The organism is Marinomonas shanghaiensis, assembly GCF_003259175.1.
In the GTDB taxonomy this organism is placed as follows: Bacteria; Pseudomonadota; Gammaproteobacteria; order Pseudomonadales; family Marinomonadaceae; genus Marinomonas; species Marinomonas shanghaiensis.
The window spans coordinates 1-57306 of the sequence record NZ_QGOK01000005.1; the positions used below are offsets into that span (position 1 = coordinate 1).

56 protein-coding genes and 1 pseudogene (1 of these 57 only partly in view) are annotated in these 57306 nt (G+C 44.9%); 30 read left to right on the forward strand and 27 right to left on the reverse strand.

What is annotated here, in order from left to right; genetic code table 11:
- A pseudogene (locus DKT73_RS03700) lies at positions 1-380 on the forward strand (transposase); the annotation flags it as partial.
- Positions 381-1155: 775 nt separating this feature from the next.
- Here DKT73_RS03700 and DKT73_RS03705 read toward each other — a convergent pair.
- From DKT73_RS03705 to DKT73_RS03725, 5 genes are all read right to left on the reverse strand, one after another.
- Positions 1156-2166 (reverse strand): type II toxin-antitoxin system PemK/MazF family toxin, encoded by a 1011-nt coding sequence (locus DKT73_RS03705; RefSeq protein ID WP_111637246.1) that lies wholly within the window; start codon positions 2164-2166, stop codon positions 1156-1158.
- Between the two features lie 43 nt (positions 2167-2209).
- A complete protein-coding gene (locus tag DKT73_RS20385) occupies positions 2210-2335 on the reverse strand; it encodes a hypothetical protein (RefSeq protein WP_269814498.1) in 126 nt (41 codons plus the stop codon).
- Between the two features lie 80 nt (positions 2336-2415).
- Entirely contained in the window at positions 2416-3066 is a 651-nt protein-coding gene (locus DKT73_RS03715) for an Abi family protein (protein WP_111637248.1), read from the reverse strand.
- Between the two features lie 157 nt (positions 3067-3223).
- On the reverse strand, positions 3224-5977 hold the full coding sequence (gene polA, locus DKT73_RS03720) for a DNA polymerase I (RefSeq protein WP_111637615.1): 2754 nt from the start codon (positions 5975-5977) through the stop codon (positions 3224-3226).
- Positions 5978-6087: 110 nt separating this feature from the next.
- Positions 6088-7182, reverse strand: coding sequence for a GGDEF domain-containing protein (locus DKT73_RS03725; RefSeq protein WP_111637249.1), 1095 nt, complete (start codon positions 7180-7182; stop codon positions 6088-6090).
- A gap of 237 nt (positions 7183-7419) precedes the next feature.
- Here DKT73_RS03725 and DKT73_RS03730 point away from each other — a divergent pair, with 237 nt between their 5' ends.
- Genes DKT73_RS03730 through DKT73_RS03740 form a run of 3 tightly spaced genes read left to right on the forward strand, consistent with a single transcriptional unit; the run spans position 7420 to position 9667 of the window.
- The gene (locus DKT73_RS03730) at positions 7420-8385 is read left to right on the forward strand and encodes a homoserine kinase (protein ID WP_111637250.1); all 966 of its coding nucleotides are present in this window, start codon (positions 7420-7422) and stop codon (positions 8383-8385) included.
- A 41-nt stretch (positions 8386-8426) separates the two neighbouring features.
- Positions 8427-8993 (forward strand): DUF1007 family protein, encoded by a 567-nt coding sequence (locus DKT73_RS03735; protein ID WP_111637251.1) that lies wholly within the window; start codon positions 8427-8429, stop codon positions 8991-8993.
- Positions 8994-9031: 38 nt separating this feature from the next.
- Positions 9032-9667, forward strand: a complete 636-nt coding sequence (locus DKT73_RS03740) for a LysE family translocator (RefSeq protein WP_111637252.1) — start codon at positions 9032-9034, stop codon at positions 9665-9667.
- A gap of 23 nt (positions 9668-9690) precedes the next feature.
- On the opposite strand, the gene DKT73_RS03745 is transcribed toward DKT73_RS03740, so the two are convergent.
- Positions 9691-10248 (reverse strand): TetR/AcrR family transcriptional regulator, encoded by a 558-nt coding sequence (locus DKT73_RS03745; RefSeq protein ID WP_111637253.1) that lies wholly within the window; start codon positions 10246-10248, stop codon positions 9691-9693.
- A 235-nt stretch (positions 10249-10483) separates the two neighbouring features.
- On the opposite strand from DKT73_RS03745, the gene DKT73_RS03750 reads away from it, so the two are divergent.
- The 7 genes from DKT73_RS03750 to znuB all read left to right on the forward strand — a co-directional run bounded on the left by DKT73_RS03750 (position 10484) and on the right by znuB (position 18897).
- Complete coding sequence (locus DKT73_RS03750; RefSeq protein ID WP_111637254.1) at positions 10484-11626, forward strand: efflux RND transporter periplasmic adaptor subunit; 1143 nt, start codon at positions 10484-10486, stop codon at positions 11624-11626.
- 51 nt (positions 11627-11677) lie between these two features.
- Positions 11678-14782: a multidrug efflux RND transporter permease subunit gene (locus DKT73_RS03755; RefSeq protein ID WP_111637255.1), complete on the forward strand. Its 3105-nt coding sequence runs from the start codon at positions 11678-11680 to the stop codon at positions 14780-14782.
- Between the two features lie 278 nt (positions 14783-15060).
- Positions 15061-15672 carry a MarC family protein gene (locus DKT73_RS03760; protein ID WP_111637256.1) on the forward strand — a complete coding sequence of 204 codons (612 nt, stop codon included), beginning with the start codon at positions 15061-15063 and terminating at the stop codon, positions 15670-15672.
- Between the two features lie 95 nt (positions 15673-15767).
- The gene (locus DKT73_RS03765; RefSeq protein ID WP_111637257.1) at positions 15768-16760 is read left to right on the forward strand and encodes a nickel/cobalt transporter; all 993 of its coding nucleotides are present in this window, start codon (positions 15768-15770) and stop codon (positions 16758-16760) included.
- Positions 16760-17296, forward strand: coding sequence for a Fur family transcriptional regulator (locus tag DKT73_RS03770; RefSeq protein WP_111637258.1), 537 nt, complete (start codon positions 16760-16762; stop codon positions 17294-17296). Before DKT73_RS03765 ends, DKT73_RS03770 begins: the two co-directional genes overlap by 1 nt.
- Positions 17293-18069 (forward strand): zinc ABC transporter ATP-binding protein ZnuC, encoded by a 777-nt coding sequence (znuC, locus tag DKT73_RS03775; RefSeq protein ID WP_111637259.1) that lies wholly within the window; start codon positions 17293-17295, stop codon positions 18067-18069. The genes DKT73_RS03770 and znuC overlap by 4 nt, the downstream gene beginning before the upstream one ends.
- Before the next feature lie 36 nt (positions 18070-18105).
- Entirely contained in the window at positions 18106-18897 is a 792-nt protein-coding gene (znuB, locus tag DKT73_RS03780; RefSeq protein ID WP_111637260.1) for a zinc ABC transporter permease subunit ZnuB, read from the forward strand.
- A 55-nt stretch (positions 18898-18952) separates the two neighbouring features.
- Here znuB and DKT73_RS03785 read toward each other — a convergent pair whose 3' ends face one another.
- Both DKT73_RS03785 and DKT73_RS03790 read right to left on the reverse strand, forming a co-directional pair.
- On the reverse strand, positions 18953-20323 hold the full coding sequence (locus tag DKT73_RS03785; protein ID WP_232827773.1) for a sensor histidine kinase: 1371 nt from the start codon (positions 20321-20323) through the stop codon (positions 18953-18955).
- Positions 20324-20333: 10 nt separating this feature from the next.
- Complete coding sequence (locus tag DKT73_RS03790) at positions 20334-20999, reverse strand: response regulator transcription factor (RefSeq protein ID WP_111637262.1); 666 nt, start codon at positions 20997-20999, stop codon at positions 20334-20336.
- Between the two features lie 298 nt (positions 21000-21297).
- Here DKT73_RS03790 and DKT73_RS03795 point away from each other — a divergent pair, with 298 nt between their 5' ends.
- The 5 genes from DKT73_RS03795 to DKT73_RS03815 all read left to right on the forward strand — a co-directional run bounded on the left by DKT73_RS03795 (position 21298) and on the right by DKT73_RS03815 (position 25353).
- Positions 21298-21864 (forward strand): A24 family peptidase, encoded by a 567-nt coding sequence (locus DKT73_RS03795; protein WP_111637263.1) that lies wholly within the window; start codon positions 21298-21300, stop codon positions 21862-21864.
- Complete coding sequence (locus tag DKT73_RS03800; protein ID WP_232827774.1) at positions 21854-22363, forward strand: TadE/TadG family type IV pilus assembly protein; 510 nt, start codon at positions 21854-21856, stop codon at positions 22361-22363. Before DKT73_RS03795 ends, DKT73_RS03800 begins: the two co-directional genes overlap by 11 nt.
- 70 nt (positions 22364-22433) lie before the next feature.
- A complete protein-coding gene (locus DKT73_RS03805) occupies positions 22434-22850 on the forward strand; it encodes a YbaN family protein (RefSeq protein WP_269814499.1) in 417 nt (138 codons plus the stop codon).
- Positions 22851-22932: 82 nt separating this feature from the next.
- Positions 22933-23520 carry a biliverdin-producing heme oxygenase gene (locus DKT73_RS03810; RefSeq protein ID WP_111637618.1) on the forward strand — a complete coding sequence of 196 codons (588 nt, stop codon included), beginning with the start codon at positions 22933-22935 and terminating at the stop codon, positions 23518-23520.
- Between the two features lie 204 nt (positions 23521-23724).
- The gene (locus DKT73_RS03815) at positions 23725-25353 is read left to right on the forward strand and encodes a methyl-accepting chemotaxis protein (RefSeq protein WP_111637264.1); all 1629 of its coding nucleotides are present in this window, start codon (positions 23725-23727) and stop codon (positions 25351-25353) included.
- On the opposite strand, the gene DKT73_RS03820 is transcribed toward DKT73_RS03815, so the two are convergent.
- The 7 genes from DKT73_RS03820 to DKT73_RS03850 all read right to left on the reverse strand — a co-directional run bounded on the left by DKT73_RS03820 (position 25346) and on the right by DKT73_RS03850 (position 29324).
- On the reverse strand, positions 25346-25807 hold the full coding sequence (locus DKT73_RS03820) for a DoxX family protein (protein WP_232827775.1): 462 nt from the start codon (positions 25805-25807) through the stop codon (positions 25346-25348). The genes DKT73_RS03815 and DKT73_RS03820 overlap by 8 nt on opposite strands.
- A gap of 38 nt (positions 25808-25845) precedes the next feature.
- Entirely contained in the window at positions 25846-26601 is a 756-nt protein-coding gene (locus tag DKT73_RS03825; RefSeq protein ID WP_111637266.1) for an HvfC/BufC family peptide modification chaperone, read from the reverse strand.
- Positions 26594-27481, reverse strand: coding sequence for an MNIO family bufferin maturase (gene bufB / locus DKT73_RS03830; protein WP_111637267.1), 888 nt, complete (start codon positions 27479-27481; stop codon positions 26594-26596). Before bufB ends, DKT73_RS03825 begins: the two co-directional genes overlap by 8 nt.
- A 15-nt stretch (positions 27482-27496) precedes the next feature.
- Positions 27497-27778, reverse strand: a complete 282-nt coding sequence (locus tag DKT73_RS03835; protein WP_111637268.1) for a BufA1 family periplasmic bufferin-type metallophore — start codon at positions 27776-27778, stop codon at positions 27497-27499.
- Positions 27779-27878: 100 nt separating this feature from the next.
- A complete protein-coding gene (locus DKT73_RS03840) occupies positions 27879-28070 on the reverse strand; it encodes a zf-HC2 domain-containing protein (RefSeq protein ID WP_111637269.1) in 192 nt (63 codons plus the stop codon).
- Positions 28071-28700 (reverse strand): RNA polymerase factor sigma-70, encoded by a 630-nt coding sequence (locus tag DKT73_RS03845; protein ID WP_111637270.1) that lies wholly within the window; start codon positions 28698-28700, stop codon positions 28071-28073. It abuts the gene before it with no gap.
- 75 nt (positions 28701-28775) lie between these two features.
- A complete protein-coding gene (locus DKT73_RS03850; protein WP_111637271.1) occupies positions 28776-29324 on the reverse strand; it encodes a gamma carbonic anhydrase family protein in 549 nt (182 codons plus the stop codon).
- 171 nt (positions 29325-29495) lie between these two features.
- Here DKT73_RS03850 and prlC point away from each other — a divergent pair, with 171 nt between their 5' ends.
- Genes prlC through DKT73_RS03870 form a run of 4 tightly spaced genes read left to right on the forward strand, consistent with a single transcriptional unit; the run spans position 29496 to position 33514 of the window.
- Positions 29496-31526 carry an oligopeptidase A gene (gene prlC, locus DKT73_RS03855; RefSeq protein WP_111637272.1) on the forward strand — a complete coding sequence of 677 codons (2031 nt, stop codon included), beginning with the start codon at positions 29496-29498 and terminating at the stop codon, positions 31524-31526.
- Between the two features lie 33 nt (positions 31527-31559).
- The gene (locus DKT73_RS20255; RefSeq protein WP_111637273.1) at positions 31560-32507 is read left to right on the forward strand and encodes a HipA domain-containing protein; all 948 of its coding nucleotides are present in this window, start codon (positions 31560-31562) and stop codon (positions 32505-32507) included.
- Positions 32500-33249, forward strand: a complete 750-nt coding sequence (locus tag DKT73_RS03865) for an HIRAN domain-containing protein (protein ID WP_111637274.1) — start codon at positions 32500-32502, stop codon at positions 33247-33249. The genes DKT73_RS20255 and DKT73_RS03865 overlap by 8 nt, the downstream gene beginning before the upstream one ends.
- 4 nt (positions 33250-33253) lie before the next feature.
- Positions 33254-33514 (forward strand): YheV family putative zinc ribbon protein, encoded by a 261-nt coding sequence (locus tag DKT73_RS03870; RefSeq protein WP_111637275.1) that lies wholly within the window; start codon positions 33254-33256, stop codon positions 33512-33514.
- A gap of 98 nt (positions 33515-33612) precedes the next feature.
- On the opposite strand, the gene DKT73_RS03875 is transcribed toward DKT73_RS03870, so the two are convergent.
- The 3 genes from DKT73_RS03875 to DKT73_RS03885 form a co-directional block, all read right to left on the reverse strand.
- A complete protein-coding gene (locus tag DKT73_RS03875; RefSeq protein ID WP_232827776.1) occupies positions 33613-35532 on the reverse strand; it encodes an alpha-amylase family protein in 1920 nt (639 codons plus the stop codon).
- A gap of 198 nt (positions 35533-35730) precedes the next feature.
- Positions 35731-36270 (reverse strand): DUF3750 domain-containing protein, encoded by a 540-nt coding sequence (locus tag DKT73_RS03880; RefSeq protein WP_111637277.1) that lies wholly within the window; start codon positions 36268-36270, stop codon positions 35731-35733.
- A gap of 192 nt (positions 36271-36462) precedes the next feature.
- Positions 36463-37101 (reverse strand): NAD(P)H-dependent oxidoreductase, encoded by a 639-nt coding sequence (locus DKT73_RS03885; RefSeq protein ID WP_111637278.1) that lies wholly within the window; start codon positions 37099-37101, stop codon positions 36463-36465.
- Positions 37102-37322: 221 nt separating this feature from the next.
- Between DKT73_RS03885 and sstT the strand changes: the two genes are divergently transcribed.
- Positions 37323-38555: a serine/threonine transporter SstT gene (gene sstT, locus DKT73_RS03890; protein ID WP_111637279.1), complete on the forward strand. Its 1233-nt coding sequence runs from the start codon at positions 37323-37325 to the stop codon at positions 38553-38555.
- Between the two features lie 72 nt (positions 38556-38627).
- Here sstT and DKT73_RS03895 read toward each other — a convergent pair whose 3' ends face one another.
- Positions 38628-40277: a methyl-accepting chemotaxis protein gene (locus DKT73_RS03895; protein ID WP_198666533.1), complete on the reverse strand. Its 1650-nt coding sequence runs from the start codon at positions 40275-40277 to the stop codon at positions 38628-38630.
- A 192-nt stretch (positions 40278-40469) separates the two neighbouring features.
- Here DKT73_RS03895 and DKT73_RS03900 point away from each other — a divergent pair, with 192 nt between their 5' ends.
- Together DKT73_RS03900 and DKT73_RS03905 are read left to right on the forward strand one after the other, a co-directional pair.
- Positions 40470-41708 carry an MFS transporter gene (locus DKT73_RS03900; RefSeq protein ID WP_111637280.1) on the forward strand — a complete coding sequence of 413 codons (1239 nt, stop codon included), beginning with the start codon at positions 40470-40472 and terminating at the stop codon, positions 41706-41708.
- Between the two features lie 125 nt (positions 41709-41833).
- Positions 41834-42352, forward strand: coding sequence for a glycine cleavage system transcriptional repressor (locus DKT73_RS03905; RefSeq protein ID WP_111637281.1), 519 nt, complete (start codon positions 41834-41836; stop codon positions 42350-42352).
- 26 nt (positions 42353-42378) lie between these two features.
- Here DKT73_RS03905 and DKT73_RS03910 read toward each other — a convergent pair whose 3' ends face one another.
- Entirely contained in the window at positions 42379-43284 is a 906-nt protein-coding gene (locus tag DKT73_RS03910) for a LysR family transcriptional regulator (RefSeq protein ID WP_111637282.1), read from the reverse strand.
- Between the two features lie 98 nt (positions 43285-43382).
- On the opposite strand from DKT73_RS03910, the gene DKT73_RS03915 reads away from it, so the two are divergent.
- A complete protein-coding gene (locus tag DKT73_RS03915) occupies positions 43383-44327 on the forward strand; it encodes a DMT family transporter (RefSeq protein WP_111637283.1) in 945 nt (314 codons plus the stop codon).
- 15 nt (positions 44328-44342) lie between these two features.
- Here DKT73_RS03915 and DKT73_RS03920 read toward each other — a convergent pair whose 3' ends face one another.
- Genes DKT73_RS03920 through DKT73_RS03930 form a run of 3 tightly spaced genes read right to left on the reverse strand, consistent with a single transcriptional unit; the run spans position 44343 to position 48702 of the window.
- Positions 44343-45896: a cryptochrome/photolyase family protein gene (locus DKT73_RS03920; RefSeq protein WP_111637284.1), complete on the reverse strand. Its 1554-nt coding sequence runs from the start codon at positions 45894-45896 to the stop codon at positions 44343-44345.
- Positions 45893-47383: an FAD-binding domain-containing protein gene (locus DKT73_RS03925; protein WP_111637285.1), complete on the reverse strand. Its 1491-nt coding sequence runs from the start codon at positions 47381-47383 to the stop codon at positions 45893-45895. Before DKT73_RS03925 ends, DKT73_RS03920 begins: the two co-directional genes overlap by 4 nt.
- Complete coding sequence (locus DKT73_RS03930) at positions 47383-48702, reverse strand: DASH family cryptochrome (RefSeq protein ID WP_111637286.1); 1320 nt, start codon at positions 48700-48702, stop codon at positions 47383-47385. Before DKT73_RS03930 ends, DKT73_RS03925 begins: the two co-directional genes overlap by 1 nt.
- A gap of 204 nt (positions 48703-48906) precedes the next feature.
- Between DKT73_RS03930 and DKT73_RS03935 the strand changes: the two genes are divergently transcribed.
- A complete protein-coding gene (locus tag DKT73_RS03935) occupies positions 48907-49248 on the forward strand; it encodes a zinc ribbon domain-containing protein YjdM (RefSeq protein WP_111637287.1) in 342 nt (113 codons plus the stop codon).
- Positions 49249-49461: 213 nt separating this feature from the next.
- Positions 49462-51096: a methyl-accepting chemotaxis protein gene (locus DKT73_RS03940; protein ID WP_111637288.1), complete on the forward strand. Its 1635-nt coding sequence runs from the start codon at positions 49462-49464 to the stop codon at positions 51094-51096.
- A gap of 110 nt (positions 51097-51206) precedes the next feature.
- Here the strand turns inward: DKT73_RS03940 and DKT73_RS03945 are convergent, their stop codons facing one another.
- Positions 51207-51485, reverse strand: coding sequence for a DUF3817 domain-containing protein (locus tag DKT73_RS03945; RefSeq protein WP_111637289.1), 279 nt, complete (start codon positions 51483-51485; stop codon positions 51207-51209).
- A 152-nt stretch (positions 51486-51637) separates the two neighbouring features.
- Positions 51638-51961: a winged helix-turn-helix transcriptional regulator gene (locus DKT73_RS03950; protein ID WP_111637290.1), complete on the reverse strand. Its 324-nt coding sequence runs from the start codon at positions 51959-51961 to the stop codon at positions 51638-51640.
- A 156-nt stretch (positions 51962-52117) separates the two neighbouring features.
- Between DKT73_RS03950 and DKT73_RS03955 the strand changes: the two genes are divergently transcribed.
- The 3 genes from DKT73_RS03955 to DKT73_RS03965 all read left to right on the forward strand — a co-directional run bounded on the left by DKT73_RS03955 (position 52118) and on the right by DKT73_RS03965 (position 54290).
- Entirely contained in the window at positions 52118-52447 is a 330-nt protein-coding gene (locus tag DKT73_RS03955; protein ID WP_111637291.1) for a nuclear transport factor 2 family protein, read from the forward strand.
- Positions 52444-53226: an SDR family oxidoreductase gene (locus DKT73_RS03960; protein ID WP_111637292.1), complete on the forward strand. Its 783-nt coding sequence runs from the start codon at positions 52444-52446 to the stop codon at positions 53224-53226. Before DKT73_RS03955 ends, DKT73_RS03960 begins: the two co-directional genes overlap by 4 nt.
- A 311-nt stretch (positions 53227-53537) precedes the next feature.
- A complete protein-coding gene (locus DKT73_RS03965; RefSeq protein WP_111637293.1) occupies positions 53538-54290 on the forward strand; it encodes a 5'-nucleotidase, lipoprotein e(P4) family in 753 nt (250 codons plus the stop codon).
- 51 nt (positions 54291-54341) lie between these two features.
- Here the strand turns inward: DKT73_RS03965 and DKT73_RS03970 are convergent, their stop codons facing one another.
- The gene (locus DKT73_RS03970) at positions 54342-54623 is read right to left on the reverse strand and encodes an XRE family transcriptional regulator (RefSeq protein WP_111637294.1); all 282 of its coding nucleotides are present in this window, start codon (positions 54621-54623) and stop codon (positions 54342-54344) included.
- The gene (locus tag DKT73_RS03975) at positions 54616-54891 is read right to left on the reverse strand and encodes a type II toxin-antitoxin system RelE/ParE family toxin (protein ID WP_232827777.1); all 276 of its coding nucleotides are present in this window, start codon (positions 54889-54891) and stop codon (positions 54616-54618) included. The genes DKT73_RS03970 and DKT73_RS03975 overlap by 8 nt, the downstream gene beginning before the upstream one ends.
- A 249-nt stretch (positions 54892-55140) precedes the next feature.
- Here DKT73_RS03975 and DKT73_RS03980 point away from each other — a divergent pair, with 249 nt between their 5' ends.
- Positions 55141-57306, forward strand: the 5' portion of a protein-coding gene (locus DKT73_RS03980) for an NACHT domain-containing antiphage protein HyoA (RefSeq protein ID WP_111637296.1). Its footprint extends 2151 nt past the window's final position; only the first 2166 of its 4317 coding nucleotides appear in the window; it begins with the start codon at positions 55141-55143; its stop codon lies beyond the right edge, outside the window.

Here is a 57306-nt window from a genome sequence, read left to right on the forward strand (position 1 = left end):
TCAGTGCTGAGGAATACTTTTTTATCTGCCAGCGATATATTGAGTTAAATCCCGTTAGAGCTAATATGGTCGCTCATCCAGCTGACTACCAATGGTCGAGCTATCGCTTTCACGCTCAGGAGTCACTGGATCTACAAAGTGAGCTCTGGCAACCACATGAACTTTATCTCAAGCTGAGCCGTCAGCAGGAAACGCGAGCGAAGCGTTACCAAGACTTATTCAAATACCACATCCCAGAAGAAGAACTCGGACGAATTCGATCTGCTACGCATTCAGATATGGCACTGGGAAACGAACGTTTTAAAGAGGAGATCGAGAAGCTAACGGGTAGGCGAGTGACGCCAAGAAAGCGCGGTAGGAAACCGAGTCAGATGGACTAAATTTTCATCTGACCCCAATTGTTCTAGATATGGCATTGGGAAACGAACGTTTCAAAGAGGAGATCGAGAAGCTAACGGGTAGGCGATTGACGCCAAAAAAGCGCGGTAGAAAATCGAGTCAGATGGATTGATTTTTCATCTGACCCCAATTGTTCCTAATTTTCATCTGTTCCTAATTTTCATCTGACCCCAATTGTTACAATTGTTCTACCAATGATTCGCCAGTGACATCATTGTTGATGGTTAGACTAAACATTGTTTAGTCACCCTGACCCCAAAGAGCTAAAGGGCTGCCACGAACTATCATTTTTCATTTTTAAAAGAGCATTATGCTCTTTTTTTACACCTGATTTATATCACTGCGCTGAAGTCGTAATCTAGCTTAATTTTCATTTAACCCCTAGATCGATGCATTTGCCCACCTAGGTCGATGGGGCGACGAGAGGCTTTTAGTAAGCGGAAAGGGAAAGCGAGTCAGATCTGTTTGTGTGAGTGAATGTTAGGTGAGTTTTAAATAAAAGCATTTAAAATCAATTGTTTAATGCTCTTTATTGGCGATTTTGTGCAGAGTGCGGCTTTTAAAATGCAATTAACTCAAATTTTTTGAAAGCATAAAAAAGCCCATTAGTATAAGCTAACAGGCTTTTTTAAGATTTACATAGGCGGCTAGGTCGTTTATAGACGTCGGTAAGCTGGGAGCCGTTCCAGTTATTACCCTATGAAATAAGCATAACAAACGAAGCCTAGAAGTCAAATAGATTTACCATTCAAGCGCCTAAGTATCATGTAGAATTGCACTGTACTCATCTATCTCTTTTAAGATCATTTCTCTGATTTCACTCGTGTTTCTGCCGGGGTTGAACTGCAAAAACAGGTCTTCGGTAATGTGCCAGAGAGCGTCAAGTTGACCGGCTTTCTGCTCTAATTCTTTCATCTTTGCTTCAGTAGTCTGAAGTGTCATGCTTAAGGCCTCTCCTTGCTTCTCTAATCTATTTTTTTCTAGGTATAGTTCAGAGTTTTGTTGCTTTAAATTGAGGTAGTCACTTATTCCAATAACAGAGCTTAGTGATTGATCTAAAGCTTTTAAGTCTACTTTACAGAGTTTATGGGGGTAACCGTCAGAGCGTTGTGGTTCCTGTCTGCCGTTAGTCTTTATTGGTTTGGCTAAAGGCGGAAGTACTCTATTCAGTGACACTGTTTCAATCATGCTGCAAATAGCAAAGGACTGGGTATTCCGGTTATTGTAATTGATCAGTTTTTTTGTCGAGTCTTGATCTACTTCAAAGCATGTCTTATCTCCAGTAGGAGGCACTTTTGAAGATATAGGGACAACTTGGATTCTATTGCCTGTGGCTTTAACAACTATTGCTAGCCTGCGTTTATGCATTTCTCCCAACTGTCTTGAATCAGGGTAGCGCTTATTAGATTTAGTGACACCAGAATTTTTTTTTACTGAAGGGATATAACCATAGTCTACTTCAACCAGTGTACCTTTACGGAGTTGACTAATGACACTGCCTTTTACCTTGTATGTTTTTGAAAGGTATATTTCTTCTTTGTCATTATTTCTTGGCTCTAGTCTTATCACTACATCATCATTATTGGTATGGGCAACTGACTTAACTATCCAGCGGTGTTGTGAGTAACCATCAAACATTCGTGTAATCGTTATGGTATGGGGATTTTTCGGATAATTAATGTCTGGAAAAAGAATCTCAGTGATATTGTTGTATTGTTCATCACCTAATTTAGTTGAGGAGCCATCCAGTATGTATGTAACGCGCATAGAATATCCATTTCAGCTTATCTAAATCAATTAAACGAGGCACTTAATGCGCCTCGTCCCAATTATCCCCAACCCCCGCTTCTACAAGCAAAGGCACGTCAATCTGACTACTGTTCTGCATGATGTCGACGATTTTTTCTTTGGCAGCGTCGATGTCTTTTTCGGCCACTTCGAAGATGGGTTCATCTGTAATTACATGATCATTATCACGTCTAGGTCGGTGCCGGCGAGTCAGTCGAGCATACCGCTTTATATCACAGGCTTACACAATAGTTCACTAACGGACTGTTTGCTATTCATCCATTGGCTCGTTGTTGCGCATCGCCAGTTCAATGACTCACGAATATGTGGATAGACATCATATAAACTCGCACTGTTAAATATCGGCTCATGATGACCGCATCGGTTTCTGAATTTTCGTATGATATAGCATGCGTCTTTTAACGCTTTTCTGATCTCTTGTGGTGTCATGGATGTCGGCGCATTTGGAAAGGTTTTGGTGATGTATGGCTTCCATATGCGGCCATCGTGTCGGCTTGTGAGCATATTCTCAAACCATACGAATTTGATTTCAGGGAGTAGCTTGCTGACGCCGTGGTAACCGTTACTTAGCGCAGATTGAAGCGTTTGCTTGTCTAAATGATTGAGAGAGTTTTGAAAGACGGCGTTGGTTGGCCAGTCGCTGCCATAACGAATGCTAATGGCATCAGAGATAGCATTGCGTATGGCGACTTCGTAAATATGTATTGGAAAGAAAAAGCGGCTGGAAAGCTCGGCATTCCATTCATAAAGTTTCAGCGTTGTCGTATCGCAGCTTTTCCCTATTGAACGAATAACCGCTTGTCGATACGTTGAGAATCGATTAATTGAAAGGGCGTGTTCTATTGCAGTGTAAGGCATCCTTGCCTCCTAACCTGTCTTGACTGATTAACGCTTTTTAACTAGCATAGTTATCGAGAGCTTCGGATATCCCTGCTTAGGCAGCCCACCGAAGACAGACGAAATAGAAAGCCATGCCTAGCATGGCTTTTTTCGTTTTAGAGCTATGGTACGAGGCCTAATGCGCCTCGTCCCAGTTATTCCCAACACCCGCCTCAACCAACAACGGCACGTCTATCTGACTACTGTTCTGCATGATGTCGACGATTTTTTCTTTGGCGGCGTCTAGGTCTTTTTCAGCGACTTCGAAGATGAGTTCATCGTGTACTTGCATGATCATTTTCACGTCTAGGTCGGTGCTTTGTAGCCAGTCGTGCATTTTGATCATGGCGCGTTTGATGATGTCGGCGGCGGAGCCTTGCATGGGGGCGTTGATCGCGGTGCGTTCGGCGGCTTGTCGCATCATGGCGTTTTTCGCTTTGATGTCTGGCAGGTACAAACGACGACCGTAGATGGTTTCTACATAGCCTTTTTCTTTCGCGCCTTCGCGGGTGTTTTCCATGTATTGCTGTACGCCTGGGTAACGTTCGAAGTAGCGTTTGATGTATTTGCCGGCTTCTGGGCGGCCAATGCCAAGCTGTTTCGCGAGACCAAAGGCAGACATGCCGTAGATCAAGCCGAAGTTGATGGCTTTGGCGCGGCGGCGTTGTTCGCTGGTGACGTCGTCTAAGCTGACTTCGAAGACTTCCGCGGCGGTGGCTTTGTGCACGTCGGCGTCTTTTGTGAAAGCGTCTAATAAGCCCGGATCTTGCGACAGGTGCGCCATGATGCGTAATTCGACTTGCGAGTAGTCGGCCGCGACCAGTTTGTAGCCAGCAGGTGCGATAAAAGCTTGGCGAATACGACGACCTTCGGCAGAACGAATCGGGATGTTCTGCAAGTTCGGATCAGTCGATGACAAACGCCCCGTCGCGGTAATGGCTTGGTGGTACGAGGTATGAATGCGGCCGGTTTTCTGGATCATCTCTGGCAGTTTGTCTGTGTAAGTGGATTTCAATTTAGACAGCGTGCGGTGTTCCATGATCAAGCGTGGTAGTTCGTGCTCCAGCGCCAGCTCTTGCAAGATAGGTTCGGCGGTAGATGGCTGGCCTTTGGGCGTTTTTTTGATAACGGGCAAGCCTTGTTTTTCAAACAGGATGACTTGTAGCTGTTTTGGTGAGCTTAGGTTGAAGCTTTCGCCCGCTTCTTCGTGGGCTTTGATTTCCAGTTCTTGCAGTTTGCCAGCGATTTCGCTGCTTTGAATATGCAGAAGTTCTGGATCGATCAAGGCGCCAGTTTGTTCCATTTTCGCCAAGACCGGAATCAGTGGGCATTCGATGTCTTTAAAGATGCTGACCAATTCTGGTGTGGTTTCGATTTTTGGCCAAATTGCTTGGTGCAAACGCAAGGTGATGTCGGCGTCTTCGGCGGCGTAAAAGGCGGCCACTTCTAAGTCGATTTGGTTAAAGGTTTTTTGCTTGGCACCTTTGCCGGCGATGTCTTCAAAGCTCACATTGGTGTGGCCGAGGAATTTACTGGCAAGGGTGTCCATGTCGTGGCGGGAGCTTACGGAGTTGTACACGTAAGATTCCAACATGGTGTCGTAGGCGATGCCGCGCAAGGTAATGCCGTAGTTGTTTAGTACGTTGGCATCGTATTTTAGGTGTTGGCCGACTTTCGCTTGCTTATCGTCTTCGAGCCAAGGTTTAAGCTGTTCTAGCACCCAGTCGCGGTCTAGTTGTTCTGGCGCGCCGTCGTAGTCGTGGGCCACCGGAACGTAGGCGGCTTCGCCTGCTTGCACGGAAAAAGACACGCCAACCAGCTCTGCTGCCATGTAGTTCAGCGAGGTAGTTTCCGTATCGAAGGCGACAAGGTCGGCGGCGCGGATTTTTTCTAGCCAAACGGCAAACGTCTCTTTATCTAATACCGTGGTGTAGTTGGCTTCAAGATCCGATGCGATTGGCGTATCGACTTGGCCGTCTTTTTGTTCAGCGGCGATGTTGCCGACTGTGTCGCTGGCGCTTTCGACGCTTGGCGCGTTGTCTAGATCGGAGAGCCAGGTTTTGAATTCTAGCTTGGTGTACCACTCACGTAGGGTGTCTTTGTCGGCTTCGCCGTTTTTCAGATCTTGTGGATCGAAGGGCAGTTCCACGTCGCATTTGATGGTCGCTAAGGTGTAAGACAGCTCGGCCATCTCTTTGTTGTCGGCCATTTTTTGTTTCATGGTCTTAGAACCACGGAAGCCCAAATCGGCGATCTCGTCTAAGCGATTGTAAATGTCTTTGATGCTGCCAAGACCTTGCAGTAGGGCTAGGGCGGTTTTCTCACCCACGCCCGGTACGCCGGGGATGTTGTCGACTTTATCGCCCATGAGTGCAAGGTAATCGATGATGAGTTCGGGTGGGATGCCGAATTTGTCCTTCACGCCTTGGATGTCCATGACGGTGTTGTTCATGGTGTTCACAAGGGTGACGTTCTCTGTGACCAGTTGCGCCATGTCTTTATCGCCAGTGGAGACAATGACCTCGCGGCCTTGCTCGCCCACTTGTTTGGCGATGGTGCCGATCACGTCGTCGGCTTCTACGCCATCGATGATGACCAGCGGCAAGCCCATGGCTTCCACCATGCGGTGAATCGGTTCGATTTGTGGGCGAAGATCGTCAGGCATGGGCGGACGGTGGGCTTTGTATTCGCTGTAAATGGCGTCGCGGAAGGTTTTGCCTTTGGCATCGAAGATGATGACCATGGGTGAATTTGGGTAGGTTTTGATGAGGCTGCGGATCATGCTGATCACACCGCGCGTGGCGTTGGTTGGGTGGCCGTCGCTGGTGTGCATCGGTGGAATCGCGTGGAATGCTCGGTAAAGGTAAGACGAGCCGTCTACCAGAACCATAGGTGGAGTATGTGTTTTAGAATCCGTAGCCAAAATAGAACCTCTTTTTAATCGGCGGTTATAGGCTCTATTCTATGTGTTTGAGTGTGTTTTTACAGTTAAAAAAGGAATTAATCTGGCGTTTTTGTTTCTATTAGGGCGCTAGAGTAAATAACGACTTGGTTGCGACCGTTGCTTTTTGCGTAATAAACCGCTTTGTCAGCTTCCTCTACTAGGTCGAGAAAATGTGCTTTGGGTTGTATGGTCGATATGCCGATACTGGCCGTGACTTTGTCAACTTGTCGGTAAGGCAATTGATTGAGTGTGTGTTTGAAAATGGGACCAATGGTAGTGAGTAAATCGTGGCTTGGGTTAACGATCACCATGATAAATTCCTCGCCACCCCAGCGGGCCAAGCCATGGTCGTTGAAGTAAATAGTGCGCAGGCGTGACGCAAATTCGACCAAGACATGGTCGCCTATGGTATGACCAAACTTGTCGTTGATATTTTTGAAGTGATCAATGTCGATCAATAACACACAAATTTTGCTGCCAGAATCCAGTTTGTTGAGCCAGTTTTCAAGCCCTCGACGATTCAATACGTCGGTTAAAAAATCCCGATCAGCCAGTTGTTGAGAATATTGTAAATCAAAACTAATACTGTTCATATGGTGATTGATGCTGCGTTGATAAGGAATAATCAGCAGTATTAATAAACTGGCAGGGCCAAATAGAAACAGTAAGTCATAGCCTCTTGGGGTTTGTAATTCGTCCGGATGAGTCAACAAAAAAAGCAGCACGGGAAGCGAGTTGAGTGACCAAGTGATGACCACTAATCTGTTGAGCTTTTCCGGTAGCATGAGCATGATTAAGGTAGTACTCAAAATAATCATGCCGGAAATAGGCGGAAATATTTCCACGAATTGCCATTTATTTTGCCAAGCACCGATGGTGAAGTACAAGGTGTTTGGTACGGACGTCAATAAGATGATTGCGCCATAGGTATTGATGACCCGATGGATTCTTTTTTGAGGGTTCCTGTAAAGATAAATAAACAGCATCAAATGCAAAAGTGTGAAAAAAGCGGGTTGGAAGGCATGAATGATAAAAGGCGTTGAATAAACGTTGAATAAAACCGCGTAAATGGCGCTGCTCAAAATTGTGACGACCAGTAGTCGATATGTGGCTGGAATTAAAATACGGGTGTGGTCGTTTAAATTGGGCATGGTTATGTCTTGTTAGTTGCTTGTTCAAAGTATACATACTTTATCGCCGAATTCTGTTGTCTCTTGGTGAAAAAATGTTCCTGTTCTAGCAAATGCTTGAAAGACTAGGGGCGTGCAATAACGCATCTATTTACTGTACTTAGAATTGACCTTTTGGTACTTATTGTGGAGCATAGGCGCTTCAGTGCTTTGTTTCCTTTTTGAGCAAATATTTTCTAATAAATTAGGTAGTACCACTTGGCTGTTTACACATCCCTCTCTGACTCTGACATGCGGGCCTTAGTGGCCGATTATTATTTGGGCGAACTGGTTGCCTTTCAAGGTATTTCTGGTGGTGTCGAAAACACCAATTACTTTTTAAACACAACAACCGGTAAGTATGTGGTGACCTTGTTTGAAGAGTTTCAACCAGAGGAAGTGCCGTACTTTTTAGACGTGGTCGCCCATTTAAAACACAAAGGATTTAATGTGCCAGCGGCCTTGATCGATATTCATGGCGAGCGTTTGCGCATAGTGAAAGACCGTCCAACCATTATTGTGGATTGCTTTCCTGGGAGCGGATTAGACAGTACGAATGTAGAAACCTGCCGTCAAATGGGCGGTGTTTTGGCAAAGCTGCATACGGCTGGTGAAGATTTTGCCACCCATCGGGAAAGCCATCGAGGCATGGCGTGGTGGCACAAAACGAGTGACGCGATTGCATCACAACTGGAACCTGAACAAGCGCAGCTGTTGTTGTCACAAATCGCGGAATTTGATGCGTTTATTGCGGAACAACCCGATTTGCCAAAAACCACGATTCATGGGGATTTGTTCTACAACAATACTCTGTTTGAAGGCAATCAGCTCTCGGCGATCATTGATTTTTACAACGCCTGCCATTCTTGGGTGATGTACGATTTGGCCATCGTGGTCAACGATTGGTGTTCAGATATCACCACAGGCGAGTTGGATAAAGCCAAATATAAAGCGTTGATCAAGGCGTATTTGCACGAGCGTGAGGTCAGCCCAGAGGAAGTCCTCGCTTGGCCTTATATGTTGAAAATTGCGGCCTTGCGTTTTTGGTTGTCTCGTTTAGAAGCATGGCATGGTGCAAAACACGATCCGGAGCGTTTGGCGCAGCAGCATGACCCTTTGGAGTTTCAGCGTATTTTAGAGGCGAGAGTGCGTTATACCCCGAGTTTAATGGAATCATCACTGTAAGCGCGTTGTTTTGTAAAAATCAGTCTACTAAAGGTCATTGTATGAAGCGTTTTTGGTTGTGTTTGTGTGTTACCGCCTTGTTCGCTGGCTCGGCCATGGCACATCCGCATGTTTGGGTGGACTCTGAGTATCGCGTCAAGGTGGATCAAACCAACCTCGAAACGTTGGAAGCAACATGGAGTTTGGATCTTTTCACTTCAACGAGCTTAATTGCCGAATACGATGTAGATGGCGATGGGGATTTAACGGGGCAAGAAAAGCTCGACATGATCGAGGTTTTAAAAAGCTTTCAGCAATACGGCTTTTTTATCAAGATGAAGCAAGATGGCGCTGACATTGTGCCCAGTGATGTGCAAGTGTTGGACGTGCGTGTTCGCGACCAGATGTTGTGGATCCGTCTTGGCATCGCACTGCCAGCCCCGGTCAATCTTGCCACCTCTACCTTGAGCCTCGCATTTGGCGACGATGAACTGTATTTTGCCATGGAACCGTTGGAGGAAGGCTTGGTGCGTTTGTCCGGTGCGTTATCCGAAACCTGTACACCGGTTGAGCGAGAGGCCAAAGAAACCTCGGTCGCGGTATGGGTGGATTTGACTTGTCAGCCCTAGTTCTGTTTTTTAATTTGAGCGTTTTAAGGTAGAAGCACATGTTAGAGCATTTTCAATGGTTGCCTTTTTTAGCCGCTATCACGGTTCTCACCATGAGCCCCGGCGTGGACACAATTTTGGTGATGCGTAATGCGGCGTCTGGCGGCTGGCGTTTAGGCTTTTTGACCAGTTTGGGGATTTGCATGGGCTTGTTTGCTCATGCCACGGTGTCGGCCTTGGGTTTGTCAGTGATTTTGCTCGGCTCTGCTGGGTTATTTACCGCATTCAAGTTGGTGGGGGCGGCGTATCTTGTCTACCTTGGGGTGCAGGCGATTCGCAGTGCAATGAAGCCCGTGGGCATGACGTTTAAAGACGCCAAAAATCCAAAAGCATTAACGGCATGGGGCAGCTTTCGCCAAGGCATTTTGTCTAACGTATTGAATCCTAAGCCGATTATTTTTTACATGGCGTTTTTGCCGCAGTTTATTGATCCGAGTCATTCGGCGTTGGCGCAATCACTTTTTATGGCTTCTTTGCATTTTATTATTGCCATGGTGTGGCAAACCTTTCTGGCGCTTATGGTACACAAAGCGCGAGTCTGGTTGGCACGACCCAAAGTGGCGTTAGTGTTAGACGGCTTGACGGGTGTGCTGCTATTGGGCTTTGGTATCAAACTGGCCTTGAGTCAGCGTTAACACTTCGCCGACGAGGCGGTTTTTTAGGAAGGCGAGTTTGACGTGGTGCAGACGCCTTCCATGAGCACCAACTCTATTATGGTTAATACTCTTGCTCTGGGCACTCGTCCTAGACGTTCTGCTTCTATCATGGTGAAGAACAAGCCATGGAAGCATTCGGTAATCGCGGCCGCGCTGATGTCGACTCGGAACTGACCACTTTGTTGGCCTCTCAAGAAAAAGGCATCCAGCTTCTCTTGTGCTTTTGTGCACTCACTGTTTTCTAATAACTCTGGTTGCCAATGCTGAATGGTAAACAGGGTCAATTCTTTGTTTTTGTAGCAGTTTTCTAGTAGTTTTCGAACCCCTTCTCTTGGTTCGACTGTGTCGAGCTGAGCGTTTTCTATGGCTCGTTTATAGGCATTGATGCTGCTGTTTTGCAGCCTTTCTAGCAGGCTTTCTCTTGTAGGGCAGAAGCGATATAAGGTGGCTTTGCTCACCCCGACAGCACAGGCGAGTTCTTGTAGTGACGCACGTGGATGCTCCACTAATGCAAGCGCCAATGCGTTCTGTAATGCCTCGTTTGTTTCCTGTTCTGCCATATCAATACCCAATTTACGTTTGATTAACCATGTTTCATGGTTGTCTATGTTACTCGTTTTTTGTGCCTTAGTGATTTTACGCAGAATATCTTTTATATGAAATCTTATATGCGAGTGAAAAGCAGAAACAAAAAGAATTATACATGAATCAAATGAATCACTATAGATTCATTTGAGTTGTTTTAATACTATTAGAATCTATTTTATCTCTGGCAGAAATGTAAGGTATTTACCAATGATACGAATTCTAAAGAATGGGCGAACGTGGCTACCAGTTGTGGCGGTGTTATTTGTTGTGTCTGGCTGTACCCCAAGTGAGCCAGAGGCTCAGGCCAGTCCTCCAGCCAGCGTTAGAGCGGCGACTGTGATGGCTGTGGAACCTGTTGAATACGAAGAAAATGCCATTTTACCTGGTCGAGTGGAGCCGATTCGTGAGGCGGAAGTACGTGCTCGTGTTCCTGGTATTGTGTTGCACAGAAAATTTGTAGAAGGCTCTGATGTGAAAGCGGGCGATGTGTTGTTTGAAATCGATCCGGCGTCATTGAAAATTGCTCTTGCCCGTGCGAAAGGTGAGCTGGCTCGAGCCGAAGCGACCTTGTTTGATGCCAAGGTCTTGGTGGATCGTTACGCTCCTTTGTTGAAGTCCCAAGCGGTCAGTAAACAAACCTTTGATGCGGCGCAAGCGGCCTATTTGAGCGCCAGTGCTTCGGTTATATCTGCTAAAGCGGATGTAGACAGTGCGGAGTTGAATCTTGATTACGCGACGGTTCGTGCGCCTATTTCTGGTCGCATTGGACGAGCCAATGTCAGCGAAGGCATGTTGGTAGGCCAGAGCGATACCACTTTGCTCGCGACCATTCAGCAGCTTGATCATGTTTACGTTGATTTCACGCAGTCCGTGACAGATACCTTGAAATACCGACAGTCTGTAGCAGAAAACACCTCTGCTAATAGTACTCAATTGATGGCTAAGCTAGACGGTTACGATAAAGGCTTTGAAGGAAAACTGCTGTTTTCTGACAGTCAGGTCGATGAAAAAACCGGCAATGTTGTATTACGTGGCCTGTTCCCAAATGCCAATAAAGTGTTATTGCCAGGCATGTATGTGCGTGTTGAAGCAGTTCAATCCCATTCAGCTCAAGCCATCTTGATTCCTCAGCGTGCGGTGATGCGCAGTAACAATGGGGCATTTGTGTATGTCGTTAATGATCAAGATAAGGTGGAAGTTCGTTCTATTGTTACAGGATCCATGTCGGAAAACTTGTGGCGTATTACGCAAGGGCTAAACGCGGGCGATAAGGTGATTATTGATAATGCCGCTATGTATCAAGCGGGAGAAAAGGTCATGGCCTCCGCAAAAGTCGCCTCTAATTCTTAGGTTATGACTTACTTCATCTTCATTGTTAAGACGTTTTTAGAGGCTTAATGCATGTCTAATTTCTTTATTGCACGACCCAATTTTGCTTGGGTAATGGCAATCTTTATTTTGCTGGCAGGGTTATTGGCGTTGCCAACCTTGCCTGTATCGCAATTTCCGGTGGTTGCCCCTCCGCAGATTGAAATCACCGCGACCTACCCCGGTGCGTCTGCTCAGGTATTAGTGGATTCGGTAACCAGTGTTATCGAGGAAGAATTAAATGGCGCGAAAGGATTGCTCTATTTTGATTCCTCCAGTAACGCCAATGGTATCGCGCAGATTACCGCGTCTTTTGAACCGGGAACGGATCCCGATTTGGCTCAGGTCGACATCCAGAACCGCCTTAAAAAAGCCGAGGCGCGTTTACCAAGCAGTGTGATTGCCCAAGGTGTACAAGTTGACCAAGCCAGTTCGGGGTTTTTGATGATCTATGCGCTGACGTTTAAAGGCGATGATTCTTCTAAAAGCATTGTGACCTTGGCCGATTACGCCGCACGCAATATTAACAATAATATTCGTCGTGTTGAGGGGGTTGGTAAGCTGCAATATTTTGGTACCGAAGCGGCGATGCGCGTTTGGGTATCCCCCGAAAAACTGTTGAGCTATGGCTTATCAATTGGTGACATTAATACCGCAATTAGCAACCAAAACGTGCAAGTCCCTGCGGGAAGTTTTGGTGCCCGACCTGCCGATAACACACAGGAGCTGACGGCCAGTTTGGTGGTTAAAGGCTTTTTGGAAGACCCAGAAGAGTTTGGCAATATTGTATTGCGCAGCAACACAGACGGTTCAGCCGTGTATCTTAAAGATGTGGCCCGTGTTGAGTTGGGTCAGCAGGACTATAACTTTGAAACGCGCTTAAATGGTCGCAAAGCCATCATGGGTGCGGTGCAGTTATCGCCAGGTGCCAATGCTATTGAAACGGTGAAAGCGGTAAAAGCACGTGCTGCAGAGCTGGAAGCAAATTTTCCAGACGATATTCAAATCAGTTTTCCTTATGACACGTCTAAGTTCGTCAGCGCCGCAATTGAAAAGGTGATTTACACCCTAGTAGAAGCCATTGTGTTGGTCTTTTTGGTGATGTTGCTGTTCTTACAGAATTTACGTTACACCTTGATTCCGACGATTGTGGTGCCTGTCTGTATCTTGGGCACCTTTGCGGTGATGTCTTTGATGGGCTTCTCGGTGAACATGATGACCATGTTCGGTATGGTGCTTGCCATTGGTATTTTGGTGGATGACGCCATTGTGGTGGTCGAGAACGTCGAGCGCATCATGGTGGAAGAAGGACTTTCTCCGAAAGAGGCAACGATTAAAGCCATGGGGCAAGTGTCTGGGGCGATTGTTGGTATTACCTTGGTGTTGTCTGCCGTATTTGTGCCGCTGGCGTTTATGAGCGGATCGGTGGGTATTATTTATCAGCAGTTCTCTATGTCTCTGGCCGTGTCTATTATGCTGTCTGGTATTTTGGCACTGACGTTTACGCCAGCCTTGTGTGCGACTTTGCTAAAACCTATCAACACAGAAGCGCATCATGAAAAAGGCGGTTTTTTTGGTTGGTTTAACCGTCAGTTTACGGGGTTAACGAATCGTTATTCCAGCTTAAATGGCAAGTTGGTGAATCGTTCTGGTCGTTTCATGGTGGTGTATCTTGTGCTGATTGTTGGCCTTGGTTATGCCTATGTGCGTTTACCAGAATCGTTCGTGCCAACGGAAGATCAGGGTTACATGATTGTCGATGTTCAGCTGCCTGCGGGTGCGACGTTCTCTCGAACCAACGAAACCATGAAAGACGTCGAACAATTCTTAGGGCAACGTGATGCCGTGGAGAATGTGGTAACGGTAATGGGCTTCAGTTTCTCTGGTATGGGGGCGAATGCCGGTTTGCTGTTCCCGACTTTCACTGATTGGTCTGAACGTGAACAGTCATTGTTTGATGAAACCATGGCTTATAACCAATTCGCTGGCAGTATCACAGATGGCCGTTCTATGGCCGTGCCACCGCCGCCGATTGAAGGCATGGGGAATTCGGGCGGCTTTTCGTTACGCTTGCAGGACCGCAGTAATCTCGGTCGAGAGGCGCTAACCAATGCGCGTAATGTGGTGTTAGGTCAAGCGAATGCCTCGCCTATCATTGCTTATGCCATGATGGAAGGTTTAGAGGATGCTCCGCAGCTGAGAATTGATATAGACCGTAAAAAAGCTACGGCACTGGGGGTGGGTTTTGAATCCATCAATAACGCGGTTTCTACGGCCTATGGTTCTGCCACGGTAAATGACTTTACCAATGCGGGTCGTTTGCAGCGTGTTGTGGTGCAAGCCGATGTAGCAGACCGTATGACGCCGGAGCGAGTACTTGAGCTGCAAGTGTTGAACGACGAGGGCAATCTTGTGCCGATGCGTTCTTTTGCGAGCAGCTCATGGGAAATCGGACCCGTTCAGGTATCTCGTTACAATGGTTATCCAGCGTATAAAATTTCAGGCAGCCCGATGCCAGGACACAGTTCTGGTGAGGCGATGGCGGAAATTGAGCGAATTATTAGCACTTTGCCAAAAGGCATAGGCTATGAATGGACTGGTCTGTCTTACCAAGAGAAAGCAGCGGGTTCTCAGGCGCCTATGCTGCTGACCATTTCTATTTTGGTGGTTTTCTTGTTGCTGGTGGCCTTGTACGAAAGCTGGTCGATTCCGTTGTCGGTTATTTTAATCATTCCGATTGGCGCGTTGGGTGCGGTGTTGGCTGTTTTCCTGACAGGCATGTCGAATGATGTGTATTTCAAAGTAGGTCTGATTACGATTATTGGTCTGTCGGCGAAGAACGCGATCTTGATTGTGGAATTTGCCAAAGATCTTTATCAACAAGGACATTCGCTCAAAGAGTCGGCGATTCAAGCGGCCAAATTGCGCTTTAGACCGATCATTATGACGTCGATGGCCTTTATTTTGGGGGTTGTACCCTTGACGATCGCCACGGGTGCCGGCGCCGCCAGTCAGCATTCTTTGGGGGTGAGTGTTATCGGTGGCATGATCTCGGCGACACTGTTGGGTGTGTTGTTTGTTCCCGTGTTCTTTACCTGGGTGCTTGGGCTTTTTAAAACCACGAATAAAACCTATTAAGCATTAAACGATGTAACATAAAAAACCGATATAAAGTCACACTTTGTATCGGTTTTTCTGCTTAATGGCGTGCTATTTCCCCCTCATTTTCTCTGATTCTTTGCTAGAATTCCCTCATCTGTGTTCTCTTCGAGATTGTCTTTCAATAGGGACGGTTTTCAGATGGCTATTTGTTGTGCCACAAGCACGGCAAATTGGGTAGGTCCTTATCCTATAAGATAGGGCTTTAGATAATAAGCATTCGGCTTTGCTGCCTGCTTTTTGGGTGATTCTTTTAAATGAGTTTATTGATTTCAACGTGGATTAAGTTCTTCTTTCTGTTCGCGCCGTTTTTTGTGTTGTCTATGTTTCTCGCGTTAACCCGTGGTGAATCGTCGGCTTCCCGTCGCCATGTGGCAAATAAAGCGATCATCGCCTCTGTGGCGATTTCGATTGTGTTGCTGTTTTTTGGCGGTGGTTTGTTTGCGGTGTTAGGCATCACTCTGGATTCTTTCCGGATTGGCTCTGGTATTTTGTTGTTTATGTCGGCGTTGAGTTTGGTGCGTGATGGCACCCGAAACCATGCCGTCGGCATGCCAAGCGAAGAGCGTGATGATGTGTCTGTTGTGCCGCTTGCGGTGCCAACCATTATTGGGCCGGCGACCATTGGTACGATTCTGGTTTATGGTGCTGAACTACAAGGCTGGGATTTGTTCATCGGTTTATGTGGTTTATTGTTGGCGCTGGGGACCTTGACTATTATTTTGTACTCTGGCTCTTTGATCGAGAAGATGCTGGGTCGTACTGGGCTAAATGTTTTGTCAAAAATCACGGGGTTGATTTTGGCTGCCATGGCCGCGCAAATCTTTATGAGTGGTGTCATGGGGTTTTTACAGCCCGCTGTCGGATAATGAATAAATGCGACGTTTCTAGGCTTTGGCTTCTCCTTAGGTTTGAGTTGTTATACCATAACAAAATTATATCCAACCTTGAGTGAGAGCCAATTATGGCGAAGAACGTCGCTTTTGTATTGCTATCTTTTTTATGCTTCAACTCGCCGCTTTATGCCGCGGTAGAGCTTTCCCTGTATCAGGATTTTATTCAGTGGATTCTGTCTCAGCAGGCGACGTTTCATCGTGAATTAGTGTCCTTGGTGCGTTCCATTAGCAAAGAGGGCAGCCCTGTTTTGTTGTGGGGTTTGATGACCACCAGTTTCTTCTATGGCGTATTTCATGCTGCGGGTCCGGGCCATGGCAAAGCGGTGATTTCAGCCTATATGTTGGCGAGTAAAGCACCGATTCGACGTGGCGTGAGTTTGGCGTTTTTGTGTGCGTTCGTGCAAGCTTTGATGGCGATATTGGTTATTGTGGTCTTGAGTCAGATTTTTTCTTTAGCCGGAAAAGCCATGCAAATTAGCCGTTTTTTTGAGATTGCCAGTTTTGCTGCAGTGGGGCTGATTGGGGTTTGGATTTTGGTGCGTTTGTTGCGAGGCCAGTCTGGCTGTGGTCATGATCATTCTCAGGATCATCTACACGCGCATTCTAGTGACCATCACGACCATCATGATCATCACGATCATCATGATCATCACGATCATCATGATCATCACGACCATGGTTCTCACGGTCATAGCTGTTGCGCTCATCATGAGCAGGAAGCAAAAACCGCCCGTCGCAGTATTTGGGCTATGGTGGCTGCGGTCGGTATTCGGCCTTGTACTGGGGCGGTGTTGGTGTTGTTGTTTTCGCTCAGTACTGGCATTTTTTTGTGGGGCATCGTCGCGACATTTGCCATGGCGCTTGGTACCGCTATCACGGTAGCGGTGTTGGCTGGCGTGAGTGTGCTGGTGCGTGATACTGGGTTGGCGTTAAGTAGTGAACATCGCGTTTGGCGACAACGAGTGTCGCGTGTCTTTGGTTTTATTGCTGCTTTCGCTTTGATAATCATCAGTTGCTCTATGATTTGGAGCTACTTGAGCAATGCAGGAAGGGCGTTTTAATGACAAAACAACATTCACATCAGCATGGGCATGACGCGGATCACGTTCATGACCACAATCATAATCATTGTATTGATACGGCGCTTGCGACCGCTGAGACCTTGTGTTTGGAACAAGGTCAGCGTTTGACGAAAGTACGTCGTCGTGCCTTAGAGTTGATTTGGGAGAGTCATCGTCCATTAGGGGCTTATCAGCTGTTGGCTAAGTTGGCTGAAGAAGGTTTTAATTCTGCGCCACCTACTGTGTATCGTGCTTTAGATTTTTTATTGGCGGCGGGTTTGATTCACAAAGTAGAGTCGATGAATGCTTATTTGGGATGCGCCCATGCCGATAGAGCACATAAGGGGTACTTTTTGATCTGTGATGAGTGCCACAATGTGATGGAATTTGATTATCAGGACATTCATGCAGCCTTGATTGCCAAAGCGGCGAAGCAGGGTTTTGAGTTACGTGCAGAAACCATTGAACTGACAGGCTTGTGTGCCGATTGCAAAGCACAAGCAACAGACGCTCACGCAGTAGGAACCAGCGCATGAGTAAACGCTTAGTGGTGTTTGATAACATAGGCATTGCGTTTGATGGCCGCGTGTTACTTTCTAATATTGATATGAGCATCAGTGAAGGCGAAATTGTTACCTTGATTGGCCCTAATGGCAGTGGCAAAAGCACCTTGATCCGCACCTTGTTGGGTCTACAAGAGGCGACTACTGGCGAGATAGTAAGACACAAAACCTTGCGCATCGGCTATATGCCACAAAAGCTGCACATCGATCCGACGCTACCATTAACGGTAAAGCATTTTTTGGCTTTGGTTCGAGGAGTTGATAAACAGCAAATCCTTCCGACCTTGGAAAAACTTGGCATTGCCCATTTGCTTCATTCCCAAGTGCATGTGTTATCAGGTGGTGAAACTCAGCGTGTTTTGTTGGCGCGCGCTTTGCTGAATCGACCGAATTTGTTGGTATTAGATGAGCCTGTTCAAGGCGTGGATGTGAATGGTCAGGTAGAACTTTATAACTTGATTGAAAGCATTCGTAATGAATTGCATTGCGGCGTTCTAATGGTGTCTCACGATTTGCATTTGGTCATGGCAAAAACCGATACGGTTGTATGTATTAATCAGCATGTTTGCTGCTCTGGTAGCCCGCAGCATGTGACGGGGCATCCCGCTTATCAGGCCTTGTTTGGTGTGCCTGGTGCGGACGAATCCATCGCGATTTATGCCCATCAGCATGATCATGTGCATGACGAGCACGGCAGTATTTTGTCGGACGATGACGACGCTCATGCTCATTGTAAGCATCATTAAGACCACCCTAGTTAGCAGATTGGAGTTTGTAATAGCATGTTAGATCTTTTGCTCAGAGCCTTGTTAGGCGGATTGGGTGTGGCCGCTGTGGCGGGGCCGTTAGGGGCGTTTGTGGTGTGGCGACGCATGGCGTATTTCGGCGACACCTTGGCGCATTCCGCGCTGTTGGGCGTGGCGTTAGGTTTTTTGTTAGACATTAACTTGAATTTGGCTATCGTCGTTTTGTGTGTGGGTTTGGCTTTGGTCTTAGTCACCTTGCAGAAGAAGCACATTATCGCGACGGATACCTTGTTGGGTATTTTGGCGCATTCAGCTTTGTCTTTGGGGTTGGTGGCGGTTAGCTTCTTGGACAATATCCGCATTGACTTGATGGCGTATTTGTTTGGGGATTTATTGGCCATTAATCAGGCCGATGTGTATTGGATTTATGGCGGCGGTTTGGCGGTTATCACCTTATTGGTGACTTTTTGGAAGCCGCTATTAGCCGTCACGGTGAATGAAGAATTGGCGAAAGTAGAAGGCTATCCGGTAGAGGCGATTCGTCTGTTGCTCATGCTGCTGGTGGCTTTGGTAATTGCCGTGGCAATGAAAATCGTTGGTGTGTTACTTATCACGTCTTTAATGATTATTCCCGCGGCCACCGCGCGTAAACTGTCGAAGACGCCGGTACAGATGGCGTCGTTTGCGAGTTTGATTGGTTGCTTGTCTGTGTGTGGCGGCTTGTGGGCGTCTTATCGTTGGGATACGCCAACAGGTCCAAGTGTTGTGGTATGCGCCGCCTTGTTGTTCTTAATGGCTTATACCCTGCCTTTTAAACGTATTCGTTAACGGTTTTGGCATTTTGGTTGAGATGGAAGCCACGTTGGGAAACCAAGGTGGCTTTTTAATGAACGTCGTTTGATCCTAATTTGATGCAGACACAGAGTCCTGGATGCATATTGGTTAGCGTTAATTCTCCATTATGCAGTGACGCAATGGCTTGAATGAGCGTCAGTCCTAAACCGTGCCCAAAGACCTCTTTTTTGCTGGCGAGACGTTTGAAACGCTGCGTCACAAATTGCTGGCTTTCTTCTGGTATACCTGGGCCTTGGTCCGTCACTTTGATGAGTGTTTCACCTAATGACGTCGTAATGCTAAGACAGATTATTTTGCTTTGTGGGGCGTATTTAATCGCATTGTCTAGAAGGTTGGCGATGGCTTGGAAAATGAGGATCTGATCCGCATAAAAGATGTGCTTTTTATGGGCATCAATATGCAGCTCAATACCGTGGTTTTCGGCTAATGGCTGATAATATTCATAGACTTCATGCAGAATATCGTAGGCATTGATTTTGTCTTTCTGATGACAGACTTGTCCGGTTTCTACTTCTGATAAACGCATGATGGCACGAAACAGTATTTGGATTTGCTCGGTTTCTTTGATGGCTTGCTCAAGCTCGTGTTGCTCTTCTCCGTTGACCCGTTCTGATAGATTGATCAGCTTGTGCTGTAGGCGAGTGAGCGGGGTTCTGAGTTCGTGTGCAACATGGCTGGTGATGTCGCGCACTTCTTCCATGAGTTTTTGTGTGCGTCCTAAGACGAGATTTATTTCTTGGCTAAGCTGACCAAATTCATCGCCGTTATTTTTATAATGGACTCTGACACTGTGTTTGCCACGAGCATAATCTTCTAACACCGCAATAATGTGGTTCACCCGATAAAGGTTATGCAGGCTAAACGGCAGACTAATGAACAAAATGGTCAATTGTATGGCCAATAATCCCGCCCCGGTCATGAGAGGAATAAGACGCGTTTGTTGGATCATTGGCTGTACGTTATAGGCGTTAAAATACATGCCACCATCGACCAACGGAACCAATAACCCCAACAACTCGATACTGGGGCTTTTTAAGGACAAAATTCGTGGTGGATTGGTGTTGTTTTGCTGTAATACGCTGATGTGGCTGTCCGATAAATAGTGCTTATTTCCCGACAATATGTGGCTATTGGCATCAAAAATGAAGGTAAAGTGATCTTTTCGACTTTCGGTTATACGGTTTGTTGTTAATAACTCTGCCAGCTGAGTGCTGCTGTTAAACGCAACGTTCAATTTCTGATTTTCGAGGTTCTCAAAAATCATGCTGCGCACATGACTTTTCATGATGTTCTCTAAAATCGCATTACTGATAAAAATAGCAGTACAAGAAATCAATAAGCAAATAAAAGCGATGGTGGCGGCTTGCCGAAAGCTGCTGCTGTGGAGCAATGGCTTCATAAACACCTTGTTATCCTAATGCATAGCCAACGGATCGAATGGTACGAATGATGGGGTTTTTCGAGCCGCCATCTAACTTATGTCGAAGTTTAGAAAGATGAACGTCGAGTACGTTAGTTTGTGGATCAAAGTGATATCCCCACGCTTTTTCTAGTAGCATGCTACGAGTGACGGTTTGACCTGGGTGCTCGGCAAGCACAAAAAGCAGTTTAAATTCTTTATTGGTTAAATCGATCCGCTGCCCCGAACGTGTTACTTCATGGCGTTCAAGGTTGATCATCATATCTTTGATTTTAATGAGATTATTCGATGTGGCTTGTTTGGTACGACAATATAGCCGCTCTAGCCGTAGAAGCAGCTCTGTGAAATCGAAGGGCTTACCTAAATAGTCATCGGCACCTGCTCTTAGTCCTTCTATCCGGTCAGACGTTTGGTCGTTGGCAGATAGGATGAGGATGGGCGGATGGGGAATCTTGTCCAGTAAACCAAGCAGCTGAATGCCGTCTATTTTAGGGATGACACGGTCTAACAGGATCACATCAAAGACTTCTTCTGTAATCAGTTTCAGTGCGTCTTCACCATTGTCCACCAACTTGCATGTATGTCCTGATACGTGCAGTTTGTTGCTAATCCAATGGCTAACGGAAGCATCATCTTCAACAACGAGAATACGCATATTCAATTATCTCTTAGGGCAAAAAGTGACGGGAAAGGACGTAGGCATAGTATTATAAAATGATAATGATTATCAATGCTATTTTTCGTGCCTGTGTGTCGTATACCCACGCCTCTATCGATACGCATTGTTTGCCTAGGGTTTTCTAACGTTTTTCTAATGCATTGTCCTCTATCCTAGCAATTGAGTCGTAAAGAGCCAGTGTCTATTCATTAAGCATTCTTAATGCTTTGTCTGTTGAGTTGAAAATAAGAATGAATCCTAATATGAGGACATTAAATGTTGTGTGAATGGATGAATGACGGATTTTTTGATTTCTTGCGTTCTGGTCTGTGTCTTGCTGTGGGGCATTGTTTCAGAGGTGTTTTATCATCGTATTGGCAATTTCCTAGTGGGTAGCCTGTTAGCGGGCTGGATTGTGATGGCGCTTCTGTCTTTCTCTTCTTTGGTAACCTATGAGCCGATGTCTCAGCCTGAGTTGCTAAGAGATTTAGCTTTCTCTATTGCGGGAGCTGTGTGTGCATTACTGGTAGGGGTTGGACTATTGTTACTGGGACAAGCGGGGGCGGGTGATATCAAACTGATGTCGGTGCTGTGTCTGTGGGTTGGTTTTGATAATCAACTGATTTTTTTGATGATAACGGCGCTAGCGGGGGGAATACTGGTGCTCTTTGCGCCTCTTATTTCTTACATTGAGTCAAAGGGAGCGACGTTTTTTACGCGTATGTCAACTCAGTATTCTCGATTTAATATGGCAAACCCTTTAGGTCTTTCCTATGACGGTGTGCGAGGCGTACCATATAGTGTGGCATTGTCTGTTGGCGCGTTTTATTTTCTTTGGCCTCGTCTTGTTTATGTTTTTTAATTCTCGAAAGGAAACGATACGCTCGATTCGACTTTTTAGCAAAGAGACGCAAGCGTTTGTCTCTGTTGAATTCGCTTTGCTGTTTCCTGTCATTCTATTTAGCCTAATGATGTTCGTTGAATTAATGAGAATCGCCTTAGTTATTGTATTCGTTGGCCATACTTTAGAGAATATTGTTGAGACATTACCTACAGACAATGTGTTTTTTGTATTGAGTGAGGAAGAAAAGAAAGATTGGTTAAGTGATGAGGTTGTAAAAAAATCTTACGGTATTGCTTCCATAGATAATATTAATATGACGTTGCAAACGTTTTCTATTTCTCGTGATTTTACAGGTTTAAATTTGGATGATTATCATTCTATTCCTATGTTGAACATAAGCCTGTTACTGAATGAAAAATTTATAACGCCTTTACCTTGTTTTTTTGGCCTAGGGGACTCTTTTCAGCATGAATATAGGCAGTTTGTTGGTGACCTGATAAATACTTCGGTATTATGAATAAGATTCTGTTTCTAAACAGTAGATACCATGATATTGACTGTAAATCGGTTTTAAAAAAGAGAAGGGGATGAGCCTGTTGAGATTAAGTACAGTGATTGCCAATAGCAAAACCCTCGTTTACCAAATAATTGCGGTGCTTAGTTTGGTGATGGCCTTTGTGGGAATTATGGTTCCTGGTATTCCTGCAACTGAATTTATATTGTTATGCGCGTGGTCTTCATCCAAGGGTTCTCCTAGAATTCATCGATTTTTACATAATAATCGATTTACAGGGCCTGCTTTATATAATTGGAATAATGGCAAAGTTATTTCTCAGAAAAGTAAAATACTGTCGTCCTTTAGCATGATTTTTTGTGCGTGTTTATTGTTGTATAGTGATGTTAATGTATATGTTCTATTTTTTGCTTTATCAGGAATGTTTATTGGTTTTTTGTGGATGTGGTCTAGGCCAACACAAGTGAAAAGGACAATAAATAAATGTTAGCTTTTCTTAATATAAACAAGATGGCTATTGAGAAGGCAAGTTTTTATCATTACATAAGATGGATTTTTAAATGAGGCCAGATATGCAAACAATAGAAAAAGATCAAGATATTATGACATTTGCAAAGCGTTTAAAATATTCTACACGTACTCATCATGATGGTGTTGATTCAATGGTCATGAAGTCAGAGCCATTTGCAAATGAAGACAATTACAGAAAATTTTTGCGACTACAGCATATTTTTCATTTATCGGTTGCTCCCTTGTATCAGCATCCTGATCTGCAGGCATTGTTTCCTGGATTGGCTGAATTACCACGGTTGTCTGCGGTTGAGTCGGATTTGAATGACTTGGGCTTAAAGGCGGATGTCGATGCATCTTTGTTAGCAACCCCCACGGATTTGTATCAGGCCATTGGGTGGCTTTATTGTAGTGAAGGTTCCAATATTGGTGCGGCATTTTTGTATAAAGAGACTCAGAAGTTGAAGTTTGATGCCGACCATGGCGCTCGGCATTTAGCGGCTCATTCGGAAGGACGAGCACCGCACTGGCGTAAGTTTGTGGCTCAGCTGGATGCGTTGTCACTGACAGAGGAGCAAGAAGCTCTGGCAATAAAAGGCGCGATGGATGCGTTTGCTTTCTATAAAAAGACCTTGGCTGCTATTGGTTAATTTTTCACGCCAGATAGTTTGATTTTTGTAATCGTTTTTCGCTTATAAGTCTTTACCTAAAAGCCACCTAAGAAAACTTAGGTGGCTTTTTATTTTTATCTTTTATGCTTGTGTACTGTAATAAAACGAGGTGTTTATTCGTCTAATGTGCTTAGATTAAGTTATGTTTTTTCTGTTATTTACTATTCCAAAAAGGACGTTTTCATGATGGGTTTTACTAGTATCCGTGGTCGTCTACGGGCGAGTTATTTGGTGCTGTTGGCGTTACTGGTGCTCGTAGTGGTGTTGTCAGTGAGTCGCTTCCAGCTTCTCTCCGGTAATATCCGCAGTATCGTTGACGAAAACGCGGCTTTAGTTGAGTTAGCTGGAGAGCTAAATGTTAATGCAGAGAGTCTGGCCAGTCGCCTGTTGTTGCTGTTTGTTTTAGAGGAGCGAAACGCTCGCGTTGCTATTTATAAAGAAATTGATGAGCGAAATAGTAATTTAGACAGCAGTTTAGAAAAAATGGCTTTACTGGTACAGACGCCCCAAGATAAGGCAGTTGTCGAGGGTTTGAAAGTGCAGCGTCAGGTATATCAGGATGCGCTTCAGGCAACCGTCGAAGCCTTGGAGTTTGGTGAGCTAGAAGAAGCAAAAAAATTGATGGCAGGCTCGACTCGTGATGAATTACAAGTCTTTTTAAAGCAAACGTCTGCATTGTCCGAGTACGAACGCAGTTTGATGCAGGCAAAGCAGAAAGAAGTGTTGTTTGAATCAGAATTGGCCATTTGGTTAACCGTTGGAGTAGGGGCTTTGGCTGTTCTGATTGGTTTAATCATGTCTGTTTTGATCACTCGTAGCATTGTGAATCCGCTTAATTATGTGATGGCGTTGTTAGATAATTTTGCCCATGGTGATCTTTCTCAAGAGATTACATCAACACAAAAAGGTGAAATTGGTCAGCTATTAGACAGTGTGAAACGTATGCGGATCAGTTTAGCTGGCGTCATTCGGCAAATTGATAAGAGTGCAAGAACCGTTGTTGGGGCTGTTGGTGATATTCGTTCGAATGTGGCAGATGTGAATCAGGGCGCTAACACTCAAGCCACCATGGCGTATGATATCCAACAGTCCGTCAGTGAATTATCGAATGCCGCGAATGTGATGGCAGATCATGTGAGCGTGTCTCGTAATCAAGCGGAGGCTGCCCACGACTTAGCCAAACACGGTAAACAGGTCATTACTTCTGCGGCGAAAGATATTACAGCGGTTGCGGCTTATATTGAGGAGACTTCTCATGCTGTAGCAGAGTTGAATAAAAGTGCGACGACGGTCACAGAGTTTGTTAATAGCATTCGCAATGTGGCAGAGCAAACTAATCTTTTGGCACTAAATGCTTCTATCGAAGCCGCTCGTGCAGGAGAAAGTGGCCGAGGCTTTGCTGTTGTGGCGGATGAAGTTCGTAACTTGGCAACGAATACCGCGCAGGTGACAGCTTCCATCGATAAAGTCATTACCACCATCAGTAGTTTGTCGATGCAGATTTCTAATGAAATGGTACAAGGTCAGGAAAAAATGCGTCATGGTGTGGCGCAAATTGAGGAAGTGGTTGCACCTCTTAGTCAATTGGAAGCCGATTCTGCAAACTCTTTGAGAAGTCTGGATGGTCTTTCGCAACTGGCTCAACAGCAGGCAAGAGAAGCGAAAGATATGGCTGAACACATTACTCGTATCGTTGACGTCACGGTGAGCAATGATCAAACTTCAAAGCGTTTAAGTCAGCTCACCGATGCATTATCTGGTGCCGCAGAGCAAACTCATGAGGCAACGTCTACGTTTACTTTGCCTACTTAGTTTTGGATAACACGTGATCCAAAGAAACAACACCTGCGCCACGGTACATAAGCAGAAGAGCAATGGCTAACCATGTGGCGTGGGTTGGGTAGGCGTCGGGATAGACAAACAGTTGAATGACTAAGGTCATGCTTGCTAAGCCAAACGCTGCGAAGCGGGTAAAAAAGCCCATTAATATGAGAATGGGTAAGACATGCTCGGCCACTGTGGCCATTATGGCCGCGATCATAGGTGGGATCAGTGGCAAGTTATACTCGTGTTCAAATAGAAATAAGGTTGTCTCTTTTAGATGAGGCCAGCCTAATTGTACTTCCATCGCAATGATATCTAAGGAAAATCCTTCTATTTTGGTTTGACCAGACTTCCAAAAGACCGCCGCAATAGCAAATCGTGCGATGCATAAAATCATCGACTCAGGTATTTTTTTGAAGACGCTCTCACTGATTTGTAGCATAGACGACACCATAAATTTCCCCATTAGAATGTTTGCCTTTAGGCAGCGGCTTCGGACACGTGAGTGATTAGTTGCCATTGAATGAGTTTTGCTAAGCTGGCTCCAGTGTCAAATGTATCATCATCTGGAATAGCCTCTTCGAGTGTTTTATCTTGCATGAGACGTTGAATAAAAGAGGCTTCGGCTTCACTGATGACATGCATTTCAGCGTATATAAAGGATTTTGAAAGAAGTAAGTGCTCGCTATTGTTAATGTCGAGTTGCGTTAAACTCTGCTCACTGGGCTGTTTGTGAGCCAAATAAATGGAGCCAATCGCATAGCAAGAAAGCATTATTTGAGTGTTTGGTGATAAACGTATCAACAGCTTTGCCGGGTCTGTTGTGTGGTTGAATGCGGCGGATACTTCTTCGTGTGTTAGTGGTGTAAATTCTGGTGCATGGGTCAGTGTTAAGAGTTTGTACTCAAGGTCAGCAATATCCCCTAAAAATGCGACACTTTGTGACGGTTCAAATGCTCTAATAAAATCCGCAAATGTGCCTCCGTATTCGCGGATAATAGGGCTTTTGGGCCGATTTTGCTGGAGGTATTCTCGTGCCATAGCACGGAAAAAATCTTCACCGACGAGTGTTTGGGTGATCGGAAATATATCGGCTAAGGCATCCATCAAGGACACATACACATTATTGCGGTAGACGTTGAAACGAAGGGCTTTTTCCTTACTGGATTGACCTTTTATCTCTTTGTAAAAAGCCTCGTCTTGGTGAAACAATGCATCGTTAAATGCCTTATTCATGGCGGCTTTCCTGTTTTATTTGTGCTCTTATTTGGTCCGCTTGTTGCGCTTCGGCTTGTAATATTGACAGTGTGGGTAAATTGCCATCTCGTTCTATTAGGGTAGGTCGATCACCTATGGTCTTTAAGGTATGCTGATATAAGCGCCACACTTCATTGGACACGGGAGTGTCATGGCTGTCTATCTTTAAGGCGATGGTCGGATTTTCATCCAGCGTGTGGCCAGCTAAGTGGATTTGTCCTACCGCGTCGCCTGGAAAACCATTAATGTAATCAAATGGGTTAGTTTGGTGGTTAAAGCAAGACACTTCCACGTTGTTAATGTCGAGTAATAAACCACAACCAGTGCGTTGAGTCATTTCACGGATAAAATCAATTTCACTGCGATCACTACGGTGAAACTCAAAATAAGTCGATGGGTTTTCCATTAAAATCTGACGTTTTAGCGTCGATTGAAGTTGGTCTATGTGCTCACAAACACGGTTTAATGTTGCTTGATCATATGCCACGGGCAAAAGATCGTTCAGAAACGTATGGTCGTGGGTTGACCACGCTAGGTGCTCAGAAAAGACCTCGGGTTGAACGTCCTCAACGAGCTGTGCGATGCGTTTCAAATGTGCCTGATCTAATGGCGTGTCTGCGCCAATCGACAAACCAACACCGTGTATGGTGAATGCATAATGCGCTCTGATTTTTTGTAGATAATAGCGCGCAGGCCCACCTAGACTTAGGTAGTTTTCCGCATGGATCTCGAAAAAGCCGAGAGTCGGGCGTTGATCTAAAATTTCATGATAATAAGAAGGCTTTAGGCTAATGCCGGTGTTGTCAATAAAGCTCGAAGGCGCTGGCGCGCCTTGGCTTTGTTTTGGCGTAAATACCATGTGAATTAATGGCCCTTAAAAGGCGTTTAATTGGCCATGGCCTGTGGGTGATGTTTTAGAGTCCATTTCTACACAGCTGCCAGCGGGTACTAATTTCCACGCATCGGATTGATAGTCTGTTTTAGACGTGCCAGCACATGATGTACCAGGACCTGCAGCGCAATCATTTTGACCCGCAAGTGCGACACCGTAGCATTTTTCTTTTGCTGCCGCTTCGGCTGGTGAGGTGACTGCGACAGCAGAAAGAGCGATGGCTGAACCAAGAGCAAGAGACAAAGAGAGTTTAGAGCTTTTCATGGGTGGATCCTCGGTGTTGTTTTAAGAAAAACGCGTTTATTTGCTTATTACAGTGTATTTGACGTTAGAGGTGTTCGCTTTATTACACACAAAAATAAAATTATTTCTCTTCGGGCTCTTTGGCTTTTGTATAGGATTTTGATAGTTCGCGCAGTGTTTCCATTTGTCGTCCAAATTGACGACAAGGTGAACAAATAGCGGTATGCATGGCCAAATTTATTTTTTCTTTGTTGCTGAGCGGACGGTCTAACTTCTCAGAGAGCATTTGGGTCGCCTGTTTGCATTTCATCATTTACGACGTCTCCTTTTGAAACCAGTGATCTTCTAAGCATTCGCGCAAGCGCAGGCGAGCGCGATATAAGGTGACATTTAGGCTGCTTACTGACACCTCTTCGTTATGACAAATTTCAGGCGTATCCATTTCGAGAAATTCGCGCATCATAAACAATCGACCATATTTTGCGGGCAAGGCCTCCAAGCATGCATCGAAAATACGCCAAAAATCGTCATTTTCTACATCATGATCAGGTTGATCCCATTTTTTAGGGCGCTCGTCTTGCTGCCAGTGGCCATTTTCTTCAAAAAGATGCTCGATCAAGGCGTCACCACTTAGGTTTGGGCCTTCTTCTAGTTGGCTGGCAGCCGTGTGGCGCTTTTCTTTGCGTAGTAGATCAATCAATTTATTCTTTAAAATAGAAAACACCCAAGTCTTAAACGCCGCTTGGCGCGCAAAACGGTCAATATGTTGATAAGCGGACAACATGGCTTCTTGTACTGCGTCTTCCGCTAATTGACTATCTCGCACTTGCAGCTTGGCAAATTTCAGCATTTGAGTGCGCAACGCTTTTGTAAATGCCACATCTTGAAAAATGCTTTCTGCCTCTGAAGGGGCCATTTCAACAGAGATATTTGCGTTTGTCATTTAAGCCTCGGATTGTTTAGCTGGTTATGAGACGTTGTTGGATGAGTTTTTATTACCATTCAACAACGTTATTTTTTATGTATTTTTTTGGCTCGCTTCCGCTAAGTATTCATCTTTTAGTTTGACGTAGTTCAATCCGGCGTATTGAAAGTATTCAATTTCTTTGTCGTTGAGGGGACGAATCTGTTTCACAGGGGAACCCATATACATAAAGCCTGTTTCTAGGCGTTTGCCTGGAGGTACCAAAGAGCCCGCGCCGATAATGACTTCGTTTTCAATCACAGCGCCATCCAGAATGGTGGTTCCCATGCCAACCAAGACTCGGTTGCCAATCGTACAACCATGCAACATCGCCATATGACCCACGGTGACATCGTCACCAATTTCTAAAGGATGACCTTCTGGCTTGTAAGCACTGGCATGGGTAATGTGCAAACAGGAATTGTCTTGGATACTGGTGCGAGCGCCTATACGAATGCGATGCATGTCACCGCGTATGGCGACCAAAGGCCACACTGAGCTATCTTCACCAATAGTGACATCGCCAATAACCACAGCGCTATCATCGACCCAAACACGATCACCAAGTTGTGGTGTTTTACCACGGAAAGATTTCATTACCATAAATGCTCTCTTTTTAAAGAGGAGTTGTTAATAGAATGTGCTAATAAATGAAGGAACTATTAACACAATAGGGTTTAATGCATTGAAAAAGTATTAAGACAACCTATCTTAGTAAGCATAGTATTGATCAATGCAATACAGCGTTCAATTAATATAAAAGGATATCATGATATGTCACAGTCTGTATGGGACGCGACCAGCTTACCGAACTTTACCGATGTTGATGTTGCGAACATCGAAGCGGATCTAGAGGCGTTACTAAAACGTAATCAAGCGGCCATCGACGCCTGCGTGAGTGAAAACCCTCATCCAACATGGCAAAGCCTCGTTTTGCCATTGGATCAATTACATGATGATTTAAACAATTTTTGGTCACCGATTGGTCATCTAAACTCAGTCAAAAATACACCAGAATTGCGAGCAGCTTATAACGCTTGTTTGCCAAAGTTGACTCAGTACTACACCGACCTTGGTCAAAACAAAGCCTTGTATCAAGCTTATAAAAATCTTGCTGAAAGCGACGCTGCAGAAAACCTAACCCAAGCCCAGAGTGAAGCGTTAACACAAACCATTCGAGACTTTGAGTTATCGGGTGTGGGTCTAGAAGGCGAAGCCAAAAAGCGTTATGGCGAAATAAGCCAGCGTTTGTCCGAGCTGGGCAGTCAGTTTGGCGAAAACGTATTGGACGCGACTCAGGCTTGGAGCAAGCTTATTACGGATGAGAGCGAGTTGTCTGGTCTACCTGAATCGGCTTTGGCGCAAGCGAAACAAATGGCCGAAGCCAAAGAAAAAGACGGTTGGCTGTTTACCTTAGACTTTCCATCTTACATGCCTGTGATGAGCTACGCAGACAACGCTGAGTTACGCGAAGAAATGTACCGTGCTTTCGCTACTCGTGCATCAGATCAAGGCGGCGACATCAAATTTAACAACGCGCCTCTGATCGACGAAATTTTGTCATTGCGTCATGAGATGGCCCAGATCCTTGGTTTTGAAAATTACGCTGAATTGTCCGTGGCCACCAAAATGGCTGACAATGGGCAGCAGGTAATTGATTTCTTAGAAGACCTAGCTAAAAAATCAAAAAGTTCGGCAGAACAAGATCTTGCGCAATTAAAGGCGTTTGCGAAAGACGAAAATGGTGTGGAAACATTAAACGCATGGGACATGACTTACTACGCAGAAAAATTGCGTCAGCATAAGTACAGTATTTCCCAAGAAGAACTGCGTCCTTACTTTCCAATGAATAAGGTTTTGTCAGGATTGTTTCACGTGGCACAAACCTTATTTGGCGTCGATATTCGTGAAGAAAATGAGTTTGATAGTTATAACAAGAACTTACAGCTTTTCACTATTAGCAAAGAGGATGAAGACATTGCTCGTTTCTATCTAGATCCTTATGCTCGCGAAGCAAAGCGCGGTGGTGCATGGATGGATTCTTGTCGTACTCGTCGCCGTTTGAGTGACGATCGTTTACAGCTACCCATTGCCTATCTTGTGTGTAATTTCACGCCACCAATCGGTGACAAACCGGCTCTGTTGACGCATGACGAAGTGACCACCTTGTTCCATGAATTTGGTCACGGCTTGCACCATATGTTGACCCAAGTGGACGTTTCATCCGTATCGGGTATTAATGGCGTCGCATGGGATGCGGTTGAGCTACCCAGTCAATTTATGGAAAACTGGTGCTACGAGCCAGAAGCATTGGCTCATATAGCAGGCCATTACGAAACGGGTGAGCCGTTACCACAAGACTTATTAGACAAGATGCTGGCGGCGAAGAACTTCCAATCTGGTATGCAGATGATGCGTCAGCTGGAGTTTTCTTTGTTCGATTTCCGTTTGCACAGGGAATATCAACAAGGTATTTCAGTTCAATCGGTCATTGATGATGTGCGCAGCAAAGTAGCAGTGACGACACCTCCTGAATTTAACCGTTTCCAAAATAGCTTCTCGCACATTTTTGCGGGTGGTTACGCGGCAGGTTATTACAGTTACAAATGGGCGGAAGTCTTGTCAGCGGATGCTTTCTCGAAATTCGAAGAAGACGGCATCTTCAATAAAGATACCGGCGCACGCTTCCGTGATACCATATTAGCCAACGGTGGTTCTCGTCCGGCAGCGGAGTTGTTCGCTGAATTCCGAGGTCGTGAACCAAGCACCGATGCCTTATTGAGACACAGCGGCATCGCTGCTTAAGTTTTTTGAGGAGTGTAGGGATGGGCAGAATACATGGAAGTTGAAGACTTATATAATGTTCAAGAGCTAACAGAGAATGCTGAATTATATGAGCAGTTAGGAACTAAAGAAAAGTTTTGGTTTCGGGATTTAAGCTCTCCAGATAGTCAAAGAACGCTATTTAAATATTCCAGATCGAATACTGGGGAGCATTGGTCTGAAAAGTGTGCAGAGCAATTATGTGAGTTATTAGGCATACCACATGTGAAGTATGAGATTGCTATACATAATGAGCGATATGGTGTTGTCTCTCCTAATATAGTTGATAAGAACGAACACTTGGTTATGGGGAATGAACTACTTAATAAGGATGATCCTGAGGAGTACCCTGTACCAGTAGACTTTGCTGATAATAAACAAAAGGTAACAAGTCATACTGTTACGAGAGTTTTAGCTTTTCTTGCTAGGTCTAAGGTCCAGTCACCTAAGTCTGACTTTGATTTGAATGGTTTAGGCGCAGCAGAAGTTTTTTGTGGTTATCTGATGTTAGATGCATTAATAAGCAATCAGGATAGACACCACGAAAATTGGGCTGTGATAGTCGAAACTAAGAATGGCAAAGCGGTATTTAGGTTATGTCCGACTTATGATCATGCTGCAAGCTTGGGTAGAGAACTATTAGATAGAGAACGTGTTGAAAGGCTTCAAACCAAAGACAAAAATCGATCTGTTGAGATTTTTGTGCAGAAAGCCCGATCGCAGTTATATAAATTTAAAACAGATAGAAAACCTATGAAAACGGTTGATGCTTTTGTTTATGCAGTGCAGAAATATCCATCAGCCAAGAAGTATTGGTTATCAAAGCTGGACTTGCTTACTGAAGCAAACATTAAAAGAGTATTCGATCGAATACCGCCTGATCTGATATCAGATGTTGGTAGGGACTTTGCCTACAGGGTGGTTATTGAAAATCGAAAAAGGTTATTAAAACATCATGAATAAGCAAACTGCATTTTTAACTTGGCAAGATCCAGACTCAAGAGATTGGCATGTTATTGGCGTTTTAGAGTATGAAAAAGGGCAGTATTCTTTTAGATATACTCAAGGAAGCAAGGCCACAGATAATTTTGTTCCTTTTAGTGGTATGGAAAATTTAACGAAAGAATACAAGTCCTCAGGCTTGTTTCCTATTTTCCAAAATCGGTTGTTATCCTCCAGACGTCCAGAGTTCCCGAAATTCATTTCTTGGCTAGGTTTAAACTCTGAAACCGCTAATAATATGGATGTACTGACAAGGTCTGGTGGAGTAAGAGGTACTGATAATTTACAATTGTTCCCTAAAATTGAATTAGGTAGTAATGGTGAATTTGAGCATGTATTTTTTGTTCATGGTGTCCGATATCTAACAGGCAGTGCGCGCCACCGAATTGATTCCCTCAAAGCTGCTGATATCTTGTACGCATGCTTAGACATTCAGAATGATTTTGATCACAATGCCGTTCTTCTTCGTACGCAAAATCCACCTGAGATTTTGGGGTATGTTCCTAGGTATTTGTCGTTGGAATTATTCTCTATTTTAAAGAAAGATCAGAGCGCTGTGAGTTTTTACGTTGAGCAAATTTCAGATGAAGCGCCTGAGAGCTATAAATTGCTGTGTAGAGTAAAAGGACAGTTACCTACAGAATTACAAAATAGTTTTATGGCAGGTCAAGAATACCAGCCATTAACCGATCAAGGTAACTAGGGTTATGACAGTAAAACGCTTTATCGCAGGGGCGGTGTGCCCTCGTTGCAGTGAGATGGATAAGATTCGTGCATGGCGCGATGATGAGGTTGAAAAACAGTATCGCGAATGCATAGTGTGTGGTTACACAGATGAGCAGTCGACTGTGGTGCAAGCACAGCCAACCGAGATCCCGACTCGCGTCAATAAACCGCACAGCAGTGCGCCGCAAGCGGAAGAAATGGTGATTAATTTTATCCCGAATCCGGGTTCGACCAAGCACTAACGACACGGTATTTGGCAACTAAAAAGCGGATCGTCTTTACAGGCAATCCGCTTTTTTTATACCTTGTTTTTTATATCGATGCTAAGCCAAGAATGAATCTAAGCCTTTGTTAACCAAAGTATATCCAACGGTTCGATAAGGTTTAACGATGGTAAATCTATCGATTCTTTGTTGAGCAAGTTGATAGCAGTATCTTGTCCAATTAATTCACTGAGCGATTTGCCTAGTGGTAAATGTTGAAGTGGTACTTGGTGTTCGCTCATGTTGGCGATGACGAAGAGTGTTTTATCCCCGTGTTGTCGTTTAAAGGCGAATAAGTGTTCACTGCCCAAGGACACCAGTTCAAATTCTTGCGCGGCAAAAAGTGCATTGGATTTGCGGATTTGAATCATTTCTCGGATCAGCTGAGCAATTTTCCCTTGTGGTGTGCTTGGGTCTTCTGCTAATGCAAAATCCGCCTCAGTTAGCTTCTTACGATGCACCCAGCGGCTGTCATCGACTTTCGTTGGATCATTCAAATAATCATCATTGTTGAGTACACCAAGGTCATCGCCTTGGTACAACAATGGAATACCTGGCATAGCGAAATTAATGCCATTCAGTACGCGAATGCGTTTGATGGCATGATCCAGTAGCAGTGGATCGTTTGCGGCTATGGCGTTTTCAACACCGGCCAGCGACGCTAAGGTGCCACATACTCGGCAGTCACCATTGACGGGGTTTTCTTGAAACGGCACACCCGCGGCGAAAGAGCCTTCGAATTGCCCGGTATAGAATTGGTTTAAGAAGCGTCGGTGGCCAATACCGTCAATACCGAGACGATCAGAGATGGCGTCATCCCACAACCAACCAATGTCGTCATGACAGCGGATATAGTTGATCCAAGTCGTGTGCTCAGGGATTTTGAAGCTGCGCTCCAGTGATTGGTAAAGTAAGCTGGTTTGGCGTGTCGCTAAGCTTTCCCATAACAAGGCCATCATCAGTGGGTTGTAAGACAAATTACATTCATCGGCACCAATGTACTTGTTTACTTCATCTGGATGAACAATCGCCTCGGATTTAAACACCACTTGTGGCGCGGCAATGTCTAAGCAGGCTTTGAACGCTTTAATGAGATTATGAGCCTTAGGCAAATTCTCACATACGGTGCCTTTTTCTTTCCAAACAAAGGCTAAGGCGTCGAGTCGTAATACATCACAACCGTTTAATATCAGGTGTAACATTTCCTCTACAACAGCAACAAACACCGCCGGATTGGAATAGTTTAAATCCCATTGGAACGAGTTAAAGGTGGTCCAAACATGGCGGTCTAATTCGGGCAAATAAGTGAAACTGCCGCGACGAATTTGCGGGAATATTTCGCGCACGGTTTGATTGTATTCAACCGCTTCCTGTTCGCCCATGAAATAGTAATAGCCTTGGTATTCTTTATCGCCAGACTTAGCGGCTTCGGCCCAACGATGCTCATCGGAAGTGTGGTTGAATACAAAGTCCAACACCATACGAATCCCTTTCTTGTGCAGCGCAGAAGCTAGGTCTTTTAAGTCTTTATTGGTGCCTAAGTTAGGGGATACGGTGCGGTAATCCGAAATTGCATAACCGCCGTCACTGTTACCTTCTGGCGATAAATAAAGTGGCATTAAATGTACGTAATTAATGCCTAAGGATTCAAAATACGGAATCTTGTCGATCAGAGAACTTAGGTCATCGGCTAACAAATCAACGTATACCGCAATACCAACATTCTGATTGGATTCAAACCAAAATTCTGACTTGTCTTTGATTTGTGCTGGGCGTTTTTTCTTTTGAAAATCAATAAAAGATTGCAGCAATACTTTGAGATGAAAGTGCAGGTCGAAACAGTGCTGGTAAAGCGGAAAAAGTTGCTCAAACAATGGCTGAAAATTCGTTTCTAAGCGTGAAATAAAGACGTTTTTTTGCTGAGAAGTGAGCGGACCAAAATCCAATTCGGCTAGCAAGCGCTGCTGCGTTTTTTGTGCTTCGAAAGAGAAATCCATGACCATATAGTTGCCTTTTGTGAGAGGCTCGCACCGTTAAGTTCGAGTTAAGTTGTTATTTTGGTTGGATCGCTGAACAGACTGGTGTTCCTCGTTTGCCATTGGAAAACGTAGCGTAAGGACTGGGGCGGGTCAATATGTGGAGTTTCTAAAAACGGACTTAATTTCCGAGGCAATCTCTGCCTCGGAAATGAAAGGTTACTCGTTATCGGCGTAGCCACTGCCGATGGCACTGAAAGGCATATCAAGCTCGAGTTCTGGGACTTGTAATCCAATCCAAGCCGGAAAGGTGTTGCTGTTTGGTCCTGGAAAGACGGTGTATTCGTTTGCCCAAGGGTAGCGCTTTACCGCTTCTTCTATCTTAGGAATGAGTGCTTGCGCTTTTTCACCTGTCATAGAAAGTACTTTTTCTGGTTTGGCGCCAAACCAGAAACGATCTGGTGTGGCGGTTTTATATTCGTATAGCGCTGGCAAGCCTCGCTCTACACGCCATCCGACGACTTCATAAACGGTGTATTCAGGGGCATTCTGACTTTTGACGGCGACCCAAGTGTGAACAGCAAACCAGCCGCGCCAACTAAATGCATCCGCCGCATAAAATTCGATGACGGCCGCTTTTTCTGTTTCAGGTGAAGGAGCAATGCCGGCGGGTTCGCGACTTGCTGTACGCCAATTATCGTTTGAAGAGCAAGCGCTTAAAAATAGCGTGATAAAGAGAAGCCCTAGAAACCTTGTCATGCTTTGTCCTTGTTCAGTTGAAATGTTCAGTTGGAAAATTTTATGTGAATTAAGATACGCAAGTTTTGGCGCCATTGGGTCATTATTTTTTATCTAGAGCGTGAGTTTCACGGTTTTTGCTTAGTTTAACCAAACTATAAAAAACGCCAGTGAACTGGCGTTTTAGAGGTGTGATTTGATCTGAATAACCAATCAGTTCATTTCAATGATGAAATCTTCTTTCGCACGACGCACTTTTTTCAGACCTTTCAACCAGTCGCCTTCGTCTGCGCGGTAACCTAAAGGAAGGAGAATGACAGAACGCAGTCCACGCTCAGTAAGGCCCAAAATCTCATCCACTTTGGTCGGATCGAAACCTTCCATAGGCGTGCTGTCTACGCCTTCTTCTGCAGCAGCAATCAGTGCTGTACCGAGGGCGATATAGGCTTGACGAGCGGCGTGCTGGTAATTGACCCCAGCATCGCGTGGCGGGTAAGCGCCCAAGATCATTTGACGGTAATTTTCCCAACCTTCATTTTTAAAGCCACGTTCGTCATTGACTAGATCGAACATCTTGTTGATGCGTTCTTCTGTGTAATTGTCCCAGGCGGCAAACACCAAAAGATGAGAGCAGTCGGTGATTTGGGCTTGGTTCCACGCATGAGGCACGATGGCTTCACGTAATGCTTTGTTTTTTACAACGATTACTTCGTATGGTTGAAGGCCGCTTGAAGTGGCGGTAAGACGAATGGCTTCTAGAATACGATCTACTTTTTCTTGTTCAACGGCTTTGCTTGAGTCCATTTTTTTAGTGGCATAACGCCAGTTTAATTTTTCTAACAAATGCGACATTTCAATTCCTTACTAAAGTGAGTTTATGTCAACAATATGGGGCTAATTTAGATGGAGTACAAGTTGTGCTTTCAGCAAGGAATGAGAAAGTTGAATAATCGGTTAAAGGCTAACTTGGTTGATATAGTGCGATATTTTCTCTAATAATGCCCTAAAATGGTTCATTTTTGCGCTGGTATGCAGTAAGGTGCGATCTCGAAAATTTCAATGGACCCCTTCTAATGACATTTGCTCAAAAACCATCGTTATTACAGCGTTATTTGCGCGGTAGTTTGGTACTACAAATTGCCATCGGTATTCTTTGTGGTGTGGTGTTGGCCTACGTTTCACCGAGTACTGCTTTGTCTGCCAGTTTGTTTGGCGATTTTTTTGTAAAATCTTTAAAGGCCATTGCCCCCATTTTGGTTTTTTTATTGGTGATGGCCTCGATTGCGAATCACAAACAGGCTCAACAGAGTCATATTCGACCAGTGATCGTGCTTTACATTGCGGGCACGTTTGTTGCGGCGTTAACGGCCGTCATGTTTAGCTTTGTGTTTCCTACACATTTGAACTTGGTGTCTCCAGATTTGAGCCAGAGCGCACCTCAAGGTATTGATGAAGTCTTGCATACCTTGGTCTTCAAAATGGTTGATAACCCTGTTAACGCGCTGGTACAAGGCAATTATGTGGGCATTTTAACCTGGGCCATTGGTTTTGGCTTAGGTTTGCGTCATGCGTCTGACGCGACAAAAGCCTTGTTACAACACCTAGCGAGCAGTGTGACAAGCATTGTGTCGGTGATTATTCGCTTAGCCCCGTTTGGTATTTTTGGTCTTGTGGCCAGTACTATTGCTGCAACGGGTTTTGATGCTTTATTTGGCTACTCGCATTTATTAGCGGTGCTTATAGGCGCGATGCTGTTTATTGCGTTTGTGACCAATCCTTTATTAGTATTCTGGAAAATTCGTCGTAATCCTTATCCTTTGGTGTTTCAGTGTCTAAAAGAGAGTGGTGTGACCGCTTTTTTTACCCGCAGTTCGGCGGCGAATATTCCCGTTAACCTCGATCTTTGTAAGCGCTTGGATTTGGATGAAGACACCTATTCTGTGTCGATTCCTCTAGGGGCGACGATTAACATGGCAGGCGCCGCGATCACCATCACGGTGTTAACATTAGCGGCGGTTAATACGCTGGGGATTTCGTTGGATTTTGGTACGGCGCTGTTACTGAGTGTGATTGCGGCCGTGTCGGCGTGCGGTGCTTCAGGCGTGGCGGGTGGCTCTTTATTATTGATTCCTTTGGCATGCAGTTTGTTCAATATTCCCAATGAGATTGCCATGCAGGTAGTGGCTGTGGGCTTTATTATCGGCGTATTGCAAGACTCTGCTGAAACAGCATTAAACAGCTCGACGGACGTTTTATTTACGGCGGCGGCCTGTCTTTCGAATGAGAATAGCTCGTTCGCCAAATAACGGTAGTGGGCAAAAACAAAAAAGGGGAAGCACGTGGCTTCCCCTTTTTTGTTTTTGCTATGGTTTTCTCGTTTAAAGCTTAAACTGAGTCACCAATTTATCCAGTTGAACAGAGAGTTTTTGCAAGTTGTTGCTGGACGCTGTTAGCTCATCGGCAATTTCTGAGGTTTCCGTGGTGAGCTGGTTAATCTCCTCGACGTTTTTACTCATGTCATTCACCACAAGCGCTTGCTCTTCGGTGGCTGTTGCCACCTGTATGTTCATGTCACTGATTTGACCAATATGCTTGGTGATTTGCTCAAGTGAGGTGTTGGCCTCATTGGCTTGTCCTACCACGGTATTGCTTTGGTCTTGACCGGTTTTAATCGTCGAAACCGTTTTGGCCGATTGTTCTTGTAGTTGATCGATCATTTTTTGTATTTCATCAGTAGAAGCCGCAGAACGACTGGCTAGGTTGCGCACTTCATCGGCAACCACAGCGAAACCGCGACCTTGTTCGCCTGCACGAGCGGCTTCTATGGCGGCGTTTAAGGCCAATAGATTGGTTTGCTCTGAAATACTGCGGATGGTATCGAGGATACTGCCAATGGAGTCCGTTTGTGTGGCTAATGAGCCAATGTCAGAGCTGATGTGCTGAATTTCTGTCGACAGTGTGGTGACACCTTGGCGAGCACGTGCGACCAATCCAGCCCCTTGATGTGCTTGTTTGTCCGCTTCCTGTGCGGCTTTTGCTGCTTGAGAGGCATTTTCTGCAATGTTCTCAACCGTGGCCCCCATTTCATGAATGGCTGTCGCAATTTGCGTAGTACGGTCACGTTCATTTAAACAGTTGGTATGTGTCGCCTTGGCTTTGGCAGCAACATCGTTTGCAGTACGAGCGAGCTGGCGAGAGTTTTCCGCCACGTTTTCAATCGCAGTGCGAACTTTGGCGATAAATTGATTGAAGTGCTGAGCGATGTCGCTCAGTTCATCCTTGCCATCCAGTGTGATGACGGTGCCAAGATCCAGCTTGTCACTGGCACTGGAAATATGTTGCTGAAGATAAGATACGCGACTGTTAAGACGACGTAACATTAACCAAGCTAAGACAATAGACGCAAATAAGGCAATGACGATTAATATAATCATATTGTTGCGGCTTGCTTCGTAGTTAATTTGACTCTGGGTGTAACCCTGCTTGCCTTGTTCTAATAATTCATCCAATATTTTATTAACCGCGATGCGCATCACGCCGTAGCTACTGGCGTATTGGTTTTTGTATATTTCTTGAGCTGTGGTTAGGTCGTTATTTTCCATGGCGGTTAGCATGGGAGCGAGTTCATCGCTTTTGACCTTAGCGAAAATGTCGATAATTTTTTGCACTTCATCGCGCATGATAGGGTTTACTTGTGCCTCTAACGCTTGTTTTAAAGCCATGTCCATTTCAGGAATGTCTTCAGTACGTGTTTCTTTTATGCGAGTTAGGACGCCCTTTTTATCCTGCATGGCGGGGATTTCTTGCAATAAAATAATGTCAATACCGACACGCATGCGGGGAATACGAGAGGCCACTTCGGCAAGAGAGCGCATGGGTGCGCTGGTGTTTTGAGCGAGTTGTTTGGTCTGCTCTTGTACGCTAGAAAGGCCTTGTAAACCAGCCCAGCTGACGAGAAACAGAGCAAGGCAAGGTAGGGCAATCACAAGGGCAAATTGCACTTTTAAAGAAAGTTTATTGAATATCACAGTGGGTTACCTGCTGGCGATTATTGTAATTGTGCAGAGCACTTGTTTGATAAGAATGTTTTTCAACGTGTTATCACTTCTTATAGCATAGAATGTATGTCTTTCATTGTACAAGAAACTTTATTTTAGCTTGATAACATGACGTTTTTCAGACAACGCAACGAACGGTATTAATATATTAAGGAGCTCATATTGAGTAAGACGTTTCGGTCTCTTGCTAATCCGAATTATCGGCTTTGGTTCGGTGGTGCAGTGATTTCTAATATTGGTACTTGGCTGCAACGTACGGCGCAAGATTGGATAGTGATTGCTGAGTTGTCAGACAAAAATGCGTCAGCGGTTGGTTTGGTGGTGTTTTTACAATTCGCACCACAGATATTGTTGTTGCCTATTACGGGCTGGACGGCTGATCGTATGGATCGTCGTAAGCTATTGTTTATTACACAATGCTTGATGGCGGGGCTGGCTCTGATATTAGGTTTGTTGGTGTTGAGTGGTCACGTTGTGCTCTGGCAGGTGTGTGCTTGCGCCTTTGCTTTGGGTTGTGTTGCGGCCTTTGATGCGCCTGCAAGACACGCATTCGTTTCAGATATTGTCAGTGAGAAAGAATTGTCCAACGCCGTTGGGCTTAATTCTGTGTCGTTTAATTCGGCGCGCCTCGTTGGCCCTGCTATTGCGGGTCTGTTAATTGCGTCGGTTGGCAGTGGCTGGGTCTTTATGATCAATGTGCTGTCTTTTATTCCATTGTTACTCGCTTTACACCAATTTAAGAAACGTTTGCCTGCGGTCGTGTCTGATAACAGCAAAGCGACCCCAGATATGACAAAATTTTTAGAAGGTTTTCGTTATATTTGGCAACACCGAGAAATGGCCGTCATCTTGGTGATGTCTTTCTTAATTTGCAGTTTGGGCATGAATTTCTCTGTGTATTTATCGGCGATGACGGTGCATGTTTTTCAAGGTCATGCGGATCAGTACGGCTTTTTAATTTCCATGATGGCAATCGGTTCTATTTCTGGCGCTATGGTGACGGCCAGTCGCCGTTCGTCGCCGTCGTTCCGTTTTATGATTTATGTTGCGGCGATGTTTGCTGTGAGTTGCTTTTTGGTGGCCATTAGTACGTCATTTTGGGCGTTTGCCGTGTTGCTGATTTTGCTTGGTTTGAGTTTGCAGTTGTTTACCACGTCGACGACGTCTTATATGCAAGTGGCTACCGAAAAACGTTATCGTGGTCGAGTGATGGCCGTGGTGTTAGCGACGGCGCTGGGAAGTACGGCACTGGGCGCCCCTCTGGTCGGTTGGGTTGCTGATGCGTTGGGAGCTCGCTGGGCGATTGGTATGGGTAGCTTGTCCGGTATGATGGCTGCTTTGTTGGGTTTTTGGTTTTTACGTAGACAAGTTCAGACTGAATCAAAAGACAAAACGCTTTAGTTCAATGTGATTTGCCCAAAAAGAGAGAGCCGTCGTCTATAGTGAGTATTTAGTGTATTTTTATTGAAAGCACAGGAAGCGGTTCACTTTTTTACATAAATCTAAAAATATCGATGGAGAAAACTATGTCACAGCATCTTGTATTGAGTTTTATTGGAGAAGACCGTCCGGGTCTTGTAGGACGTTTGTCAGATACGATTGCACGTTATCATGGTAATTGGCTAGAAAGCCGTATGGCGCATTTGGCCGATAAATTTGCCGGTATTTTAACCGTAACGGTTCCGTTGGAACACCAAGAAGCCTTGGTTGACGCATTGCGTAACTTTGAGCAATTGGGTTTGCATGTGACGGTAGAAATGGCGAACCAGCACACAGCGTCAGGCTCGACTTTGTCACTGTCTGTGGTGGGCAATGATCGTCCTGGGATTGTGAAAGAAGTTTCGCAAGTCTTGTCTTCTTTGATGGTTAACGTGAAAGAGCTAACGACGACCTGCGAACCTGCGCCGATGAGCTCCGATATGCTGTTTAAAACCGATATGGTATTAGTCGCACCAACGGGCTTGCCATTGTCTGAATTGGAAGCGGCTTTAGAAAAGATCAGCAGTGATTTGATCGTGGAATTATCGGTTAATCAGTTTGCCTAGTGGTTTTATCGGCTGTCCCTTTTAGATCATTCATACAATGGATGATCGTGAAAGCGCTTGAGCATAAAATTAATCAATAAACGCAATCGAAAGGGCATGTTGTCACGATCACGATATAACATTTGGCAGCCTCTTGGTTGGTTGCTCCACTCCGGTAAAATGTGTCGAAGTGCTCCTGAATCAATTAGGGGCTGGGCGTGATAATCGGGCATAAAACCGATGCCTAGCCCGTCTTGAAGAGCGCGAGTAAGTAGGCTGATGTCGTCTACTTTCAGACGAATGTTGCTGTTTGGTTTGTGCGTTTGTGTTTCACCAGACAGTGTGTGTTGCAGCTTCCACGTAGACATAGGCTCGCACAATACGGTAGGAAAACCGTCTAAGTCGCTGGGCGTTTTGATGCTAGAGAGATCTACATTGGCAGATCCGCAGATCACAAAGCGAATGTTGGTTAAGTGTCTACCAATCCAGTGTTCCGCATTGTGGTCACCCACCCGAAACGCAATGTCGATTCCTGCTTCCTCTATGTCGATGGTTTGATTGGACAGACGTAGATCGAAATGTATGTCGGGGTATTGATTCAAAAAGGCATTAAAGTGCTGAGCTAAAACATGCACACCAAAATTCACGGGTGCCGATATTCTAATGGTGCCTTTGGCCTGAGTGTTGTCTTGCAAAAGACACACAGCTACCTCATTTAACTCTTCAAAGAGGGGCAAGCTTCTTTCGTAATAGCGTTGTCCTGAGTGAGTAAGCTGTACTCGGTGTGCATCTCGATTTAATAATCTAATGGCCAAGTCTTCTTCGAGTTTGGCAATCCGTCGACTTAATGTGGAAAGCGGTATTTCCAATACAGCGGAAGCCTGTTTAAAGCTCCCATGCTGTGCAACCGCGCAAAAACAACGCATGTCATCGAGTGAATAGTTAAATTTCATATTTGGAATCTATTGTCTCAAATTTGTCTATTTATTCCGAATTTAAAATCTATACACTGAACAGCCTATTTTCAAGTTTTCTTTCAATGGAGAGAGTGATGAATCGTTCGGCGAATATGAATGCCGTATTGCTACTGCTGTTATGTACGTTTTTCTGGGGAGCCTGTTTTCCTGTTGGCAAACATGCGTTAGGAGAGGTGCATGCGCTTACCTTGGTGATCTGGCGTTTTGCTATCGCTGCCGTCTGTTTGTTTATGTATGCCAAGTGGAAAAACATGTCCATGCCTAGCTTAACGGCGAGACAATGGGCGTGGGCAATGGGCGTTTCTATTGTCGGGGTTGGCGGACTTAACCTTGGTTTGTTTACTGGGTTAGCTCATACCGATGCGAGTAATGGCGCACTGATTATGGCACTCAGCCCTTTAGCCACGTCTTTGATTGGTTCTTTGTTGCAACGCAAATTGCCCGCTCGCGGAGCGGTGTTTAGTTTGGTGGTGTGTTTGTCCGGTGTGTTGCTGGTGCTAACCAATGGCGAGCTAAAACGCTTGCTGGGTTTTGAGTTTAACCACGGAGATCAAATGATCTTTTTAGGCATGTTGTGCTGGAGCCTTTATACCTATTTAACTCAGAGTGTGAGCCGTTGGATGCCGATGATTCCTTATACGTTAGTTGGTATGTTATCAGGACTGGGGGTGATCTCTTTGGTGACCGCGTTTAGCCCTGAAGTTCATCCATGGCAAGAAAGCTTGGCGATTAGTGGCTATGTGTTAGGCGATTTATTGTTCATCGGTGTGTTTGGTACCGTGGGTGGCTATTTGTTGTGGATTTCTGGGGTCAAGCAGCTGGGAGCCGCGAACGCTTCTTTGTTTTTCAACTTTGTGCCTGTATTTGCCGCATTGACAGCTTTTGCTTATGGGCAAAGTGTCACCCAACTGCAGTTACTCGGTGTGGGGATTGTGATTGCCGGTTTGTTGCTGCCAAGACTGGCCAAAAGGCAGCAACAACGACGTATCAACCGACAAGCAGCCACATCGATTCGTTAAACCATGCAATGAGGCTTAGAGCGATTCAATGTTTTTCAAGCACCATTCTGCTCTATGTAATACGGCGTGCTTTTGCGCGTCGTTCTGTTTGTCCCAGTTGCCGTAAATCATGCCGATGCGTGGGGTCGTGGCGAGACGTTCTCTATGCTTGACCATGAAACGCCAATATAAACTGTTGAGTGGGCAAGATTCCTCGTTGGTTTTTTCTTTGACCTTATAGTGGCAATCGCCACAATAGTCGCTCATTTTTTGCATGTAACTGCCGCTTGCAGCATAAGGCTTGGAAGCAATCCAGCCACCGTCAGCAAATTGGCTCATGCCGCGCGTGTTGGGGAGTTCCACCCATTCCAAGGCGTCAACATAAATGCCCAAATACCATTCGTCGACTTGTTGTGGCGCAATTTCCGTTAACATGCAAAAGTTCCCTGTCACCATTAAACGCTGAATATGATGGGCATAGGCGTAATCGAGAGATTGCCCAATGGCGCTGGCAAGACACTTCATTTTCGTTTGTCCATTCCAGAAATAGTGTGGCAAATCTCGTTCAGCATTAAGGGCATTTTGTTGTGCATAGTCCGGCATATTGATCCAATACATACCGCGCACATATTCGCGCCAACCGAGAATTTGTCTGACGAAGCCTTCGACTTGAGCAATGTCGATATGATCGTTTTCTTGATAAGCACTAATCGCGGCTTTAATAACATGTTTTGGGCTGATCAATTTCGCGTTAAGCGCAAACGACAGACGCGAATGATACAAGCTCCAACTGTGTGGTGTTTGGTTCGTCATGGCGTCTTGAAAACGACCAAAGTTTGGTAGCAAATGATCACAGAAAAAAGTCAATAAATTCAGCGCGTCTTGGCTGGTCACAGGCCAAAGTAGGTGAGATTCTATCTTTCCAAGAGACGGAATGTGATGTCGTTGAAGACGCTCCAGCAAATGCGTCACATCATGCTGAAAACACAGCGGAGCTGGAATATCAGCTAGATCGTTTGTTTTGAGCTTATTGCGATTGGCGGTGTCATAGTTCCATTGGCCACCTTCTGGTTCTCTATCGCCTGCCATCAATATGTTAAAACGCTGACGCATTTTGCGGTAAAAATGCTCCATACGAACCGTGTGTTTAGCTTGAAAGAAATTGGGGATTTCATTGAAGGGTAATAAAAAGTGTTCGCTATCGACCAGGCTGACAGTGGGCTTAGTCATGCCTGTGATCAGTGCTTGGTATTGCTGTAACACACGATATTCATCTGGACGTTGCAACTCGATATGGTTGATGCCATGCTGCTCAGCCAGCCCCAATATCACGTCCTCTACGCTGTGTTTTTGAGTGTCGTCTAAGGTGAGATAGCATACCTGATGACCGTTTTCTTTTAGGGCATTAGCGAAGTGCTCCATGGCAAGAAAAAAGGCACAGAGCTTTTGAATGTGATGCTTAACGTAAGTCGCTTCCGGATGTAGCTCGGCGATGACATACAATACGCCTTGGTCCTGTTGTTTGAACCAAGAGTGCGCTGCGTTTAACTGATCGCCAAGGATGAAACGTAAGGTGTGGTACTGAGTCATGGGGATCCTTTGGTTTTTTTAGATCGTTTAGAGGGTCTAACATGTGTGGCTAAGATACGTTGTTTTTCCTGTTTCACCTCAAATTGCTGACGATAGCCCCACAGTCTGTCTCTCGCTGCTTTTCCGGCTTCTATCAGAGGAACAATAGGGGCTGGGTAATCGACGCCAATTTGACATTGATATAAGGCTTCTTCCATGGGCGTCATTTCCCAAGGGGCATGAACAAGGGGAGCGGGGACTTCTTTTAATTCTGGCACCCAACGATGTATAAATTCGCCATCGGGATCTTGCTCTTGGGCTTGTTTTAGTGGGTTGTAGATGCGTATCGTATTCGCGCCCGTGACGCCAGCTTGCATTTGAAATTGTGGGTAATGAATGCCGGGCTCAAAATCTAAAAACAGCTGTGCTAAATGATGCACTCCTCGTCGCCAATCAATGTTCATATGATGGCATAAAAAGCTCACCATCATGGCTCTCATGCGAAAATTCATATAACCCGTTACGTTGACGGCGCGCATGCACGCATCAATGAGCGGATAGCCAGTTTGGCCTTGTTGCCACGCCTGTAAATCGGCATCGACCTGTTCATCTTGGCGATAGGGGAAAGCATCATAGGCGCGATTGATTGGCCGAAACTCCATCGCGCATTCAGTTTCGAATTTTTGCATAAAATGGCAATGCCAATGCAATCGAGAACTTAAGGCAATGAGCGTTCGACGCCAGCCTGGTGTTTGCCAGCGAGACAATAGGTCTTGATAGACTTCTCTTAGGCTAATATTTCCCCAAGCCAAATAAGGTGATAGCCGAGTACAGGCGGAGCGACTACTCAGAGGGCTTGAAATGGAGCGATAATAATCCTTACCTCGGCCATGATAAAAGCTTTCTAACGTGCGCCAAGCCAGAGTGGGTCCGCCCGTTTGCATGCCTTTTTGAGGAGTCTTCCAGGATTCTGGCAAGGTTATGCTCGCTTGGTTTAATGGATACCAAGATAGGTGGCTGAGTTCGATGTCGACAATGGGCGAGCGCATCACTTTTTGCCAAGCATCGTCCCATGACACTCTATTTTTGAGCGCACGAATGACCGCGCCCGTTGGCGACTCTTGCCAATGAATATGGTTTTGTCTGCACCACTGTTTGATTTGTTTATCGCGCTGGAAGGTTCGCTCGATACCGATTTCTTCACTGCTGAACAGTTGATCGAATTGCGTTTGCTGGTGGAGATCAATCAGCGCTTCTAAGGCTTCTTGATACACAATACACAAACGCCCACCGACTTCAGCCAGTTGCTGATTGATGTCCTCTAAAGATTGCCATACAAAACGCCAATGGCGTACATCATAGTGCGGATCTGCCACCAAGCTTGGTTCAAAAACATACAGCACAATGAGCGGCCTATTTTGCGCGATCGCATTCGCAAGCGGCTCATGGTCGGTAAGCCGCAGATCGCGTTTTAGCCAAACGACGACGGGGAGAGTAGATAACGACATTATGGATGAGGGTAAATCGGCCAGTCGGCGGCGTCAACCGAGTCGAGTTGCGAGTCAAACTGCCCACCTTGCCATTTGTTGATGAAGCGGTGGTTCGGATCATATTGCTCGGTTTGCTTTTGCAAATTAAAGTGACGTCCACCTCTTGGGTCGGCACCAACACCCGCAATGTATTGCCAATTTCCCCAGTTTGAGCCGACATTGTAATCGATCAACTGTTCTTCAAAGTAAGCCGCGCCATAACGCCAATCTATGCCTAGCTCATAGATTAAACAGCTGGCAACAATTTGGCGACCACGGTTGCTCATGAAGCCCGTTTGATTGAGTTGTTTCATACAGGCATTTACCAAAGGATACGGCGTGTTGCCTTGACTCCATTTGCGAAAGCGTTCTGCATAATAGCTCCCTTGTGTTTGCTTGCCAGATAATCCACCGGGCAAGAAAAGCTGCTTGCCGTAACGGGTGGCGTACCAGTGAAAGTACTCGCGCCAAAGCAACTCAAAGTAAATCCAATAGGTGGATTCACTGGCACCGTGATCGCGCTCATAGACGTCGAGACTGGCTTTGATTTGTCGGGCGGATAAGCTGCCTTGTGCCAACCAAGGAGAGAACTTGGTGGAGTTTTCCCAGCCGTCTAATTTGTTGCGAGTTTCTTTGTAAAGACTGGGGAGGTTGGTTGAGAAATAGTCACTTAACTGATCCATTGCCGCTTGTTCGCCACCGGTGAAAGCACTATTTTCATTGACAGCGAGTGTTTGCCAAGGGCGGATTTTTTGAATAGTGAATAGGGCTTTAGGAGGAAGTTCCTCTAATGCTGGTAAAGGTGACAAGACATCAATGTTTTCTACTAAGCGGCGAAACTTAGAAAAGGAGACAGGCAGTTCGGTTATCTCAAAAGGCAGCTGAGAGGGCCTAAACAAACTCAAATCATGCCCAATATGAATTCGAACGTCAGGAAACTGGTTAGCAATACGTTTTAGCGTTTGTTGTTCGTACCATCCACCATGATGGTTTCGATATAAATGCGAGATAGGCACTTCGTTTAACAGTAAGTTTAAACTGGTTACCGCATCCATGGCGCTAATAAATAAGGTTTGCCCTAGTGCTTCTAGTTGCTGTGCTAAGCTTTGAAGCCCTTGCTCCAAAAAGCGTCGACGATTCATTGACATTCCTTGTGTAGCGTAGCGACTTGGGCGACTGTTATGGGGTTCATCGCAATAGAGGCAAACAAGATGATCCACCTCTTGTGCAGCCTGCCACAACATATCTTGATCCGCACAACGCAGATCCTCTCCAAACCACATTACACCCACTTTCATTGTCTTCTTCCCATCGCCTTTTTTTACGTAAGCTTAGTACGTATTGAAGAGATAATTAGATTGTTTTAAATCGTTTTTTTTGTTTTTCGCGCCGCCAACACAGAAAAAATAAGTGCTTATTTTTACGTGATCATAAAAACCATATCAAAAATAAGGTTATAATAGGCGAAATTTTTCTGTCAACGTCAAAGGTAGCGATAAACAATGAGTCTTCCAAATTGCCCACAGTGTAACTCTTCTTATGTATACGAAGATCAAGCCATGCTGATTTGCCCTGAGTGTGCGCACGAATGGAACCCGAATGAAGCCGTGGTGGACGAAGCAGCGCTTATTATCAAGGACATGGGCGGCAACGTGTTGCAAGAAGGTGACAAGGTGACTTTGGCGAAAGACCTAAAAGTAAAAGGGTCTTCTCAAGTGCTAAAAATTGGCACCAAAGCGACGATTAAACGTCTTGTTGATGGCGATCACGATATTGACTGCAAGTTAGATGGTGGCGGTGAAATGATGCTGAAATCTCAATTTGTGAAAAAATCAAACATCTAAACGGCGAACAACCCGTTCGACGATATTGATAATACATAGATAAAACAAAAATGCCCTCTAGCCAGAAGGCATTTTTTTTGTGTTTTTATAGGTGTTTAGATTCTTTTTGTCTTCGCAATGCATAGCTGGTTTTTATTTGCTTAGCGGTTTATGCTGCCAGCCCTTGGTTGATGTTTAGTCAATCATGACTCTTTCTAAAAGGTGATGGATACTATGTTTAGCCAACTTAAAATTTCTCAGCGTTTGGGGTTAGGGTTTGCTTTTATCTTTGCTCTGCTCTTGCTTATTTCAGTGGTGGGCATGCAACGTGTTAACGTGATTGATAACACATTAACGAGTGTGCGTGATGGCGCCACGTTAAAGCAGCGTTATGCCATTAACTTTCGTGGTAGTGTTCACGATAGAGCCATTGCGGTGCGTGATGTGGTGTTGGCATCGGATCCCGCGCGTTTAAATCAAGAGCTCACATTAATCAGGGACCTAGATTCGTTTTATCAGCAGTCGTCGAAGTCCATGAGCCAACTCATGTTGTCTGATGCTTCTACAGTAGAGCGAACCCTGTTAAAAGCGATTCAAGACATCGAAGTAACCACACAGAAGTCGACGAAAGCACTGTTGGATTTGGCTCAACAAGGTAACACAAGCACTGCGACTCAACTTTTAATGCAAGAAGTGTCTCCTGGTTATACTGAATGGCTAAAACGCATAAACGCTTTTATTGATCATCAAGAAGAAGTCATTAATAACGACATTGGTATCGTAATGAAGGTTGCCAGCACCTTTGTTAATTTAATGCTTGTGGTGACTCTTATCGCGGCGGTGTTTAGTGTCTTGGTGGCGATTGCTTTGATTCGCAGCATACAAGCGCGAATTGGCGGAGAACCTGAAGACGTTGCCGCGTTGGTGCAGCGAATTGCTGATGGCAATCTGAATGTCACAATAGAAACACACTATCCGAATAGTATGATTGGCAGCGTACGGACCATGGTGTCGCGCTTGCAGCAAATCATCCTAGACGTGCGCAGTGCCGCTGATGAACTTGGCATTGCCTCGTCTGAACTAAACAGCACCGCAAGTGAAAACAACCGTCGTCTTCGTCAGCAATCTTCCGATACCACACAGATGGCGGCCGCGATTAACGAAATGTCTGCCTCTGTTTCTGAGGTCGCCGGACATGCTGGCCACGCTGCTGAAGCCACACAAAAAGTGGATCGAGAAGTAGAAAGCGGTAATACCAAAGTAAATGCCACTGCAGAAGCCATTGTGCACTTGTCAGAAACCTTAGAGTTAGCGTCAAAAACGGTTGAGAAAGTCTCCGTTGATAGCGGCAATATTGAAAAAATCACCGACGTTATCAGCGCCATCGCAGAACAGACGAATTTATTGGCGTTGAACGCTGCCATTGAAGCGGCGCGAGCCGGTGAACATGGCCGCGGCTTTGCGGTTGTGGCGGATGAAGTGCGTTCGTTGGCGACACGGACACAGCAGTCGACCAGCGAAATCAGCAACATGATTGTTCGCCTACAAGAAGGATCCAGCAAAGCCGCTGAGATCATGAACACCAGCCGTGAGCGAGCACAAAAAACCGTTGAACAGACTCAAGAGGCTCGTGCTGCCTTGGCGAGCATTCGGACTGAGGTCATGGCAATTAATGATATGAACACACAAATTGCCCAAACGTCCGCGGAGCAAGAGCGTGTGGCGGAAGACATGAACCTCAATATTACTCGCGTTCATGAAGCCACCATGGAAAGTGCTGCTGGTTCTGAACACGTGGCTCAATCGAGTGAACGCCTTGCGCAATTATCGAAGAAACTGACCACAAAAGTCAGCTTTTTCAAGGTGTAAGCCTATTTTAGAATAGGACAGCGATCGTAACGATAAAGGGCCTTTGCATTGCTAAGGCCCTTTTTTTTTAAGTGGGTGAAAGCTTTAATTTGACGTTGCAAAGAACACGATTATTCGTATTTATTTAAGACCTTCGCTTTAAAAATATAACTGCCAAACGGCACCAACGACGCAATGAATCCTATCAAGGCGTGTTTTGACGATACCCCATATCGAGACACACTTAACATCAAAAGAATGTTAAACAAAATAAACAATCCACCATGAATCGGTCCAATAACGCTCACATACTCAGGCATGTCCATCAGGCGTTTTAATGGCACGGCAATGAAAAGCAACAATAAAAGCGACGTGCCTTCTAAAATGGAGATAAAACGTAACATTTTCATACTATGTCTCTTTATTGAAGTGTGTTTAAAAAATGCATTCAGCGCTCATAAGACCCCAGAATAGCATTTTAATTTCATTCCAAGGTTGGTTATTTAAAGAGTGGAATCATGTAAGCAGAGTCATTCATTGAATGACATCGAGAGTATTCACTTCATTGCTTATTTTCAGCCCATTTTAGTAGGGCGTCTAGAGCAGGGCAAAGTTCCTGCCCCCAGTCCGTTAAACGATATTCTACTTTTGGTGGAACTTGATGATAAATGGTTCGTGTGACGATTCCATCCGCTTCCATTTGACGAAGCTGTTGAATGAGCATTTTCTGAGTGATGGCAGGAATGGCTTTTTCTAATTCAGAGAAGCGTTTTACTTGTCCGCCAAAGAGATGGAAGAGGATGACCAACTTCCATTTTCCTTCCAGAATCTTTAGTACTTGCTCTACGCCATCGGCTGCAGAAGCTGGCGTCCATTTTTTTGTCATTTTTTTATGGCCTTAGCCCTTATGAGATCAAAAACTTACTTCAGAGTAAGTACCCTACTTTTTTGTCGGTTCTTGTTTTCCAGATAGCTTAACGCCATTCTTTTCAGACAGCAATTTGGCGTGTTCTAAGCAACTGACTTTAAGTAAAGGAGTTTTATGATGACTATTGATCTTCCAAAACCAATCGCAAACTATTTCCAAGCAGATAAAGGGGATGGTGAGGCGATTGTCGCCTGTTTTTCCGATGCGGCAGTGGTAAAAGATGAAGGGCAGACCCATACGGGATTGGACGCAATAAAACAGTGGAAAGCGAGTGCATCGACGAAATATACCTATACGGTTGAACCGCAGTCATTACGTGAAAGCGCAGAGCAAACGATAGTCACGGGTTTAGTGACAGGGAACTTTCCTGGGAGCCCTGTGAATCTTCAATACGCTTTCACGCTGGATGGCGACAAAATCACCGCACTGGAGATCTCCTTATGAGTTTTGATCTTGAGTTAAATGGGCGTATCGCTTTGGTTACTGGCGGAACTAAGGGCTTGGGAGCGGCAGTCGTTGAGTCGTTACATGGCGCGGGAGTGCATGTGATTGCCGTGGCTCGTTCTGTTCCTAAAGACGCTCTAGAAGGCATTTCATACATAGAAGGGGATTTGCTGACGGCAGCGGGTTGTAGCGCGCTAGTAAACACCGTATTGGATAAGTTTGGTGGTGTTGATATTGTTGTCAATGTGCTGGGCGGCTCAAGTGCTCCCAGTGGCGGTTTTGCCGCGCTTGATGAGCAAGAGTGGGAAAATGCATTGAGTCAAAATTTACTGTCTGCGGTACGCATTGACAGAGGATTATTGCCCTCGATGATAGCAAAAGGCTCAGGTGTTATTGTTCATGTCACATCGATACAGAACAAACTTCCCTTGCCAGAATCGACCACCGCTTATGCCGCAGCCAAAGCGGCGTTATCCACTTACAGTAAAAGCTTATCGAAAGAAGTGGCGCCAAAAGGCGTTCGCGTTGTGCGTGTTTCCCCCGGTTGGATAGAAACAGAAGCATCGGTGCGACTCGCTGAGCGGCTTGCGGATCATGCCGGTACAGATTATGAAGGAGGTAAAAAGATTATTATGGAAGCGCTCGGTGGCATTCCTTTAGGGCGTCCAGCACAACCTTCGGAAGTGGCGGATTTAATCACTTTTCTAGTGTCAGCGAGGGCGTCCTCTATCACAGGTACGGAATACATTATTGATGGCGGCACCGTGCCTACGGCCTAAAAGCTTTGCTCATCATTTTTACTTAAGGCAAAACAAAAAACGCCCGTATGATCGATAGGGCGTTTTCTCATACGCTTGAATTGCTTTTCTGTATCCATGATGTTGTGGATGCTTCATAGGCGCCACTTTAATTACGGATGGCTCTATCAGTCCAATGAAACAGGCATTCTTATCATTATTCATACTATACAAAGCTGTCTTTTTCATGGTGTTGAAATAAGGAAAAAGTAAAAATAGCTTTGAGTTGTAATTAAATGGGTGTTTAATAAAAATGTCACATTTACTGGTTATACACAAAAGGAGAGTTTTTTATGGGAAAAATCACCGCATCTATTCTTGTCGCCTTACCACTATTGAGCAGTGTTACCTTTGCCGCTGAAGATATGACTTGTGCACCGAAAGAATACACTATGGCGCTGCGTTATCAGCAACAATCTGCCGAAGTGATGGCGCTCCAGCTACAGGCCTATCAGTTTGCGACACAGCGTTTTATCCAGCTTTTAGCGAATCATCATTCCGATAAAAAACCGGCTGTGATGTTGGATCTTGATGAAACCGTGATAGATAACACGCCTTTATTGATTAGAGATGTAAATAACTGCCACGATTATACTTCTTGGGATACTTGGAGCGATTGGGAGCAAAAAGGCGAACCGACCTTGATTCCAGGCGCAAAAGATTTTATTGATTTTGTCACACAGCAGGGCGTGAAAATTTACTATATCTCAGATCGCTTTCAAGAGAACAAAGCCGACACGCTTAAGACACTGAAGAAGCTCAATATTGCCCAAGTGAGCAGTGACAATGTGTTGCTGTATACAGAGTCGAAAGAAACACGTCGTGATGTCGTGCGCAAAGAACACGATATTCTTATGTTGATAGGTGACAGCCTGCATGATTTTGCTGCCGAGTTTAAAAATAAGGAATCGACAGAGTACCAACGTGGTCTAGTTGCCAAAGAAGCCAAGCATTTTGGTAACGACTGGATCGTTATGCCAAATGCCTCATATGGCTCTTGGTCGAAGTCTGAACTAAAAACATGGGATGAAAAAGCCGTTAAATAACGCTGAATAGAGCATGAAAAGCCAATACGAATTGAGGCTTGTATTGGCTTTTCAGACCAGCTCTAATTTTAGCTTTTTACCTAACACTTTCGCGGCGTTATCCAAGGTATGCAGCGTGACAGACGTATTGTTTGGATCCAAAAGTCTATCCAATCCAGAGCGACTTGTTTTCATCAACTTCGCCATTTTTGTTTTGGATAAATGTTCGTTTTCAATCTTTTGCTGAATCTGCCAAGCTACCACTCGTTTTATAGCCACAGCGTTGGTTTCAGCTAAGATTCCTTCCTCTTGAAGGAACTCATCAAAGGAAGAACCAATGTGTTTGTTAGTCATTTTCAGCCTCACGTTTTCGTTTTCTACCTAAATCTAATTCAGATTTAGGTGTCTTTTGGTTTTTTTTCATAAAGCCATTCAGTAAAATCAATTCGTTGTTTCTAAAGAAAAATAATACCCTTGCAATACGCCCACCTTCCAAATTGGTTCGCACCTCCCACAGCCCATCACCCATAGAACGACATATGGGCATACCGACAGGCCAACCATATTCTGCTGTTTTGATATCCTGTCCTATGGCGCTTCTATCCTCTTTTGTAAGAGACAATAACCATTCCCTGACAGGTTCACCTCCCGACGCAGTTCGGAAAAAGCGAACAGACACTTTCTTGTGTTTTATGTTATTCATAAATTGTTTTGTACCATAATTGGTACGAACTTGTATAGCTGTTTTTAACGCTGTTGTTTAGACGGAAGAAATTCAGCTTGGAGCCTTAACGCGTTAGCGCTATTGTTAAAGCTAGTAACTGTATGAAACCCCTTTGTTTTTTTTGTTGGTGAAGTGAACTTATCGTCTATGACTAAAGAAAAGTACATTCCATTAGATCGTCAATTTTCAATTATTTCGGAAGACCAAGAGGATCTAGAAAATAATGAGCTACTCTTTTCTTTAGGTCATTCAGCGCTAAAAACTTGGGTTGATTTAGAGAGTGAGTATCGCTGTGTCATTTTAGCTGAAGCGGGCGCTGGCAAGACGGAGGAATTACTCAATAGAGCTAAAGCTTTATCGGAACAGGGCAGACCATCTTTTTTTATTCGTATTGAAGAAATCGAGCAAGATTTTTATGACGCTTTTGAGGTTGGAACAGAAGGTGAATTTAATGCTTGGCTAGAATCGACAGAAGAAGCTTGGTTCTTTTTGGATTCGGTCGATGAAGCAAGGTTAGACACCCCCAGAGCTTTTGAATTTGCCTTAAAGCGATTCGCTAAAGGTATCAGAATAGGTGCTCATAGAGCGCACCTTTATATTTCCAGTCGCCCTTACTCTTGGAGGCCAGAAGCGGATCGAGAGTTGCTGAATAGACATTTATTTTTAGCTGCAAAGAAACATGAGGATGACAATACAGAAGATAATCTCACTCAACCTCAAAGTGCTTTGACTGTATACAGAATGAGTCCTTTAGATAAGGAAAGAATCCGCTGTTTCTGTGAAAAAAGGTCTGTGAATGACATCGATGAACTTTTAAGGGAAATTGATAGAGCGAGCATTTGGAGTTTGGCTCAACGGCCTCTTGATTTAGATAGTATTTTATCGAAATGGAGAAAGGATAAAAAACTTGGTAGCCGTCTAGATCTACTAGAACACAGTATAAATGAGCAGTTGAACGATGAACATAATATAGATAGAGCACAACGTCAGCCGTTAAATTTAGAGCAAGCTCATAAGGGGGCGCAGCGTTTGGCTGCCGCTGTCGTCATGAGCGGCCAATCAAGTATCAATATTCCTGATGCCTCGCCCGACAAATTTGGAATAGATGCAAAAGCTGTACTGTCTGATTGGCATCCTAATGATGTGAATGCCCTGTTGGAGCGAGGTGTTTTTAGCGATGTTATTTACGGAGCGGTTCGTTTTCGGCATCGAGATATTAGAGAGCTGCTCGCAGCAAAGTGGTTTGCTCATCTGATAGCTAATGGCGATAGTCGTTTATCTATAGAGCGTTTATTTATTGGCGAACAATATGGCGAGACAATCATTAGGCCAAGGCTACGATCTATCTTGCCTTGGTTAATATTGTGGGATGATGGCATTAGGAATGTCGTGTTAGGTATTGATCCTGAAATTGCTATTGAAGGTGGTGATCCATCTAAACTGCCTTTACCAATAAGGCAAACTATTCTGAAGAATATTATTCGTCGAATTGTCGACGATGAAAATAACGGCACTGTAAGAGATAACAGCGCAATTGCAAGAATTGCAGATGCAGCTCTGACAAACGATACCTTACAACTTATCGATCAATACAAGGAAAATGATGACGCTATTTTCTTTCTTGCTCGATTGGCTTGGCAAGGAAAAATGACCGATTGCGTTGCGCCTTTGCTGGAAATCGCTCTTGACCCTATCCGAGGAATTTATGCTCGAATTACCTCTGCTCGGGCGGTCATGACATGCAGTACTGATGAGCAAATACAATCTTTATGGCGAGAGCTCAACCAAAGCGAAGACAAACTCCCACGTTCAATGCTAAGAGAGATAGTCGAAGAGGCTGAGCCAACCAGTGAGAATATTCAGAATATTCTACTTTCGCTTGGCAGATTGCAGTTATCTCCGAACGAACGTTTTGAAGCCAATGGATTGAGACGGTCACTTCATCATTTTATTGGTCGAATGCCAATTATTGGAAACGCTCTTATTTTTCAGGCGTTTATTATTGGTTTGTTGGATTATTTGAACACTTCTCCATACGTTGAAAAAAGAGAATGTCAAATCTCAGAGGCTAATTCTTGGCTTCTAAGTATCGCTGTTCATGCTGTTGAGCGTCTAGTTGAGCTCAAACATCCATTTTCACTTTCCGATGAAAGTGTTTCCATCCTAATGATGTTGCCTGCATATAAGTCGTGGGGTGGAGAGTACTATGATGATTATGAAAGTAACTTAGACGAGTTGATACCTTGCTGGAGTGAATTGAATGATCTGCTTTATTGGGCTTGTATTGAACAGGAAAAAATAAAGCTACTTTCA

Coding starts and splice junctions, on each gene's coding strand:
- DKT73_RS03705 (WP_111637246.1), bottom strand. CDS start 2,166: ATGCGCGTTACATACATACTGGATGGCTCCTCAACTAAATTAGGTGAT.
- DKT73_RS03715 (WP_111637248.1), bottom strand. CDS start 3,066: ATGCCTTACACTGCAATAGAACACGCCCTTTCAATTAATCGATTCTCA.
- polA (WP_111637615.1), bottom strand. CDS start 5,977: ATGGTTCTGGTAGACGGCTCGTCTTACCTTTACCGAGCATTCCACGCG.
- DKT73_RS03725 (WP_111637249.1), bottom strand. CDS start 7,182: ATGCCCAATTTAAACGACCACACCCGTATTTTAATTCCAGCCACATAT.
- DKT73_RS03735 (WP_111637251.1), top strand. CDS start 8,427: ATGAAGCGTTTTTGGTTGTGTTTGTGTGTTACCGCCTTGTTCGCTGGC.
- DKT73_RS03740 (WP_111637252.1), top strand. CDS start 9,032: ATGTTAGAGCATTTTCAATGGTTGCCTTTTTTAGCCGCTATCACGGTT.
- DKT73_RS03745 (WP_111637253.1), bottom strand. CDS start 10,248: ATGGCAGAACAGGAAACAAACGAGGCATTACAGAACGCATTGGCGCTT.
- DKT73_RS03750 (WP_111637254.1), top strand. CDS start 10,484: ATGATACGAATTCTAAAGAATGGGCGAACGTGGCTACCAGTTGTGGCG.
- DKT73_RS03755 (WP_111637255.1), top strand. CDS start 11,678: ATGTCTAATTTCTTTATTGCACGACCCAATTTTGCTTGGGTAATGGCA.
- DKT73_RS03760 (WP_111637256.1), top strand. CDS start 15,061: ATGAGTTTATTGATTTCAACGTGGATTAAGTTCTTCTTTCTGTTCGCG.
- DKT73_RS03765 (WP_111637257.1), top strand. CDS start 15,768: ATGGCGAAGAACGTCGCTTTTGTATTGCTATCTTTTTTATGCTTCAAC.
- DKT73_RS03770 (WP_111637258.1), top strand. CDS start 16,760: ATGACAAAACAACATTCACATCAGCATGGGCATGACGCGGATCACGTT.
- znuC (WP_111637259.1), top strand. CDS start 17,293: ATGAGTAAACGCTTAGTGGTGTTTGATAACATAGGCATTGCGTTTGAT.
- znuB (WP_111637260.1), top strand. CDS start 18,106: ATGTTAGATCTTTTGCTCAGAGCCTTGTTAGGCGGATTGGGTGTGGCC.
- DKT73_RS03785 (WP_232827773.1), bottom strand. CDS start 20,323: ATGAAGCCATTGCTCCACAGCAGCAGCTTTCGGCAAGCCGCCACCATC.
- DKT73_RS03790 (WP_111637262.1), bottom strand. CDS start 20,999: ATGCGTATTCTCGTTGTTGAAGATGATGCTTCCGTTAGCCATTGGATT.
- DKT73_RS03795 (WP_111637263.1), top strand. CDS start 21,298: ATGACGGATTTTTTGATTTCTTGCGTTCTGGTCTGTGTCTTGCTGTGG.
- DKT73_RS03800 (WP_232827774.1), top strand. CDS start 21,854: ATGTTTTTTAATTCTCGAAAGGAAACGATACGCTCGATTCGACTTTTT.
- DKT73_RS03805 (WP_269814499.1), top strand. CDS start 22,434: ATGAGCCTGTTGAGATTAAGTACAGTGATTGCCAATAGCAAAACCCTC.
- DKT73_RS03810 (WP_111637618.1), top strand. CDS start 22,933: ATGCAAACAATAGAAAAAGATCAAGATATTATGACATTTGCAAAGCGT.
- DKT73_RS03815 (WP_111637264.1), top strand. CDS start 23,725: ATGATGGGTTTTACTAGTATCCGTGGTCGTCTACGGGCGAGTTATTTG.
- DKT73_RS03820 (WP_232827775.1), bottom strand. CDS start 25,807: ATGCTACAAATCAGTGAGAGCGTCTTCAAAAAAATACCTGAGTCGATG.
- DKT73_RS03825 (WP_111637266.1), bottom strand. CDS start 26,601: ATGAATAAGGCATTTAACGATGCATTGTTTCACCAAGACGAGGCTTTT.
- bufB (WP_111637267.1), bottom strand. CDS start 27,481: ATGGTATTTACGCCAAAACAAAGCCAAGGCGCGCCAGCGCCTTCGAGC.
- DKT73_RS03835 (WP_111637268.1), bottom strand. CDS start 27,778: ATGAAAAGCTCTAAACTCTCTTTGTCTCTTGCTCTTGGTTCAGCCATC.
- DKT73_RS03840 (WP_111637269.1), bottom strand. CDS start 28,070: ATGATGAAATGCAAACAGGCGACCCAAATGCTCTCTGAGAAGTTAGAC.
- DKT73_RS03845 (WP_111637270.1), bottom strand. CDS start 28,700: ATGACAAACGCAAATATCTCTGTTGAAATGGCCCCTTCAGAGGCAGAA.
- DKT73_RS03850 (WP_111637271.1), bottom strand. CDS start 29,324: ATGGTAATGAAATCTTTCCGTGGTAAAACACCACAACTTGGTGATCGT.
- prlC (WP_111637272.1), top strand. CDS start 29,496: ATGTCACAGTCTGTATGGGACGCGACCAGCTTACCGAACTTTACCGAT.
- DKT73_RS20255 (WP_111637273.1), top strand. CDS start 31,560: ATGGAAGTTGAAGACTTATATAATGTTCAAGAGCTAACAGAGAATGCT.
- DKT73_RS03865 (WP_111637274.1), top strand. CDS start 32,500: ATGAATAAGCAAACTGCATTTTTAACTTGGCAAGATCCAGACTCAAGA.
- DKT73_RS03870 (WP_111637275.1), top strand. CDS start 33,254: ATGACAGTAAAACGCTTTATCGCAGGGGCGGTGTGCCCTCGTTGCAGT.
- DKT73_RS03875 (WP_232827776.1), bottom strand. CDS start 35,532: ATGGATTTCTCTTTCGAAGCACAAAAAACGCAGCAGCGCTTGCTAGCC.
- DKT73_RS03880 (WP_111637277.1), bottom strand. CDS start 36,270: ATGACAAGGTTTCTAGGGCTTCTCTTTATCACGCTATTTTTAAGCGCT.
- DKT73_RS03885 (WP_111637278.1), bottom strand. CDS start 37,101: ATGTCGCATTTGTTAGAAAAATTAAACTGGCGTTATGCCACTAAAAAA.
- sstT (WP_111637279.1), top strand. CDS start 37,323: ATGACATTTGCTCAAAAACCATCGTTATTACAGCGTTATTTGCGCGGT.
- DKT73_RS03905 (WP_111637281.1), top strand. CDS start 41,834: ATGTCACAGCATCTTGTATTGAGTTTTATTGGAGAAGACCGTCCGGGT.
- DKT73_RS03910 (WP_111637282.1), bottom strand. CDS start 43,284: ATGAAATTTAACTATTCACTCGATGACATGCGTTGTTTTTGCGCGGTT.
- DKT73_RS03915 (WP_111637283.1), top strand. CDS start 43,383: ATGAATCGTTCGGCGAATATGAATGCCGTATTGCTACTGCTGTTATGT.
- DKT73_RS03920 (WP_111637284.1), bottom strand. CDS start 45,896: ATGACTCAGTACCACACCTTACGTTTCATCCTTGGCGATCAGTTAAAC.
- DKT73_RS03925 (WP_111637285.1), bottom strand. CDS start 47,383: ATGTCGTTATCTACTCTCCCCGTCGTCGTTTGGCTAAAACGCGATCTG.
- DKT73_RS03930 (WP_111637286.1), bottom strand. CDS start 48,702: ATGAAAGTGGGTGTAATGTGGTTTGGAGAGGATCTGCGTTGTGCGGAT.
- DKT73_RS03935 (WP_111637287.1), top strand. CDS start 48,907: ATGAGTCTTCCAAATTGCCCACAGTGTAACTCTTCTTATGTATACGAA.
- DKT73_RS03940 (WP_111637288.1), top strand. CDS start 49,462: ATGTTTAGCCAACTTAAAATTTCTCAGCGTTTGGGGTTAGGGTTTGCT.
- DKT73_RS03945 (WP_111637289.1), bottom strand. CDS start 51,485: ATGAAAATGTTACGTTTTATCTCCATTTTAGAAGGCACGTCGCTTTTA.
- DKT73_RS03950 (WP_111637290.1), bottom strand. CDS start 51,961: ATGACAAAAAAATGGACGCCAGCTTCTGCAGCCGATGGCGTAGAGCAA.
- DKT73_RS03955 (WP_111637291.1), top strand. CDS start 52,118: ATGATGACTATTGATCTTCCAAAACCAATCGCAAACTATTTCCAAGCA.
- DKT73_RS03960 (WP_111637292.1), top strand. CDS start 52,444: ATGAGTTTTGATCTTGAGTTAAATGGGCGTATCGCTTTGGTTACTGGC.
- DKT73_RS03965 (WP_111637293.1), top strand. CDS start 53,538: ATGGGAAAAATCACCGCATCTATTCTTGTCGCCTTACCACTATTGAGC.
- DKT73_RS03970 (WP_111637294.1), bottom strand. CDS start 54,623: ATGACTAACAAACACATTGGTTCTTCCTTTGATGAGTTCCTTCAAGAG.